Genomic DNA, 56,516 nt, shown 5'->3' on the forward strand with positions numbered 1-56,516 from the left:
GGAAAATAGGATCATATCCGTGAAAAATTCCATTTTTTTCAGCTTTAAACCGTTGAAACTGTTGGCTTGAGGAGATGTAAATTCCATAATGGCCAAAAGCTCGTTATCCTTCATGATAGGAATTACCATGAAGCTGTTGATATTGTTGTTCCTTAAAATGCTGAAAGAAGGAAGTTGTTTGATGCTGTCATCCAGGTTATCAACATTCGAGATGACGATTGGTTTGGAATTGTGATTTAAATTGGTAAAAGTGTTTTTCCGGGTTTCCTCGTCAAATGCATTAATCCAGAAATCCAGGACATGGTGGGTGAAAACATTTTCGTAGATCGGAAGTCTGCCGAGTTTCTGATCTTTCTTATCGAAAAGCATAAGTCCGAAATTAAGTTCCGGGACATCGAAGTAAGATTTGAAAATTTCCACAAGATTTTCATCCGGGCTCAAATCCTCCGGATCAATTTCTATCATGCTCGATTTAAGGTCGGACAGGGCCACCTCAGAAGTACAGTCTACCAGGGAAACAATAGTAAAGCCTTTTAAAACCCATGATTTTGAAGGGAAATATTTTTTCCACAGTTTAAAATCGTCCAGATTTTCAAGCAGCATATCCAGGACATCATCCGTTGGAATTTTTGCCTCTTCAGTAGGATAAATCTCTGTAAAATCTGAATTGACCGTAATTTTATAATGTTTCATGATTCCCAGCCTGTTGGGGATATCATAATAAAGAGGCATGGTACTTTTGATGTCTTTTTTGAAATAACTCTGAAGGATAAGACAGCAGCAGAATACATAAAATTCATCGTCCCCGATATTCCTCAGCTCTATTTCAAAGTCCTTTCCGGCATCTTTAAGTATACCCTTAAATCTTTCGGTATAGTTGAAAGTAGTTTTGGAAAGCGGAATACTGGCCGCTTTGATTTCATTGTGTGTAAGACCAGTGGGGAAGAGGTCTGCAAGAATTTGCCTGATGAGGTCTTCATGTTTTTCAAGAAGGGCTTCATCCAGGAATCCATCTCTTAGCTCAGGAAATTTTTTTGTTCTTTCAATTAAAGATTCGGCATAATTAACCCTGTACTCCAAACGGTCGTTATAACGGATATGTTCCAGTACATCCAAATATTTTTTGAATGATATGAGAACCTGAAATGGAGCGTCTTTTTTGTAAAGATTAGCCAAGAGCTTGAATTTAAAGTAAAGTTATGAAAAAAACACCACTTTCAAGTGCACACTAAATGGATGAAAACCATCTTTATAAGAGCTTTGCTTATTTTTCTTAAACAAAATTCAGATATAGATAAAGCATTATCTGTTACTTCTTTTCTTTTTTGAAAAATTCTGCAGTTTTGCGAAAAAGATTAGGATAAAACTCTAAAGTTCCAATTTTTAATTCCCTGGTTATTGGAAACAGAAATTTCATAAGCGGAACTGTAAATATGAGGGCGAAAGCCGCGATAAGCATTCGATCATTTGCCATGTCTGTTTTATCCTTGCTGACGAAAAAAACAATTGCAGACATAAGTAAACCGATAAATAAAGTGATCAGGATTTTTTTCATAATGGATTATGGTATTCAAATTTAGCTGTTTTCCGGGATATTTAAAATAAAAACTCAATTTTTATAATAAGGGGGGCAATAGTATTTAGCACCGACATAAAAAAGCACAACCGAAAAAGTTGTGCTTCTGTATATTTTATGTTGAGATTTTATAATCCGAACTGTCTAGCAAACAAATCAGGAAAAACTCCTAATATGATAATTGATGCAATTACAAATACCGCTACGATATTGTAAGTAAGGGTTACTTTTTCTGAAGATTTGAATGTTGTTTCTTTGAAGAAGAACATTGAAATAATCAGTCTTAAATAATAGGCAATAGATACTGCAGAACCTAATACAGCTACCAATACTAAGAAAACTCCGTGCGTTGAATTCATTGCCTGAGAGAATAAAGCAAATTTCCCCATGAAACCGGCTGTTAGCGGAACTCCTGCCATTGAAAGCATAGAGATCGCCGCAGCTGTGGCCAATAGAGGTTCAGACTTTGCCAATCCTTTGAAAGCTCCAAAAGAGGTTTCTCTTTTTAATTTTTCAACATAAATCAAACACATGAAAACTCCAACCGTTGATAAAGCATAAGCAAATAAATAGAACGCTAAATTATAAGTAGAAAGGCTCGTCATTCCGAAGAATACCAATCCGATGTATCCTGCGTGGGAAACAGAGGAGTAAGCGAGCATTCTTTTTGCATTGGTCTGGGCAAGACCCATAACATTGGCTAAAAGTAATGTGATGATCAGGAATACGCCAAACACATTGATCCATTCTTCAGTAACACCTCCAAATCCGATAGTCATTAATCTGAATAAAGCAAAGAATCCTGAGATCTTTACCACACTCGCCATAAATGCAGTGATGAGTGAAGGGGCTCCATAATATACATCAGGACTCCACATGTGGAAGGGTGCCAATGCCACTTTGAATGCCAGTGCGCAAAGAATAAGAAGAACTCCTAAAATGAACATAACGTCTTTAGGGTTTTTAACTCCGAAATCCTGGATCTTATATAAATCAAAACTTCCGGTACTTCCGTAAATAAATGCAATACCAAACAGTAAGAAACCTGTTGCAAATGCACCCATCAGGAAATACTTGATCGAAGCTTCATTAGATCTTAAATCAGTTTTGTTGGCACCGGCCATTACATACAACGGAATGGAAAGAATTTCTACTCCTAAGAAAAGAGTAACCATATTCTGGAATCCAAATAGGATAATTCCTCCGCATAATGCAAAAAGCATCAGTGCATATAATTCTGACTGGTGGCTTCTGTGGTTGCTGAATGCAAAACCTCCCAGGAAGAATAACAATAAGGTTGTTACAATAGATATTTTGGTGAATAACGCTGTATTTGCAGTATACTCATACATGTGTCTGTACTTTTCGAAGAAAGCACATTCAGGTAAGAAGCTTACATATAAAGCGACGATCAATCCTAAAATCCCAATGTATCTTGCGAATTTTCCCTGTTCAAAAACTCCTGAAAATAACGCAATAACTGCCGTTAGGAAAACAATAATTAAAACACTCATAATATAGATTTGAGATGTGAGATTTTAAGTTGAGAGTTTAAAGTTTAAGATTCAGAGTTTAAAGTTCAGTAGAATCATCTCCTGTCTCTAATCTTCTTGTTTCCTTTCTTTTTACTCTTCTCTAATCTCTTAATTTTTTAATTTTTAAATCTTTTAATTTTTTAGCTGGCCATCGCTGTGTAGATAAACGTCAGCGAACTATTCACCATATCGATTATCGGTTGAGGGAAGATACCAAATACAATTACAAAAACCGCTATGCTTGCCAATACGGAAAACTCTACTGCAGATAAATCTTTTACAGTACTTAAAACAGCTTCATTTCCTTCACCAAACATTGCTTTTCCGTAGAATCTCAATAAATATACAGCAGCAAGAATTACCGTAAGACCTGCGATCACTGCAGCCAAACCGTTAAAATCATATACCGATTTCAACAGGATAAATTCTCCGATGAATCCGTTAGTCAATGGAACTCCCATTGAACCTAATATAATAATCAGGAACAAAACGGCAAATTTAGGGGCTACTTTCGCCAAACCTCCCATTTGTCTGATATCTCTTGATTTAAATCGTTTGTATAAAATATCACAGCAGTAGAATAATCCAACTACGTTGATACCGTGGGCAAAAGTCTGTACCAATGCTCCTTCAGCTCCTTCGATATTGAATGTTCCTCTTAAAGTGATCACTGCAGAAGAGAAGATCCCTGCTACCATTAATCCTACGTGAGAGAAAGAAGAATATGCAATGATTCTCTTCATATCGGTCTGGATGATGGCAATCAGTGCACCATGAACAATTCCTACAATAGCCAGGATAATTACAATCTGCCCTGAAATGCCGGCAATAGGAAGCGGGGTGATTGGAAGAAGGTAACGGATAACCCCGTACACCGCCATCTTCAGCATGATCCCTGATAAAAGCATGGATCCCTGAGTAGGAGAGTAGGTATACGTGTCCGGCTGCCATGTATGGAAAGGGAATACCGGTAATTTCACTGCAAATGCAAAGAAGATAAACCAGAATACCACCGTTTGCTGTGCCTCATTAAGCTGAGCATTATATAGATCTGTTAAAGCGAATGATGCAGAGTGGTTGTACACATAGATCAATCCGGCTAACATAAATAATGACCCAACGAATGTATAGACGAAGAATTTCGTAGTGAATTCAAATCTTTTGTTTTCCTGGCCCCAAAGTCCGGCAATGAACCAGATCGGGATCAAAGTTACTTCCCAGAAAATATAGAATAATAGTCCGTCTAAAGAAGTGAACACTCCAACAAGACCGAACTGCATGAGCAGGATCAGACCGTAGAATGTATTTCTGTAGCTTACATTTTCGTTGAAAGAAGATAAAATAATGATGGGCGTCAAAATATTGGTCAACAATAAAAGAAGCAGACTCATTCCGTCAATTCCGAAATGAAGTGAGCTTTTAATAAACTGCGACCAAGGATAATTGATTTCGTGCTGCAATACACTGTCTACCGTTGGATTAAAATTAAAATCCGCTGTGATGTAGAAAGTAATAAGCATCTGGACTAATGCAATTCCCAACGCCAAATATTTGCTGGATTTATTTTTCCATGCAAAAACTAATCCCGAACCTACTAGAGGTAATAGTAATAATGTTAATAATAAACCAGACATTATTGTAATATAAAGTTAACAATCAGTATAATTCCCACTGCTAAAGACATGATAAGAATATAAGTCTCTACATTTCCGTTTTGGATACGCTTCATCGCTTTTCCGCTGTCTTCAGCGCCTTCGCCTACGAAGTCTACAAAACGGTCTAAGATCCCTTTATCAAACATCTTTCCTCCGCGTCCTAATCCTTCAACAGTTTTTACAATCAATGCATTGTAAAGTTCGTCTACATATAATTTCTTAGCAGAAAGCTTTTCCCATCCGGTATAGCTTTCTTCTGCCAGCGCCATCTTTTTCTTTTTTACGTAGGTATTTTTTACGATAAACCATACGGAGAAGAACATCAGCACTGTAGCTCCCAATAATATCATTTCGGTACCAAACGGAACTCCCGAAAGAGTCGCTTCCATCTGGTTATAACTTTGCTCAGTAAGAACAGGCTTCAGCCATTCCATTAATTTTGCATAATGACCGTGTCCTATGAAGTGAGGAAGGTTAATGAAACCTCCAAGCACTGAAAGGATAGCCAGAACGATCAACGGAAGAGTCATATTGGAAGGGCTTTCGTGTAAGTGATGCTTTTGATCTTCCGTACCTCTGAACTCTCCGTGGAATGTCAGGTAGTACAGTCTGAACATATAGGTTGCAGTCATTGCCGCTAAAGCAAATAAAATTACCCAGTAGACAGGGTTTTTAGCGAATGCTGCTACTAAAATTTCGTCTTTTGAGATCATCCCTGAAAGTAAAGGGAAACCTGAGATGGCTAATGTTCCGATAAGGAAAGTAGCATGGGTAATAGGAATGTATTTTTTCAGACCTCCCATGAAACGCATATCCTGCTCGTTGCTCATCGCGTGGATCACAGAACCTGCTCCAAGGAATAATAAAGCCTTGAAGAATGCGTGTGTCATTACGTGGAACATCGCTGTAGTATAAGCTCCCAATCCTAAAGCAATGAACATAAATCCAAGCTGTGAAACGGTAGAGTAGGCCAATACTTTTTTGATGTCGTTCTGACGAAGTGCATAGAATCCAGCCAAAGCAGCTGTTAAGAATCCGATGAATAAAATTCCTCCCTGAACCGTAGGTGCCAAAGTAAATAAGAAGTTTGATCTTACTACTAAGTAGATACCCGCAGTTACCATCGTTGCCGCGTGGATTAACGCTGAAACAGGAGTTGGTCCGGCCATCGCATCCGGTAACCATGTATATAAAGGAACCTGAGCAGATTTACCGGTAGCCCCGATAAATAAACTGGCTGTAATAAAGATAATTACTGTTCCGTCTAATTCAAATTTTGAAGCGTTCTGTGCTACTGTAAGGTAATCTACAGCATTGGTCTGAGAAGCGATCATGAAAATACCGATCAATAATGCAAGGTCACCAATTCTGTTCATGATGAAAGCTTTTCTTGCCGCTTTACCGTATTCTTCGTTGGTATACCAGAATCCGATCAACAGGTAAGAACAAAGACCTACACCTTCCCATCCGATGAACAGGATCAGGTAGTTGCTTCCCATTACCAAAAGTAACATAGAGAAGATGAAAAGATTCAGATAAGTAAAGAACTTATAGAAACCTTTGTCGTGGCTCATATATCCGATAGAATACAGGTGAATTAAAGATCCGATCCCTGTAATGATCATTACCATCATCAAAGAAAGCTGATCAATCTGGAATCCGAAATTGATCTGAACTCCGTTTACTGTAAACCATTCAAATGCTTTTACGATAACCGGCTGGCTTTCAGAATTCATATTCATGAAAATACTTACCGCGATACAGAAAGATCCGAAAACCATTGCTGTAGCCAGAGAGCCTACGAATATTTTTGGAAGATTTTTCCCGAATAAACCGTTAATAAGAAACCCTAAAAGTGGTAAAAGTACTATTGCATACACTAAATTTTCCATTCCTTATCCTCTTAATTTATTAAATATACTAACATCTACAGAACGGGTATTTCTATACAGCATAGCAATAATTGCCAGACCTACCGCTACTTCAGCGGCGGCTACCACCATAATGAAGAAAACTAAAAGCTGTCCGTCTCCGTTTCCTTTATATGCTGAAAAAGCAGCCAATAAAAGGTTTACAGAATTCAGCATAAGCTCTACACAGCCCAAAATAACAATAGCGTTTTTTCTCAGCAATACTCCCAACACTCCCAGACAGAACAATACTGAAGAAAGAATGATGAAATAATTCAGAGGGACGCTTTGTATAAATGTATTTACTTCTCCCATAATTTTATAAATCTTTTTTACCGATTAATACCGCACCTACAATACCTGCCAAAATAAGGATGGATGCAAGCTCAAACGGCAAAACATATTCGTTAAACAAAAGCCTTCCCAGATTTTTCGTAAGACCCACACCTTTGTCTACATTTTCAACAACAATGTGGTTGTCCTGAACACCTCTGAATACGCCTAAAACCCCAATTAATAAAAGACCGGCTGTAAAAACTCCGACAAATTTTAAAGTATTGCCCTTCTTACTTTCGTCTTCTTTATTAAGATTAAGCATCATCAGGATATAAAGGAATAATACCATGATGGCTCCGGCATACACTATAATCTGGATGATGGCAAGGAATTGTGCATTCAGAAGGATATACATCCCTGCAATGGAAAACATCGTAACAATTAATGACAAAACAGCATAAAGAGGATTTCTTGCAAACACAAAGTAAACCGCACTTGCCACTGCTAAAAACGCCACCAAGAAAAATAAAATCTGATCCATTATTTTACCGCATTTTTTTGTTTCTCGGACTGTCTTGTCGTAATGTCAATCCTTTCATTTATTTTTTCAACCAACTTATCTTTTCCGTAGATGAAAGAACCTCTGTTAGTTTCCACATCTACCAATCTGTCTGTAAGATAGATGGCAGATTTCGGACAGGCTTCTTCACACATTCCGCAGAAAATACATCTCAGCATATTGATTTCATATACTGATGCATATTTTTCTTCTCTGTAAAGGTGTTTTTCTTCCTTCGTTCTTTCAGCAGAAGTCATCGTAATAGCTTCTGCAGGACAGGCTACAGCACAAAGTCCGCAAGCTGTACATCTTTCTCTGCCTTCCTCGTCTCTTTTCAGAACGTGCTGACCTCTCCAGATGGTAGTTCTTGGCTTTTGTACCTCAGGATACGAATATACTGCGGGAGCTCCTTTTATCACGGTTCTTACAGCATGCTTGAATGTAATCCCCATCCCTGTAAAGATAGCAGGAAGGTAGATTTTTTCAGCAAGGGTCATTTCTTTATTGGAAACAACTTTTGATCTGTTTGTAAGTTTCATTTAATTATAGATGTTAGATGTTAGACGTTAGATGTTAGAAGATGGAAGCGGGAAGTTCTTACCCGGATCACCAAATTATCACATCATCACATCATCTCATTTTCAAATTATTCTAGTTTGCAAATGCTAAAATTACAGCTCCTGTAATCAGCAGGTTTACCAATGCCATTGGGATAAGCGTTTTCCATCCTAAGTGCATCAATTGGTCATATCTAAATCTTGGAAGCGTCCATCTGATCCACATGAAGATCAGAATTCCGATTACCGTTTTTGTTAAGAATGCTACGATACTCAAAATTCCTGCAGCGTTTTCGCCCCAGTTCTGAGTTACCCATTCAATTCCCGGATAGTTGTATCCACCGAAGAAAAGAACGACCATGAAAGCATTGGAGATAAACATGTTTACGTATTCACCGAACATGTATAAACCTAACTTCATTGATGAGTATTCTGTAGAATATCCTGTTACAAGCTCAGATTCACATTCAGGTAAATCGAAAGGGTGTCTGTTGGTTTCTGCCAAAGCTGCCACAAAGAATACAAGGAAAGCGATTGGCTGATAGAAAATATTCCAGTTCAGTCCGGAAACCCAGGGAATAACTCCCCAAAGTTTTCCTGTCGTTTGGCTTTCAGTAATTTCTTTTAAGTCTAAACTTCCCGTCATCATAATGATAGAAAGTAAAGCTAATCCCATCGCCAATTCGTAAGAAATCATCTGTGAAGAAGCACGGATAGCTCCTAATAATGAATATTTGTTATTCGAAGCCCAACCTCCGATCATGATTCCGTATACACCGATTGAGGCCATTCCGATGATGAAAAGTACCCCAACGTCGATGTTGGCAACCTGTAAATCAAAAGAAGTACCTGCAATATTTAAACTTTTACCCCAAGGAATAACTGCTCCTGTGATTAGTGAAATAAACATAACCAATGCCGGTCCCAGCACGAAAAGAAATTTTTCTGCATTGGCAGGGGTAAAATCTTCCTTAAAGAAAAACTTTCCACCGTCAGCAAGAGGCTGCAGCAATCCGAAAGGTCCGGCTCTGTTGGGACCAATTCTATCCTGCATGATAGACGCTACTTTTCTTTCTGCCCAGGTAGAGTAGGCGGCTATCGTAAGAGACAGCAGGAAAAGTGCCAGTACAAGTATAAGTTTAAATGTTAGTAAATCCATTTTTTATTTAGATATTAAGATGTCAGATGCTGGATATCAGATTTAAAATCTATTGTCTGAAGTCTGGTGTCTGAAATCTGATGTCTTATTAATTATTTTTCGTCTTTTTCACTGATTTCTTTTGCCATAGGATTGTCTAATACTCTTAGCTCATCCTTTGGTTTTTCATAGTGGTTCAATGAAATTACTGAGTGTCTGTCGATATGTCTAGGACCTTCGATGTTCCAGTCAGAAAGTTCTTTTCTTTCGAAACGACAAGTGTCGCAGATGAATTCTTCCACCTCTCCCCATTGGTCTTTTCTGGCAGTAACTCTTATGATTTCATCACCTTTCATCCAAACTACAGCTTTTCCTGAACATTTATCACATTTGCAGGTAGCATTCATTGGTTTTGTGAACCAGACTCTGCTTGCAAAACGGGAAGTCCTGTCTGTTAAGGCTCCAACCGGACAAACATCAATAATGTTTCCGATGAAGTCGTTATCCAAAGCTTTATTTAAATAAGTAGAAATTTCAGCGTGATCTCCTCTGAATAGAATTCCGTGTTCTCTTTCACCTGTTAACTGGTTGGCAGCCAATACACATCTTGCACAAAGAATACAACGGTTCATATTCAGCTTGATATTCGGACCAAGATCATCTGCTTCGTACGTATTTCTTTCAAATTCGGTTCTGGTTTCAAGGTTTCCATGCTCATATCCAAGATCTTGAAGGTGACATTCACCGGCCTGGTCGCAGATAGGGCAGTCCAGAGGGTGGTTCACCAATAGAAATTCGGTAACGGCTTTTCTGCCTTCCTGAGCTTTTTCGGAAGAAAGATTTTTCACTTCCATACCATCCATCACGTTAGTTCTGCAACTCGCGACTAGTTTTGGCATAGGGCGCGGATCTGCTTCGGAACCTTTTGAAACTTCAACCAAGCAAGTTCTACATCTCCCTCCACTGGTTTCCAATTTGCTGTAATAGCACATTGCAGGAGGTACAGATTTTCCACCGATTTGTCTGGCTGCTTCCAAAATAGAAGTTCCAGGCAAAACTTCAGTAGTCTGTCCGTCTATAGTTATTTTGAATTTTTTAACCTCTTCGCTCATATTCTATGCTTTCGCTTATGCTTTTAAGGCGTTAAGCTATATTTTAATTATACTTCTTCGTGTTAAATGTATATCCGACTCCTGCAAGGACCTGTCCGAAAACAAAATCCTGACGGGCTTTATCCGGCTTGTTATTTAATGTAGTTTTAATATCCCACATATTGATATATCCTGCTTTTGCCTCTGCCCTGATCATCCAGTTTTTCCAGAAAACCATGTTAAGGCTGGTTCTAAGATCGGTTCCCATACCTGCAACGTGAAAACGGTCGCTTCTTTCATTTCCAAAAAGCTTGATGTTACTTTTAGGAAACATCACCCCGATTCCTGCTCCATAAGACCATACCAGATCTATATTTTTCTTATGAATAAGGTTCCTGTATTTCTCAAGACCCAAATTTTCATAATTAAGCCCGTCTGTATGCTCGAAAGTAAGAAACTGTGTATCAGCTAAATTAACCTGTCCGTTCTGTACCATTCCTGCATATTTAGGATCTGAAATTGTACCTGAAAAATCAACCGTCTGGTCCTGTTTCATTACATATTTCATATGATCTATCCCTAAAACAAGGGCTAAATTATCTTTGATAAAATATCCCAGTCTGAAATTGTACTGCGTTACGGTAAACCAGCTTGGATCGATATAAACGATTCCGAACTTGGTAGGTTTATCTCTTGCCTGTACGTTATTCAGCTGGAAATCATAACCGTTTCCTGTAAAATGGATATCGGAATTGCTAAAAGCTCCTCTGTTCCATCCGTAAAAAACAAACACCTGGCCTTTCTTGCTCAAAGGATTGGGTTTCTGCTTTTTCTCTTTCTTTGGAGCTACCTCCAATTTATATTCTTTGTCTAATGTATCCTGTTTTACCTGCCCGAAAGCAAACCCCGACATCATTAAGCCGACAACCAATAACTTCTTCATTTTTTTAGCTATGCATTTTTTTCAACAGCCGGAATCGGATCAGCATAATTAGCCAATCCATAATTTTGTGTCTGAGACAGCTCAGGGTTTTTAATGTGCCATTCAAATTCATCTCTGAAATGGCGGATCGCTGCTGCAACCGGCCAAGCTGCTGCATCACCCAACGGACAGATCGTGTTTCCTTCGATCTTTCTTTGTATATCCCAAAGAAGGTCAATGTCTTCCATTTTTCCTTCTCCTTTTTCAATCTTCTTTAAAATTTTGTACATCCATCCTGTACCTTCACGGCAAGGGGTACATTGTCCGCAACTTTCGTGATTGTAGAATCTTGCCAAAGTCATGGTATGTTCTACGATACACTGATCTTCATCCAAAACGATGAAACCTCCTGAACCCATCATGGTTCCGGTAGCAAAACCACCATCTGCCAGTGATTCGTAGTTCATGTATCTAGGTTCTCCGTTTACGGTTCTCAACAATAAATTGGCAGGAACGATAGGAACAGAACTTCCTCCAGGAATACAGGCTTTCAGTCTTTTCCCGTCTTTGATACCACCACAGTATTCATCAGAATAGATGAATTCTTCAACAGTGATCGTCATATCAATTTCATAAACTCCAGGTTTGTTGATATTTCCGCAAGCAGAAATCAATTTTGTACCTGTAGATCTTCCAACTCCTATTTTTGCGTATTCAGCTCCTGTAATATCAATAATCGGAACGATAGCTGCAATAGATTCCACGTTGTTTACCACCGTTGGTCTTTCCCAAAGTCCTTTTACAGCCGGGAATGGTGGTTTTAACCTTGGATTTCCTCTTTTACCTTCAAGGGATTCAAGCAATGCAGTTTCTTCACCGCAGATATAAGCTCCTCCTCCTCTCTGAACGTAAATTTCACAGTCAAAACCGGTTCCTAAAATATTTTTACCTAAAAATCCTGCCGCTTTAGCTTCTTCAATAGCTTCCTCCAAAATATCAGGAATCCATGAGTATTCTCCACGGATGTAGATATAAGAAACATTGGAACCTAAACAGTAAGAGGATATAAGCATTCCTTCGATCAGCAAATGAGGAAGAAACTCCATCAGATATCTGTCTTTGAAAGTTCCCGGCTCAGATTCATCAGCATTGACAACAAGGTGTCTTGGCACGCCTTCTGGTTTTGCCAGAAAGCTCCATTTCATTCCTGTTGGGAATCCGGCTCCACCACGTCCACGAAGTCCTGAAGCTTTTACTTCTTCAAGAATTTCATCGGGGGTCATTTTCAAGGCTTTTTCTGCTGCGGTGTAACCTCCCTGTTTGCGGTAAGTTTCAAAGTAGCGAATACCTTCTATATGTGCATCTTTAAGTAAAAGTTTTTTACTCATCGTATATTTTAATTAATCTAAAGCAACTTGTCCCTGTCTGCAAAGATCAAGGATTTCGTCTACTTTTTCTATCGTTAAATTTTCATGAAAGAATTTTCCTAACTGCATCATTGGTGCATATCCGCAAGCTCCGAGGCATTCAGCAGGTTTTAGGGTAAACATACCGTCTTCAGTAGTTTCTCCGTCTTTAATGTTCAGCTTGGTTCTGATATGATCAAGGATCTTTTCGCTTCCGCAAACCATACATGGCCCTGTTCTGCACACTTCCAAAACATATTTACCAACCGGCTTCATATTGAACATGGTATAAAAAGTAGCTACTTCATATACTTCAATTGGCTTAATACTTAATAATTCAGCAACATAATCCATTACAGGAACGTCTAACCATCCTCCGAATTCTTTCTGTGCTAAGTGAAGTACAGGAAGAAGAGCAGACTTTTGTCTTCCCTCAGGATATCTTGCGATAATTTTGTGTACCTGTTCTAAACTTTCCGGTTTAAAAGCTATTGTTTCGCTCATTTTTTATCTAAGATTAAAGAGTAAAGAACAAAGAAAAAAGATTCTGAAGTCCGTTATTCTAAATTCGTATTTATATTGGGTTGAAGAAAGTCTTTTATCTTTCTTCTTTTATCTTTTTGTCTAATGTATTATGCGTCTAATTCTCCCGCAATAATATTCATACTACACATCGTAACGATCGCATCTGAAATTACAGAACCTGTGATCATTTCAGGATAAGCTTGGTAGTAGATGAAGCATGGTCTTCTGAAATGAAGTCTGTAAGGGCTTCTTCCTCCGTCGCTCACTAAATAGAAACCTAATTCTCCGTTTCCACCTTCTACAGCATGATAAACTTCTCCTTTTGGCACATCGGTTTCTCCCATAACAATTTTGAAATGGTAGATCAAGGCTTCCATTTTTTGATAAACATCCGCCTTTTCAGGAAGATAAAAATCCGGAACATCCGCATGGAATGGTCCTTCAGGAAGATTGTCGTATGCCTGATTGATAATTTTAAGTGATTCCCAGATTTCCTGCTGACGAACCATGAAACGGTCGTAAGTGTCACCTGCAGTTCCTACCGGAATGATGAAATCGAAATCTTCGTAAGAAGAATAGGGCTGCGCAACTCTTACATCATAATCTACGCCTGCTGCACGTAAGTTTGGACCTGTAAAACCGTAGCTTAATGCTCTTTCAGCAGAAATTGCTCCCGCTCCAATGGTTCTGTCCATGAAAATCCTGTTTCTTTCCAATAAAGTACAGAATTCTTTAAATCTTCCCGGGAATGTTTTCAGGAAGTCTTTTAATAACTCATGGAATTTTGGAGTGAAATCTCTTTCAAAACCTCCGATTCTTCCCATATTGGTCGTCATTCTTGCCCCACAAATCTGCTCGTACATATCGTAAATACGCTCTCTTTCGATGAACATATAAGTAAGACCTGTGATGGCTCCTGCATCCATTCCGGTTACCCCGTTACAGATCAGGTGATCACCGATTCTGGCCAATTCCATTAAAATCACACGCATATAATCTACACGTTTTGGAACTTGTACACCGATCAGCTTTTCTACTGTCATGTGCCAGCCAAGGTTATTGATTGGTGCTGAACAGTAATTCATACGGTCGGTAAGGGTAGTGATCTGAGCATAGTTTCTTCTTTCAGAAATTTTTTCAAATGCTCTGTGGATATAGCCTACTGTTTGCTCCGCGTGAAGGATTCTTTCCCCATCCATCGTTAAGATGTTCTGGAAGATCCCGTGGGTTGCAGGGTGGGTAGGTCCCAAATTGAGGGTATAAAGCTGCCCGTCAATCTGCTCCTTACTTTCGTATTGGTTAAGTATATTAGATAATGAGTTATCTTTCATAATATATAATTGATAATCGATAAGCGATAATTGATCATGAACCAACCATCATTAATCATTTATATTTTTTTATCTTCCGAACATGTTATCGTCCTTATCTGTTCTGGTTCCATCTTCAAGACGGTATTCCTTCAGCATAGGGTGGTATCCGAGATCTTCCATATTCAGGATAGGTCTCAGGTCAGGATGTCCTTTAAATTTAATTCCGTAGAAATCAAACGTTTCTCTTTCCATCCAGTTGGCTCCGGCAAATAAATCTACAAGAGAATCCACTTCGATATTTTCTCTGGCCATAAAGATCTTCAGGCGTAATCTGACATTAGCCATCATATTGTGCAGGTGATACACGACACCGATTTCCTTGTCCGGAAATTCAGGGTAATGGATACCGCAGATATCGGTAAGAAAGTTAAATTCCAACGATGAATCTTTCAGATAATGAATAATCTTTTTGATATCATCTTTTTTTACTTCAATAGTTAACATTCCATAAGGCTCTGAACTAGAGATTACAGACTCCGGAAATTCTCTTGTGATTGCTTCTAATACAAATTCGTTCGTCATTTCCGTTTTAGTTGCTAATGTTGTAAGAATCTAACAATTTTTGGTATTCAGGCATATCTCTTCTTCTGATGCTTTCGCTTTCTGCCAAAGCCTGAACCTGCATTACGCCTTCAATAATCTGCTCCGGTCTTGGAGGGCATCCCGGAACATAAACGTCAACCGGAATAATTTTATCAATTCCCTGTAAAACAGAGTAGGTGTCAAAAATACCACCGCTGGAAGCACAAGCTCCAACAGCAACCACCCATTTTGGCTCGGCCATCTGAGTGTACACTTCTTTTAGGACAGGTCCTAATTTTTTAGATATAGTCCCGCAAACCATTAGCATATCCGCCTGTCTTGGTGAGAAAGAGTTTCTTTCCATACCAAATCTTGAAGCGTCATACGTAGGGTTCAGGGTAGCCATAAACTCGATACCACAACAAGAGGTTGCAAATGGTAAAGGCCAAAGAGAGAATTTTCTGGCCATCCCGATTACACTGCTCAGTTTCGTTGCGAAAAACCCTTCTCCTTCAAATCCTTCGGGAGCAGGTGCATCTGTTCTTATTACTGGTTTGTTATCTGACATTTGATTGATTTAAGATTTAAATTTAGATTCTAAATTGGTGTTAATGTTAACTTAACTCTAATTTTCTGATCTAAAATTGTCATTTAAAATTTCTATTCTTTATTTATCCCAATCTAATGCGCCACGCTTCCATACATAGAAAAACGCCATGAAGAAAATTGCGACGAAGGTTAGGACAGCAAGGAATCCTTCCATTCCGAATTCTCTGAAGTTTACAGCATATGGATAAAAAAATACGATTTCAATATCGAATAGCACGAATAATACTGCTGTCAGGAAATATTTGATGGAAAACGGTGTTCTCGCATTTCCTTCTACAGGAACTCCACATTCCCAGCTTTGGTTTTTTACAGAATTTCCTTTTTTCTGTTTTGGTCCCAGAAAATGGGCTCCAAGCAAAGAAACGGCTACGAATGCGATAGCTACACCTGCTTGAATAAGGATTGGAATATAACTTTCAGGTAAATTCATTTTTGCATTATTATCTCAATTTGCAAATTTAGCGAATAAACAAGAAAGCATGAAATTAATAAGCTTAAAAGTGGGATTAAAATAGGGAAAAGCGGTAATTTAGAATCAATAAAAATAGTGCTTATTTCTTCATTTTTTTGAGGAGAGAGTAGGCCATGAACGATATGTATCCAAAAAGAATGCTGGCCAGTGTTATATTGACTACGGTATTCATTCGGTCATCTTCGATCCGAAAAAACAAGTTGTAAGCGATAAATGCTGCAATCAGAACAGCGAAAACAATGAGATGTGGTTTCATAGGATAAATTTACGAAAAGAATTCAGGTTTTTAAGGGAAGTTTTCTGAAGTGTAAAGTATGAGTTATCAGCTTTCGGTTTTAAAATAAGTCACTAATAACTCATCATTTATCACTGATGATTAATTGCTAGTGAATAGGTTCTTCTTCTTTTGTGATTGACGGGATTGTAATCCTGCCAAAGCACCTGAACACTTTTATTTTCTTCCAGTTCAGGATTTGTTTCTGCAAAATCAATTCCCATGCTGGTAAAACGCACAAAAATTTCTTTGAATATAATGGCTGTAACGCCTCTTCTCTGGTATTCGGGATGAATTCCGATCAGATAAAAGTTTGCACGGTCGTTTTTCTTTCCTGCCTGTAAAAAATGCCACCATCCGAAAGGAAACAGCTTTCCTTTAGATTTTTGTAGAGCTTTAGAATAAGAAGGCATTGTAATGGCAAATGACACGAGTTCGTTATTTTCATCCACTACACAGATCACATAGTTTTTGTCTATAAAAGGGAAGTATTTTTCCCTGTAAGTCTGTATCTGTTCGTCCGAAATAGGGGTATAGGTTGAAAGGTGCTTATAAGTTTCGTCAAGCAATTTAAACATAGGTTCTACAAACGGAAGAATCTCCTGTTTTGATTTGAAATTGAGAACTTTAAGTTTGTATTTCTGAGCAATCAGACCACTGAATTTTTCTACTTTTTCAGGTAAAACCTTTGGGAAATTCATTTCATACTCCACCCATTCTTTTTCTTTGGTCAATCCAAGATCTTCCATGTGTTTTGGGTAGTATTCATAATTATAGATTCCGATCATGGTGGCCAGCTTATCAAAACCCATGGTAAGCATGCCTGCTTTATCAAGATTGGTAAAGCCCATTGGGCCCTCAATTTTATCAATATTATTTTCCTTGGCGTAATCTATTGCTTTTTGGATCAGCGCCTGAGAAACTTCTTTATCATCAATAAAATCAATCCATCCGAAACGTACTTTTCTGATGCCTAATTCCTTTTCTTCCTTGTGATTGATGATCACGGCTATTCTTCCAACTACTTTATTGTCTTTCAGGGCAAGAAACTGCCTGGATTTTGAATAATTTAAAGCCGGATTTTCTTTTGCGTCCCAAATTTTAAATTCGTCTTTAATAAAGGAAGGAACATAATAGGGATTGTTTTTATAAAGATCCATTGGAAATCTTACGAATTTTTTTAATTCGTCTTGATTTTTCACTTCAATAACTGAAACTTTAGACATAGATAAAGGGATAATTAGAGAGCAAATATAGATAATAAAATGTAATACTTTGGCACAGTTTTTACATCATTATGTTTAAAATTAAACACAAAAAATCTATATAAAATGATGGGTTATTATATTATTATCGGTGTTTCAATGCTGATAAGCTGGTGGGTTTCGTCCAGATTAAAATCGAAATTTGAATACTATTCCAATGTACATCTTAGAAATGGGCTTTCGGGGAAAGAGATAGCAGAAAAAATGCTGAGAGATAACGGAATCACTGATGTACAGGTAATTTCTGTTCCCGGCCAGCTGACGGATCACTATAACCCGGCAGATAAAACAGTTAACCTTTCAGAAGGAGTCTATATGCAGAGAAATGCAGCTGCTGCGGCTGTGGCTGCGCATGAATGTGGACATGCAGTGCAGCATGCTGTAGGATATTCGATGCTGAACCTGCGTTCAAAGCTGGTTCCTGTTGTGAATATAAGTTCTAATCTGATGCAGTTTGTCCTTATCGCAGGTATTGGGATTATGGCAGCAACAAGATCTATTGATGATCCCAACGGAAATACGACGGTTCTGGCGATAGGAGTGGCAATGTTTGCATTGACTACACTTTTTGCTTTTGTAACCCTTCCAGTGGAATATGATGCCAGTAACCGAGCAATGAAGTGGATTAAAGACACGGGAACGGTTACCCAAGAAGAATTTGTAGGAGTACAGGACAGTTTAAAATGGGCAGCAAGAACGTATGTTGTGGCAGCCCTTGGATCACTGGCTCAGCTTCTTTATTGGGGTTCATTACTCCTTGGTGGAAGAAGGAATTAATCTTTAAATTCAAATGAAACATACTGCATTTCGGATAATTTATCTGAAATGCTTTCTTTTTGGGCTAATTTTAAAGATGCAGTGAGGATGCAGTTTTCATTAGCATCAAAATTCAGAACCCTAGCATCAAATTTGGAAAGCAGGGTAAAAATAGTATTCTGCTGATTGAAGTTGAACTGGATTTCAATTTCTGTTTCAAGCTCTTTTGTGATGATATTGGCCTCTTCCAATGTGATTTTTGCACATTCTTTATAGGCTTTTACAAGCCCTGAAACCCCGAGTTTTGTTCCGCCATAATAACGGACCGATATAACCAGAACGTTGGTGATTTCGTGTGCTAAAAGCTGATTGTAGATAGGAAGACCTGCACTTCCTGATGGCTCACCGTCATCATTTGCCCGATAGTTTTCACCTTCCAGGCCCATTCTGAAAGCGTAACAGTGATGGGTAGCCTTAGGGTGTTCTGTCCGGATTTTTTCCAATGCTTCTTTCAGCTCCCTTTCGTTATTGACCGGAAAGGCAAATCCAATGAATTTGCTTCCTTTTTCTTTTAATAAAGTATTTTCTATGGGTTTTTCTATGGTTTTATATTCGAACGTCATTATAGCCGGCTTTATCAATGCAAAAGTATAAATACAACATAAGTTACGCAATCATAAATAAAGAAGCCATCAATATTTGACAGCTTCCTAAATCTTTTAATGTGATATTGATCCTCATTATGATCCGCAATAATCTAAGGGAAGTAGACACATATAGCTTGTCGGGCCGCAAAAATCCTGAGGACACTTGTCTCTGCATCTGGTAGATTCCCCGGTAGGTAAAGTACAGTCTACAAATACAAATGCACCACCGCTAATATTTTTTAAACCAGTTCTTGAAATTTTCTTTAAGTTTTTCATAGTATTAATTTTTGTAAAACTAATGTAAAGAAATTATTTCAATTGATGGTGATAAAATGGTTTTGTTTTGCTTTAAAAATTGATACTGTATTATCTCTCAAATTTTCAATTCTGTCAGCTGTATAATTAAATTCTGGCGCTTTTGTTCCGTTTTCCAGTTTCAGATTTTCATTTTTAATGACAATGGCTTCATCCCAAAGGTTAGCATTAATAAATTGCTGTAATGTAAAACGGCCGCCTTCAATAATAACAGACTGTATATGTTCATTGTATAGTACTTCCAGTAGCTCTGGAATGAAATTATCCCTGTTGATTTTAATAAATTGGATATGCCCTTCGGTACCTTCTTTTTCAGAGTTTACAACCAGTGTTTTTGCTTCACTATTGTAAATATTGAAACTGCCAGGAACTTTTAAATCAAAATCAATAAGAATTCTGACAGGGTTTACTCCTTCAGCATTTCTTACGGTCAGGCTTGGATTGTCATTTAAAGCGGTTTGTGTTCCCACTAAAATAGTATGTTCGTCGGCTCTTAGTTGATGTACAAATTGATTGGCCAGAGAATTTGAAATGGCTGTTGGTTTAAAATCCTTATCTAAAAACCCGTCTCCTGATTCGGCCCATTTCAGGATAATGTAAGGTCTTTTCTTTTCATGATAGGTAAAAAATCTTTTATTCAGCTCAATACATTCTTTTTCCAGTATTCCTGAAACCGCTTCAATACCTGCATCCTGAATGATTTTTTTTCCTTTCCCGTTTACTTTGTCATGAGAATCCATGGCGCCAATGACAACTTTCCTGAAACCAAGTTCTTTAATTTTTAAAGCACATGGTGGCGTTTTACCATAATGGGCGCAGGGCTCCAGTGAAACATAGATCGTAGATTCGGGTATAAGATCTTTATTTTCTACAGAATTGATCGCGTTAATCTCAGCGTGGTTTTCTCCGGCTTTATGATGGTATCCTTCCCCGATGATTTTCCCGTTATGGACAATCACGCTGCCTACAAGAGGGTTGGGGTAGGTTTTGCCCAGTGCTTTCTGAGCAAGCTCAATGCATCTTTTTATGTATAATTCGTCGTTGTTCATAAAGTAAAAAGAAAAAGCGAAGACAAATTTCTTTGCTTCGCCTTTTTTATATTATTTAATAGATTAATCTCCGGCAATGATATTGTGAAGATTCTGTTTTAAGGTTTCCAGATGAGCCTTCTTCTCGTCGATTGTATTGAATGTATCTCTAAGAAGAGGGTTTTCTCTTGACGGCTTGTTAAAGAATGCCAGGTTATTTTCCAGTTTTACAATCTCACCCTCAAGGTCAGAAATCTGGCTCTTGATCTTTCTTGCTTTGTCTGTAAGCTGGTTTTCTGTTAAACCTTCTTCTTTCAGCTCAAGTTCGTTGATCTTATTCAGCTTCAGCTTTTCTCTTAACGTTCTGTTGAACTCGGTATTGATTGAGATTTTGTCTCTCGGTACTTTCCCGATGTTGTTCCAGGCGGTTTTTATTGCTTCTATTCTTTCAATACTGCCTTCGTCATTGGAAACAGTTTTCAGATCCTCGAGAATTTCTTTTTTCTGTTTATAGTTCTCTTTCCAATTATCGTTAGAAGCATTATTTTTCTCTCTGTAATTATTGAAGAACGTATTACAGGCATCACGGAATTCGTCCCAGATTTTATTGGTCATGCTCTTTGGAACGTGTCCGATTTTTTTCCAGTCTTCCTGAAGCTTTTTGAACAGAGGAACGGCAATATCCCATTCTTCATTGTTCATATTGTCCTGTGCAGTCTGGATCAGTTTTAATTTCTCTTCCAGATTGGTTTGCTGGGAACCTTTGAGAGATTTATAATAATTATTTTTTGTTGTATTGAAAGCTCTGAGTGTTGTTTTGAAATCATTCCAGTTCTGGTTGGATAATTTTCTTGGAACACTTCCAGTTTTTAAGAATTCAGTACGAAGGTCTTCAACTCTTTTGATAGAATTCTGCCAGTAGCTGTGGTTAGGAGTTTCGGAAGGTTCAGATAACTTTTTGATCTCTGCGATGATCTGGTTTTTCTTTTCAAGATTATCATTCTGTTCACCTTCAATAGCTGCAGAGAGCTCAGATTTTCTTTCGTGGATCTTGTTGGAGATTTCTTTGAACTCTTCCCATGTTTTTTCACGGAATTCTTCTGCTACAGGCTCAGCTTCTTCTTTCCAAAGCTTGTGAAGATATTGAAGCTCGTTCAGGGCTTTCTGAATTACAGGCTCACTTTCCAGTTCTTTAGCACGTGCAATGATATGCTGTCTTTTCTCTAAATTATGGCTGAATTCCTGCTCCAGAAATTCTTTATTCAGGTCCAGCATCTGATAAAACTGGTTCAGATGGTGGAAGTAATTATTATTAAGAATCTTGAATTCGGATTTTGCAACCTGGCCGGCTTTTGACCATTCTTCTTTGATTTCACGGATGGATTTGAAAAGATTGGTTCCCGGTTCAGAATTGGTATAAAGGTTTTTAAGTCTTTCTATGATATTCTGGCGGTGCTCAAGGTTTTTTTTCTGTTCTTCATCCTGAGATTTCTGGTAGCTGTCATGTTTTTCCCTGAAAATATTAACCAGAGCGGAGAATTTGGACTGTAAAGGATGCTCGTAGCTAAAGTTTTCAGGAGGATTCCCGCCTTCTACATACTCATGCTTTTTGTCTTCCACTTCATCATGAATGTAATGACCTGCTTTTTCTTTTAACTGATTGAATCTTTTGAAATTCTCGCCTGCATTAGCCGAGTTGATGATGGTTTCCATTTCTTTTAAAGCATCGGCCAGGGAAATATCATCAGCATGATCCTCTTCCAGGTGTTCTGCGTCATCTTCATGAGCGCTTTCACCATGAGGTACAGGTGTTTCGGATGTTTCTTCTTGAGATACTTCGTTAGAATTTTTGTTTTCTTCGTTTTCAGAAAGATTGTTTTCTGTAATCATAGCAAATCTTTTATGTGAGTGGCGTTAATATCCTTTTGTATATAGCAGTAAAGCCAATTAAGGTACTAATTTAGTTTATTTTTTTTGAAAATTCCAAATTTCCCAAGCTTTTTCTGCTTGCTGCTCAAGCATATAATAACCATTCACTGTTTTGGCTCCTTTTTCGGAGGCTTTAATGATGAACTGGGTGTAATTCGGGTTGTAGATCAAGTCAATAATCAGGTGTTCCGGGGTGATTCCTTCAAAAGGGAATTCCAGGCAGTCTTCTACATTTGGGAATGTCCCTACAGGAGTACACTGGATGATGATCTTATGGTCGCAGACCGTCTCCCTGTCCAGATTCATGAAATTGATTTCGGAATTTCTGGAAATAGTAACGGATGGAATTCCATGCTTATCCATAATATATTTCACAGCTTTTGCAGCACCTCCGTTTCCCAGAATCAATGCTTTGTCCTGATGGGATTTTTTGTGGAGCAGAAGTGTTTTTTCAAAACCAAAAGCATCAGTATTGTAACCTGTTTTTTTACCATCTCTGATCAGAACACAATTGACGGCACCAATCTTTTCTGCTTCGTCGCTAAGTTCGTCAAGATAGTCAACGACCCTTTCTTTGTAAGGAATAGTAACATTGAATCCTAAAAGTTCAGGATCATTCAGAAGGGTTTCTACTTCATCAATTTCATTGAGGTCAAAAATATCGTAGGTAAAGTCTTTCAGCATCAGCTTCTGGAACTTGTCTTCAAAGAATTTTTTGGAAAAGGAATAGGAAATATTCTTTCCTATCAGTCCTAATTTTTTATTGGAATCCATGTATCAAAAATAAAAAAAAGACCGAATAAATCGGTCTTTATTATCAAATATTTTTACGGTTTAGTCTACCATGAATTTTGTGGAGAAACGGTCTGTTTTCAAGATGTAGTTTCCTTTAGTAAGTCCTTTAATATTGATCTTATTGGAGTTTTTGAAAGGATTTGCAATAACTTCTATCAGTTTTCCAGAAAGATCATAGATCTCAGCTTTTGAAATTTTGCTTAAGTTTTCACCTTTTACAAATAATTCATTGTTTTTTACCGGGTTAGGGTAGATGGTGAATTCAGAATTGTCTTTTTTAATGTCAGAAGTTCCCAGTGAACCGAAACATGTCCATGTAAGGTCATCTATGGCAACTCTGTTTGAACCAGGGTTAGTGATCTTAATAATTGCATTTCCACTGATATTTGCGTTAACTGTTGTCGTAGTTACTGTTGTGCTGTATGGAACAGTTCCTATCACAGTCCCATTAACTTCAATATTTAAATTACCATTTGAACCCGTCGTGAATTTTCGTTGAGTGGTTATTGTTATAGACTGTACTCCTCCTGAAATTGTAGAACTTGTCAAATCTCCACCTTGAATAGTAATTGCTCTTCCGTTAATGGTCTGGTCTGTTCTTGCAAAGTTAGCTGTCCATGAAATATTATTGTTTGTCCATGTTCTTGTTAAATATTGGGAATCTGATGCCGGAATATTCTCAAAGTTTTCAGTTCCACAGCTTGTATTTCCGCCAGGCTGCCCTGCCAGTGTTGTTCCGTCTGCAGAATTGCTCTGTGGAGAAGAGTTTCCTGAAGCATCTTTAGCAATGACATAGAAAGTATAGGTAGTAGACGGAGATAGTCCCTGAACAGTAGCTGTAGTTCCTGCAACTGTAGTTTTTAGTATTCCGTTAGCATAAACATCATAAGCTGTAACACCAATATTATCTGTAGCAGCAGTCCAGCTTAAAGAAATCGTATTCGAAGTTGGGTTCTGGGTAATAAGATTGGTGGCAGCAGTTGGAGCCTGTGTGTCTATAACCGGTGTTCCCCAGATCTGCTCAGCATAAGAAGGATTGTCTATAAATGGATTTCTGTTTCCCTGATAAGTATAAGATGCATTATTTCTGGCAATTTCTTCAGATGAAACGGGATCCATTACATGCCATGCCAAAAGCTGGTTCAGTTCCCATGTCTGAAGTCCAGGATAGGTAGATCCACCCAGCATATTTCCGGTACTGAAACCTGGAAGTTCAGCTTCATATCTCGTTACAAAATAGAAGATCATCCTCGCTACGTCACCTTTAAAAGCATCGATGGGCTCAAATACAGTTCCCCCATATCCCGGTGATACTGAATTTCCAAGTTTAGATCCGTTATATGATGTATAAGAGGCAGTCTGTACTTTACCAAAAGGATAGTTTGATCTCATACCATTCACTTTTCCATCGGTGGCACGGATGAAATGGATATCTGCTACCATTGGACTGGCTGAACTGAATAGGCTTTGAGGTACAATGTGCTCTCTGTTGTAGCAGTCACCTTCACCGTTATAACCACTGCCGCCACATTGGTTTGTACCTAAAGTATATGCGTAAAAATCCGGTCCGTTAGGATTTTCGGAATAAATATCCAAAATCGTTCCGTCATTTTCGTAAAAAAAGTCGCGGTCAGTAGTTGCATAGGCTGTCCACAGGCCACCGTAGCCATGGTCCTGATGTCCTTGTTTAATTATATTTTTAAGAGCCGTTTTAAGTGGGGCACCTGTATAGCCTGCAGCATTATCATAATAACCGGCAGGAGCCTGAGCTGAAGCGAAAATAAATACAGCACTCAGCAGAAAAAAAGATAAAATTCGTTTCATTTAAAAAAAATTGGGCCGTAAAGGTACAAAAAATTGAAAATGAAGCTGATTTTATTTCAAATCGGATATATTAACTTTTAGTAATATAGTCTTTGCTGATTTTGGAAAAAAACCAGGAAATAATGATCCCAAACAAGGAGGCAGTGAAAGCCACGATAAGATAATTTTTTCCAACAATTTTTACAGGGAAAGGGAGCATTTCATTAGCTCTGAAGAATTCCGTATAAAGTTGAAAATAGCAGAGTAGGGTTCCTGCGATCAGGCCAGAGATTACTCCGGAAATCACGATAAGAAGCCCGGTATAGAAATAGGTCATTCTTAAATGGCTGATTGGAAAGCCCAGTGAAATAAGGGATCTGGACTGTTCTCTTTTATCAAGCTGAAGAATAATGATCGCTCCGGCCAGATTGAAGGTGGTAATGAAGATCACTAAAGCAAAGATAAGATATATGAACATCTTTTCCGTATTGATCATCTTCCAGAACGCTGCATTTTCTTCTTCCTTGGTTTTTATTTCAATATTTTTTCCCAATGAAGTAAGAAGGCTCTGTTTTACGGCATCAGCATTTTCCGGATTTTTTAATTTGATTACAATCTGATACGCTGATTTTTTTGGTAGGCTGAGTAATTCTTCGGTAAGCTCTATTGGGGCAATGATATAACTGTCCAGCTGTTCTTTTCCCGGGAAAACTCCTGTTACCAGAAAATCTCTTTTATTATAGATGTCTTCCTCTTTGTTAATGATACCGGTTCCCGGCTTGGGCATAAAGATTGTAGCATAATTGCTTGTGGAATCTATAGGAATTGAAAGCCTGTTGTGCAGGTTTGTTTCCATTAACACTTCATTGGAGTACTGGAAACTTGGATAAGTTCCATAGAATACATCTTTATCAATAGGATTGACTTTTATATAAGCGGAATCAACTCCTCTTAAATAGGCAATATCACCTTTACCTTTATAATTGACATATACTTTTTCCTCAATGACGCGGGAAAAACTGCTGATTGCCTTATTGTTTTTTAAAACTGTAGTGACCTTATCCAGATCTTTCACTGTTTTTCCTGAAATACTTTTCAGGGTCAGATCAGCATGAAGATTGGAAATCAGGTCTTTGTTCAGAGTCTCAAGGCCTGAAAACACTGAAATGATCACAAACATTGCAGTCACAGCAACCGTCATGGCCCCTACCGAAAGCCACGTTATAAACGTCACGGCAGTGCTTCCCTTTTTAGCCAAAAGGTATCTGGATGCTATGTAAAATGCAATATTTTTCAAGATTTATAAAACCGGATTGTCGCCTTCGCCTCTTAATTCTCTTTCTAGTTTTTCAACATCATCAAGAGCGGTGTCCAGATAAAAGTTAAGCTGCGGAATTATACGTACCTGTTTTGCCATTTTCTGGCCAATAAAATTTCTGTACTGAGGTTTGTTTTCTTCAATTTCCTTCATCACCGCGGAACGGAATTCCTGCGGGAAAATACTTAAATAAATTTTGGCAATACCCAGATCTGCCGATACTTTTACATCTGAAACGGATACCAATATGCTCTGCTTGCTTTCTGAAGCCTGTTTGCGGAAAAGTTCTGCGAAGTCTTCCTGAATGATCTGTGCTACTTTTCTTTGTCTGTTACTTTCCATAAGTTATGCAAATTTAGTACTTTTGTTTGAATTGATACCTTTGAAATTCAGCTCCGGTATCAAATTTACGATTTAATTATATTTATTAGTATTTATGAAGCTAGAACATATTGGTATTGCCGTAAAATCTTTAGGAATTTCTGATGACCTTTTTACCAAACTGTTAGGAAAAGAATCTTATAAAAAAGAAAGTGTAGAAAGGGAAGGGGTTGTCACTTCTTTTTACGGAGCGGGAGGAAGTAAAATAGAGTTGTTAGAAGCCAGTAATCCGGAAAGCCCGATCTCGAAGTTTATTGATAAAAAAGGTGAAGGTATCCATCATTTGGCATTTGGTGTAGAAAATATCCTTGAAGAGATTGAAAGATTAAAAAAAGAAGGATTTCAGTTTATCTCCGAAGAACCTAAAGAAGGTGCTGATAACAAATTAGTTGTCTTCCTGCACCCAAAATCCACGAACGGAGTGTTGGTAGAACTTTGTCAAGAAAAGCAATAAAAAGTTTTGTAGTGAAAGAAATTTTGCTATTTTTGCAATCACAAAATTTAACCAAGTTTTGAGGTCCTATAGCTCAGTTGGTTAGAGCACCTGACTCATAATCAGGTGGTCCCTGGTTCGAGCCCAGGTGGGACCACTATCCGGAAGCCCTTCCCACAACGGGTTTCCGGATTTTACAACTGCTTTAACAGAGGTAGAAAATGTTTGAAAGTCAACATGAACGTCAACATTAAATCTACCATTATGAGAAAAGAATTAATTAATCTTGTCAACAATTGTTCAAGAACAGAAGTCTTTATTTCTCCTAAAAATTACTTCACCTTTACAAAATCAAACTTCAAAAAGGATTGGTTTGTGGAATGTCGATTCCATGATCCAGGATATAAAGACAAATATCCTTTAGGTTTTCAATACAGAAAGAAATTTTCCGGAAATAATTTACAAGAATTAAAATTAACAGCAACGGTTTTCAAAGAAGAAATGGAAACGATGCTTGATAAAAAGAATTATAATCCTATCACAAAAAAATACATGACTGATAGAATTGGAATTCTGCATCCATATATGCCATTTACTGAAGCCTTGGAGCAATCTTATGATAAACTTAAAATTACCTATTCAAAAAATCATTCTTATGAGGTGAATAGGTACATAAAAAAAGTAAAAAAAATAAAGGATCAGCTTGGTTTTGGTCATTTATTGATTAACGAGATAAAAACCTGGCATATAAAAAATATTCTGGATGCTTTAAAACTTACTGATTCTAATTATAATAAATCCCGTGCTTATTTAATGGGACTTTTTAAGGAATTGGTTGAATTTGGTTGTTGTGAAAATAACCCTGTAAGAGATATTACAAGAAGGATTGAGGTTAAAAACATCCGTGCTGTTATTACAGAGGAAAAATTAAAACACGTTTTTTATTTTCTTCGTGATAAGCATTACACATTTTTTAGATACGGTAAAATTTTCTTCTATTCTGGTGGTAGAACTGCAGAACTTTTTAGGGTTCAGAAAAAGCATGTTGACATTAAAAATCAAGAATACCAAGTTTTAATTAAGAAGGGAAAACAATATGTTTGGGAAAAGAAAATAATTACATTAGATGCAATTCATTATTGGAAAGAAATTTTGAATTTATGTAAAAATGAAGAAGATTTTTTGTTTTCTAAAAATTTATGCCCTGGATCCGCTTCAATTAATCCAAGGCAAATTTCAAGAAGGTGGAATAAACATATAAAATCAAAGGAAATTAAAGATGATGAAGGAAACATTATAAAAATAACTGAAGATTTTTACAGTTTAAAGCATTTATTTTTGGATAAGATTGAAGAACAATCAAGCATTCCTATTATTCCAATCGCCGGTGCTGCACAGAGAATGGCAAATCATAAGAATGAAAGAACAACAGGAATTTATACAACAGGAAAAGAATCAAGAAAAAATGAAGATTTAAAGCGGCTTAAAATTGGTTAAATTTAAAATATGAAAAAATTGAAATTTTTTTACGAGCCTTCAGAACAACAATATTATGTATTGTTTCAATCTCCAAGTAAAGATTTACTGTTTAAAGTTGATCAGGTAAATCCAACAATGATTTCCAGAGTTTACGAAAATGCTATGTTTATTTCAAGCCATGAAAGAGCAAAGATCATTGAAGAAATGGAAATATTTGCAAAAGAACAGTTTGACAAATTAAATGATAGTTTTTAATAAAAAAAATCCCGGATTTATAGTCCGGGATCATTATATATCTAATCTAAGTAATTATTTTTTTTTCCGGCGTTATTCCTTACTACATCCATTTCATGTGCTGTCATTTCCCTATGAAGAATTCCGCTAACATTGCTGACTGCATTATCTTTAGCGTTTTGTCTTGCATTTGAAAATTTTTCGTAAGTCGTTGGAGTGTCATTTTTTATCAGTATTATTTCCCTCCTTTCTTTTTTCAAATAAAATAATTCAAAAGAATAAGTTTGTTTTTGATCTTCTAACGATACAATAAGTCCAGGAAGACCTTTAAAAGTATAAGGGCCTTCTGATACAGGAATTTCTACAGTATACCAAGCTGTAATATTTCTACTACCATATTTGCCAGTAGCTTTTTTACAATCATATCCATTTATTTTTTTTGCTTCATTTAATAAAATCCATTCGACCTTATTGGCAGGCTCAAATGAAAACAAATTTTTAAATACCTTATCATAAACTTTTAGCTTACCATCTTTTAATAATACTTCTTGATTCATATTAACACGAGGAACTTTTGAAAAGTCGATGTTAATATTTCCCGAAGTGATATTACTAAGACTGTTCTTTACAATTGATTCTTTTAGAGAATCACTCTTTGCCTTTTGATCGCTTTTAAAAAGAGATATGTTGTCCCCTATAAAAAGCGTCATTATCTCCTCTCTCTCACTTGATTTATCTGTTGAATCTTTTAAAAATTTAACATGATACTTAGCGATCAAGTTAGAATAAAGAACAGTATTTTTGTCCTGAGAAAAGACTAAAATACTGTTCATCAAAATTATTATTGAGAATATTTTTAACATTAAAATTATATTTTAACCACAAAAATATTCATCTAGTAAGGCCATATTATCCATTAAACATTGTTGTCCCCAACTTGTGCAATATGAGTCCTGAATAGGGAATCCGCAAGATGTTTGATAGGTAACAGTACCACACCATTCAACAGCCTTTAAATCCATTTTTTTAACATTTCCTTTAGCACTTGCTAATCCGGCAACCCCTAGAGCTGCTACTAAAATTAATTTTTTCATTATAAATATTTTTAAAATTGTATTGTAAATATATTCACTTTTATTTATTCACCATTACGGGAATCCGTAATTTATAAAACTTTTTTATTATGTTAAACTTCAATAAGATAAAATCAAATTTTAGTTGATATATTTTAAATTTTACGGAAACCCGTACAATACATTTATTAAATAAGTATATTTTTACAATAAAATGAAAAAAGTTGAGAAAAGACAGATTACGTGATACCAGAAAAGATAAAGGAATAACTCAGCAACAATTAGCTGATGTTATTGCAACGGACGTTTCTAATTACAGTCGAAAAGAAAGCGGAAATGTTAGCATAGTCATGAGGGAATGGGAAAAAATATCAGAATTTTTAGGTGTTCCTTTATATGAAATTTATGAAGATGATTATGTTCCCGCACCTGCAGAGGAAATAAATAAAAATGATAACCATACGGTTATGAAAGATAAAGTCATGACAGTCATTAAAGATGAGGATTTCTATAAGGCAATAATTAGAGACCTCCAGGAATATATTTCATTACTAAAGCAAGAGATATATAGTTTAAAAAATTCAAAAAAATAAAATTTCCCGAATAAAGTCCGGGAAATTTTATTATACAATAATGTAATTGTCTTTGTCTCGTTTCTTCTTGGAAAGAACTTTCCAATCACTGAACCCTTTCTTGTCAAAATGTGGCATATCTTTAAGCGTACGCCAATCACCGCCCCAATTCCAGCCGTTTTTCTTGAAAATAACCACCACTTCCATCCAGTCGGATTGTTTGTCATTATCCCAATCTTTGGCAGTGTCCCAACTGGCTGTTTTATCATCAATAATAAGGCAGATATCAACAGCAAATCCATAATTATGAATGCTCTGGCCACCTTTGGCATTTGTTACCCTCTTGCCCGGCTTTGTTCTGCCTTGTGCGTATAAATCATTCTGTTCTGCAAAAGTTCTTAACCCTTGTGTAATCCTTATTTTAGCACGACCGGTTAAAGCTTCATCACATTCAGTAATAATTTTTTTTACTTCATCCCGTATAGAAGGATGAAGTTTTTCTATTCGTTGTAATGTTATTAAATCCATTATTTTTGTTCTTTGGTAATGTCTTCTTTTGCAAGAAGATTTTTAATTTGAAATGTCAATATTCGCCTAACGGGACGAATAAAATACTTTACAAAGTCACTTTGCGGGTTAATCACCTCGATATTCTCGAAGATGCTCACAATTTCAATATAGATCATTAGAAAAATCATAAAGTCCCCAAAAAGCCAGCTTATCTGTTTTGATAAACCAGACTTTCCATCATTACCAATATTAAGAATCACCAATGCTACTACAATGCTAACACCATATTGAATGAATTTTGAAAATGTTTTCCGGAAACCCTTAGAGGTCCTACGTTTACCGGTTAAAGTAGCCTTAGTAACCCCACAAATAAAATCCAAAACAATAACAACAAGTAATGCTATTAACAGCTGCATTTTTGGATAATATTGAATAAAATGAATCATGATTTCTTTGAATAAATATTTATAATAAGGGACAAAATTCTGTGATAGATTCTTAGATCTAGTTTTGAACTTTAATCTTTTCTGTGTATGTTTTTCCTTCCTTCGTTATTTTTACAGAGTAAATTCCACTAACAAGATCTTTAGTTGAAATACTTTCTTTAGAAGGTGTTACAATGTCTTTCTGTAGGACAAGTTTTCCGGCAGTATTATAAACCTTAACCCTTATCATTTTTTTAAGTGCATCGTCATTAACAAAGAAATTATCCTTGACCGGATTGGGATATAAAATTCCGTTTGGAAATGAAACAGGCTCTTTAATGCATCTAACATTTGCACCGGAATTCTTATCAATAGAGAATCCAACATTCAAAGTTTGATTATTGCTTAATAAAGCTTTCATAAAAGTTAATCCTTTAGCATAGTTGGCCCACCCGGTAACTGTTGTACTCCAATAGGCCCCTGATGCATTGTTGCTAAATAAATTACCATTTACATAATAATTACTTCCTGCAGCAGGTAAGAACAAGGAATTATTAATTAGAATACCGCTGCCATGTCTTGTATACATGTTGGTGCCATCTTCTACAAAATCTCCTACCCATTGAACACTGTTATTGTCAATAACCCCTTGCCATTCTGCTGATGTAGGAACCCTATATCCATCAGGACACGGATCATTTAATGTTTTTCCGGAATCACTCCACGAACTGTCAATAGCTGATGTAGAACCCCAGCTTGCTGAATTAACGGGTGTATTTTTGCCCCATTGATACTTTGCCCCCTTAATTCCCTGTGCTGGTACTGTTGAATTTAAAGAAGTGTCTGCTCCAAGGTTGTAATCCAAGAAAGTTCTTAATTCTCCGGGGGCTACATAAGCCTGTGAAGTTTGTGAAAATACAGATACATTAATTAAGGCTAATGTAAATCCTAATAATAATCGTTTCATAGTAATAATAATTTATATTGAAATTTTTTGTTTAAGTTTTGTATCTATTCCGACACGGGGGATAGAATATGTTGTTCCATTAGCGACATCACTATTATGAGTACCTAAAAACTCCGCTGAAATCATGACTGAAGTTGAAGCACTTGACCAAAGAAGCGAAGTGTTTGCCGATTTTGAAAAGCTGATTCTAATCAGCATAGAATTTGCAGAAATGTTTCCTGGCATTATCACGGTGCCAGTGGAAACTTGGGAAACTACAGTTACCCCACTGGCTTCAATATCTGTTCCTGTTCCTGAATGACTAAATATTCTGAAATATGGACTCGTAATTGAACCCACCATTCCTGAAACAAGAATATTCATATAGTAATTTGAGGCATCCTGTTCGTAGGTATGTATTTCTACTTTTGGAATAAACGGCAATACAATACTTGTTTTATTTTCCCAACCAATTGTTCCGTCCGGTTTTGCAACTACATTTTTCGTATATGTTGCATCTGCATTATTTAATGAAGTAGCTTTTAGACCTCCGATAGTTATGCTTTTAGTTGTTATTGGATCCCTACCAGCTACAGTATCTAAAGTATCTTGTTCTTCAGTTCCGTTAATTTCCAGTGTGTTTTTCCAACTCTGTATATTTTCAGGTGTCAGATTTGATCCGTCAATTTCAGCTTTATCCCTGTCTAAAGCCTTGAAACCAGATGCAACACGTACTTTTGAATTTCCTTCTGCTTGTGTCTCGTTTTCTATCTGGTTTGCTATTTGTTGCGCTTCTGTACTCATAATTATTCAAAGGTTTTATCGAAAGAATTATCAAAAATTTTGAACTTGATCAAAATGTGTTTTGCTTTGCAGCATAAAAATTTAATTGCTATCATAATTCTTAATCATCATAAATGTTTGTTATAAAATTTGTTTTCCGGATATGAGAAACACCGTCTATATCTTTTAATTCTCCATTACAACCACACCCGCCACAATCTTTACAATACAGGGGAAAATGTTCTTTGTTTTGGCATATCCATAAATGCATTCTTTCAAGCAGCGGATCAATCCGGTCCTGGATAGAAGAATTTTGCTTAAAATTGATTTCTTTTACACCGCCGGTTGCTGAACTTGCACCGTTTCCGCCTATTGCATTAGGATTGTTCATTTGTTGGCCTTTTGACGTATGTCTTAACCAACTTGGAACAATAGCCGTCATATCAACACATTCTGCAGTAAGTTTCCAAAGGAATCTTTCCCACAATTTTACATACCAGGGATTTTCAATAAATTCGATTGCGTTGATTATCATTCCAATTTTCAGATCAGAATCTTTAATTAGGTTTAATCCATCAAGTTCATAAGAAGCATTTATTCTGGCCAGTAAATCAGCTTTATTTTCCTGTGTTACTCTTACATTTTTCTTTGAAATAAAGTCTTCATAAAATTGATCACATATCGCATTTGCAATCCAACGTTCTTCAGCAACAATAATGTTCTGCAAGATTTGCCTTTCGTCAATTTCTTGGTCGGTTGGAGCATGAAAGATCACTTCATCAGGTGTAATTAAAACATCCCTCTTTAAATTGTTAAGCCTGTACATCTTTTTTATTTTTTGAGGTTGTAATAAATTCAGATCCCTTTGCCTTGTCTTCCATTGCCGGTTTTCCAAGGATTTCCCTTCCTTCATCTTTAGTCAAGCAAGAATTAACATCAATTTCGCCAATAAATGAAGCTGGTGAAACGGGCTTAAATGCAAGTTCTAAATCACTGAACTTTGTACCCATCCAATTATCATATATTTCAAAGAATGGATTGATGAAATCTTGAAATATCAATTCTTGTGTCGGCTCTATCACAGTTTTGTTTTTCGTGTCAAAAACGGCTGACAGGTAGGCAAAACCACCGTTCCCCATTCCAGATGAATTTTGATGTTGACCATACAAAGCAGTGTCCCAATTGTTTGAATCCACAATTTTGCTTTCAACGTTTTCATCCAGTTTTAGGAATGATCCGTCCGTTTTGGTGTCAAATTGTTGAAGTGAAGAATTCGTGATTCCCTTTCCGCCGGTTACAACAGTCCAACGTCCGCGTTTGCCGTCTCCCGTATGAGAATAGATAATATCACGGCCAACTTTTTTCCCTTCTTCCTGGGAAACATTTCCTTCAAGAAAAAGGACACCACCCACGATGAGGTTATTGTCTATAATATCAAGGTTATACCTTACATTTTTATATTCTAGGATCTGCCAAGGCAATGAAGATATATTGTCAGGCATCCCATAGTAATCGTAACCCGGAACATCATTTTTAACATGAATAATACAGTGTTCAGTTCCAACATCGCTTTTATACCAATCCATGTCTGGATCACCATAATAAATAGGTAATTCAACAGCTTTATCTTCAACTAAATTCCAAGCGGTTTTTTTTCTGAATTCTTTTGAAATGAAAACAGTTTCACAGATATCATCATCATTTGGTGATGAAAGTCTACAATCAAGAAAGGGCCGGTTGACTATGTAAACAAATTTCTTTTTTCCAATTTGCCCCCGGATCACTTCAATAAAATTGTTACCAACAGTGAAGTGATTGTTGAAAATTGATTTTACAATCTTATCAAGGTTTTGCCCCTTTTTATTAACACGTTTTTTAAAGATGTCAAATTCTTTATTCTCGGAACCGTTCTTGATATACATTCCTTTTCCAATGCAGAAGTTTGTTTTGGAGTTAACACATGAATTGTTTGTTGGGGATAATAGTTTTGCTTCTAAAAGCAACTGAAAGAAGTTATCTTTAGGATCTAAAAAAGCCAAATATTTCCTGCTTCTTCTTGTAAGATGAAATGCAGTTGATTCCCCTGAAGGCTCAAAGGGAATTGGATTTTTTGCATCAATCGTTGCTACGTTTGAAACAATGGTTTTTTGATCTTTCTCAGAATTATTCATTCTCGTTGCTGTTGGATTCTTCTTTTAAGAATTTTAATTCCTTGTATTTCTGAACTTCTTGTTCTGTTGGTGTTTTACTAAACAGAATAAGCAAGGTTGGATCCTGGCTTCTGATTGCAATTTCAGCAAGAACACCCAGGTCTTCACGTTCCCCAAGGGGAGTAGTCGAACCATTAAATCCGACTACTTTATTTTTGAATTTTGCTTTTATAGAAAACATAATTATTCAAAGGTTTTATCAAATGTTTTATCGAAGATTTTTTCAAGAGAATCACCTCCTACTGAAAACCTTCTATGATAGAGATATCACCAGAAAATTCATTTGCCATTCGTCCATATTCAGACTTGAACATAACTTTAGCACCGTTGAAATCTTCCATTTTTCTACCAGAACCACCTTCAGTACCGTTCATTACGACTTCAAAATATGGAATGGTATTTCCGTTGACGTATCTTTCCCCGATAACAAAAATTTTCCCGGAATTAAGTCTAATCACAAGACCAAGACCACAGCAGCAACCCGCAGAATCCAAGCTTGATAGATAGTTTGTTAATTCTTGTGAAAGGTTTGGAAGCTGTGCATCAAGATCAAATTCATATTTCACGGAACACCCGTTCAGTGTATGTTTGAATTTGAATTCAGCTTCTTTTCTTTGGAATGATAAACGGAACATTTTTGCGCCACCGGCTGCAGTTGCACCATCCCTTAAAGCAAGAGCAGTATAACTTTTACTTGTTGCATCTTGGGTCCAATTGAAATCTGCAGGATCATAAACCCAAAGATCAGAAACACCCCCAGTTGTAGCAGAACACGGTGCAGTATATGATTTAAGTGTTACACAAAGCATAATAATTTAGAATTTTGATTGTTAGAAAACAAAACATGTAATATTGTTACATGTTTTGTTGTAAATTTTTTTAAGCAATATTTGTCATACCAAACACAGTGTGTTCAGGATAAGCAATCCCGGTTCCGGCTCTCATGAAGTTTGCATATTTCCATGTCAATTCATCATATGAATACCAAACTAATAAGGCTTTCACACCTTCTGGTGTAGCTTCACCATAAGAACTATCTGTTGCAAATACGAAATTTCCTCTGATTGTTAAAATACATGCATGTGCAGCAACACCATTGTTCAATGCAAATAGAATTGGATCCCAGGTTGTTTCAACAAGAACATCAATGTCCTTATATTTCAAACTCTTGAAGCCGTTCTGCATATATTGAATGTTATTGGCTAAACCTGCAAGAATTAGAAAATCTTCATACGCATCAAAAATTGACTGTGATACATAAAAAGCTTTCATATTATTTGGTAAGTGCTTCAGGAAAATATCCTGATTCTTATAAGCCCAATCCAGATAATTCTTACCATCGGAAGGTGTTAATTCCCCACTGTTGAAAGCGGAAGTCTGGTTTGCAGGAATAACACCATCATTGATATATTTTGCATATTGTTTGAAAATACCATCAAAAACGTTCCAACTCCAAACACCATTTCCGTCATTTGGCCTATCAATATCACCGAAATACGCATTGGAAGTAATATCAACCTTAATTGCTTTCAAGAAGAAATCCATAATGTAATCCCTGAATTTAGGATCTTTGTTTCTGAAATCTTCCAGGCATCCTTTATAAAATTCATTTTCACAATGCTTGGTTGCTCCATAAACTTCATCAGTTTCGATTTGTCTGATTGAAGCCTTACCAACAGGTGAGAAAACAATATTACAAGATGCATCCCTTCTTTTTAGGATGTTTTGTTTTCCAAGAATTTCAACAATTTTTTTCTTGCTTGAAACGTCACTCATCACCGTGAACTCGCTAAGAGTTCCATTAAATGAACCATCAGGAAGCAAGTCCGCAAAATGCGGTTTTACTAACATTTCATAGTAACTCTGTGGTCCTACTTTAAATCTTTCGTTCATAGTTAAATTTTTAGTCTCTTAATCCTTGATTGTTTTTGTTCCCAAGTGATCCGGATAATGCAACACTTCCAATATTGTAGCTGCCTAAATCAGCTTTACAACCTTGTGTGCTGATTACCGTTGCAAGAATGTCTATACTTGATAAATTCAGACTTGAAACATCCAACACAACATTTCCTGCATCTGCAGTAATTTGGCCGTGTTTTTCGTTTCCATCTTTGTCGTAAACATGAGCGTTTACAACATTAAGATCATCACCGGCCCCAAACGTTGAAGTATCGGTGATAGTAACCGTTTTGGCTGTTGCATCTAAAGCGTATGTAAGCATTGCAACAAAGCCGGTGCATTCACAACCTTCGCAAAGGTCATTTTGTAACACGTCTTTTTCTAACCCAGTCATATTATTAGTAATTTTTAATCAAATCCAACATCGTCAGCTTCATATTTGGAAGAAGCTTCACTACCTCTGTTTTTTGGCTTTGCTTGGCCAAAGTTTTTTGAAGCTTTTTCTTCAATGTCTTCCAGTCTTCCAGTCAAATTTTTAAATTCTTCTGATTCTTTGAAGTTTTCAGGCGTAACATTTTCTTTCACAGCATTTGTGATCTGCGAAATCATGTTTTCTGGTAATCCGTTCTTAAAGAAATTTGTAAGAGCGGTATTTACCTGTTCATCGGTTGGTGCCTTTGGCTCCAAATCAACATCCTTAAAAGCTTCATTTAAAGCAGATGTTAAGTTTTCAATTGTCAAGGCTTCCGGTGTTTTGTCTTTTTCGGTAACAACCAAATTTTTAGACTTAAAAGCATTAACAATACCTTCAATTAGCTTGTTCATATCTAAATTTTGAATTAATTTTTCAGGATCTTCAACAGGTGGTTTGGATGCAATGGAATTAAATGCCACCAAAGCATTCGTATTTTTGAAATTCCAATTGGCCGAATTGATTGGTTTAAATTCTTCTTTCTGATCAGTTGTCTTGCTTACAAAGCCGTTTTCTACTGCCTTGGTTCCAGTGAACCAGGTTTCAGCATTCATCCATTCTTCAATTTGTTCTTTGGATTTTCCTGTTAAATTCACATAAAAATCACGGATGTTATTGTTGAATTCTCGTAGATTTTTGGCCTGTCTTTCAACTTCATTCACATCACCCCAGGCGAATCCCGAAACATTATGAATCATATACCAGGAATTCGGTGAAATTTTAGAATTTTTTGCAGCAGATAATGGGTAGGTAGCAGCGGAACAAATCATCCCCATGCCAATCGTTTCAACAGCGTAACCATCATTTTCAAGTTGCTGAATGAAATCATGCATTGCCATAGCATCGCCGATTTGACCACCAAAAGAATTAATGGTGATCCGGATATTTTTAAGGCCGGAATCAAGAATTTCAGTCCTGAACGATTTGAATGAAACAGATGTATCATCATTAAACCATTCTTTCCAAATTTCCTGTGTTTCTGCATCTACAATGGTACCATCAATGAAGACATCAAGTCTTTCACCGCTGTTAGAAATTTTGTAGTTAAAAAAAATCGGATTGTTTTTCATACCCCTGTTTGTCAGTTACAAAGGTATTTTTAAATAAATTTAATATGTAACAATGTTGTATAAACCGTGCGAGATTTCCGCACGGTTTTTTAGTATATTTGAATGATGAAAAAAATTATTTTAGAAAAATTTTTTGACTTTGTAGAAAAAATATATTACCCGGATTACATTCCTTATTATTCCAGGTGGATGAATATGTTTTTAAGACTTTTGTTCCTTCCTTTATTTATTATTTACAAAATCATTCAAAACAACGGTCACAAATATCCCTAACAGTTGATTTTGGGACATCGAGTTTTTGAGAAATTTGCCCTAACGTCAACCCTTTGTTTCTTTCAATGCAAACTTTTAATTGTGTTGAATCAACACCTGCATATTTGCAAAATTTTTCAAAATCTGCAATTGCCATGTCAAGGGCTTCATTTTTATCTTCAAAGGATAATGTTTGTTGTTTGAATGTTTTTTTCTGCATGGATATTAATTTTTGTTTAGTACAGCATTATCATTTATAATAGAATATAAAAATGATTCAGGCTGTAGGTATGCGTATGTTTTTGAATTCTGGTAAGCATCTAAATAAAGTGTAGATTTATTATTACCCCATAAACTAATTATTGATTCATCCCTTGCCGTAACATAAGAATATGACCAATCGTTGTTTGTAATCCGGGCAGATCCTTCACGATAACATTCTACTTCAACCATAGCCAAATCATTTACCGTGATCACGGCATTGGCATTATCAATAATTACCCTGCAACGGGTTTTGCCGGAAAGATCAAGTGTTAAAGAAGATCCCTGAAGTAGTATTATATCAGTTACTGTGTCGGTTAAACTTACCTCTCTTTGATAAAATCCTTCGTTCTCCAATTCTTCAATGGGAAAATATTGGATAAGATCACGGAATCCGTTTTTAAAAATCCAACGGAAATTTCCTTCAGATTTAACAATCCTCAAAATATCACTATAGCTTTCCGCTTTAACATATAGGTGGAAAAGTTTGTTGATTTCTTTTTTTCTTTGCCGATCTAGCAATTCAAATTTCAATTCTTCAAATGTCATAATGTCGCAATTTCTGAACGTTTTTTATTTTCTTTTTGGGCATTATCAATATCACGTTGGGAAACATAAGTTTTCTTCATGGATTCTTGTTTTTGCATTTCCGCCAATTCTTCAATACTCTGTTCGATCCTGTCAAGTCTTTCAAAATTTGCATTATTATTTTGTGTAGAAGAATTTGAATCTTCGTAATAACTCCTGAAGACCGGCGGTTGCAAATTGCTTCCTAAAAATTTCCCTCCATTCATGAACTTCTTCATTGTTGCACCACCATCCCAGTCAACACCCCCGCCAATTGAATTTATTTTACTGGCAATCTGTGAAGGGGTTCCGGAAACTGTATAAGTAGACTTATCTTTCATTGAATCAGCATTGATAATTCCTTCCATACCTTCCATTTCAGCAACTTTATTTCCGGTGTTAGGATCGTACACAGGCATTCCGCCTTCTGAATGGGACGGACCAAATAATTTACCGCCTTTACCTAAAAACTGACCCCCGCGTTTATATTGTGTTTTATCAATATTAGACATCGTTGATGCAAATCTTACTGTTGCAATAGTGGATAAAATTGCCCCCATAATCGGCCCGGCGATTGGGCCTAATTGCATTGCCGTTGACCAAATATTCCCTAATTCCAAAAAGAAAGCAATTCTGGCTTCGTTTTTCTTGATTTTTTTTAATTTTTCTCCGGCTTCTTTATCTGCTTTTTTCTTTTTTTCGGCTGCCTGTCTGTCAATACTTTCTTTTTCTGCGGCGGATTGTGCAAATCTTTGTAATTGTTTAGTCTCTAAATCAATTCTTTCATAGGCTAATTGTTTACTTTCTTCAACCCTTTGACGTTCCATATCGAAATAACTATTCATCGCCTGTTGTGCAATATCGAATGATTGAGCAATAGCATAACCCAATTGTTCAGAAACATCTTTTCCGCCCAACATAATTTGATCATCCCCGTTCTTTAATTTATTTGTTAAGGAAGAAGCAAGGCCGGAAACTCCGGATCCTGGTGCCCCAACTGGAACGGCTGCACCGGTTACCCTTACATTACTCTCGGCTTGTGCTTTCTGGAACTCCAATTCTTCTTTTTGCTTTCTTAAAGCATTCCATTTATCCCATTCAATTTCAGTAAGTTCTTTGCCTTGCATTATGAAAAGGTCATAGGCTTCAATTTTGGATCTTATATTTCCAAGTTCAACATTGATATTTTGAAGTTCAAGTCTTGCAGAAATTTTTTGAAGTTCAATTTTTCTCTGAATATTGGTTAACTCTTTATTTTGTAATACAAGTTTAGAATCAGAATTCGCCTTTATTTCATTGGCATTTTTCATTTCTTCTGAAGTCCTGTCAATTACATTGAAGGTAACTGCAGTTACCTTGATTCTATATTCAAGTGTATTCCTATTTTCTGCATCCAATTTTTCTTTAAGTTGGCGCATTAGGTTATTGAATTCTTCAACAGATCCTTTGGAATACTCTGATTGTAAATCCAACATTTTCTGATTGTATGCAATTTGAGCATCCGTACTTTCCTTATAGAAAAGTTTTTCTGCTTCTAATTTTTCTAATTCAGAAGAAAATGGACTATTAATAACAAGATCTCTTTTTCTCTGTAAGGAATCTTCTTCATTTTTCAATTCATCATCAACACGCTTCTTATTAAGGGTGAAAAGCTTATCATTTGCTTCACGTTGTGATTTAAATTTATCAAGTTGTGCCTGGGATTCCTGCTTTCTTTCTTCAGCATTTCCTTTTTTTAGGTAAGCAATTTTAGCATCATGATATTTATTTGTACTGTCAAGGCTTTTTTTGATATAATCTTCCTCATTTATTTTACCTTGGAGAAATGACTTTTCTAAAACGGCTAATTCATCATTCTTAACGGATTCAAGATCTTTAAGACGGTCTTTTTGTGTGCCAGTCAACCGGGACCCCTTGTCAATATTTGTTTTTTTATCAGTCTTGGTAAGTGAATCAAGATAATCCTGCTTTTGTTTTATTTGTTTCTGAAGATCATAATACCTTTTTGAACCAATTTCTGCTGCATCAAATTCAGTTGTCAATGCCTGGATTTCTTCACGCAAAGCAGACAGTGTTCTTGAAACTCCTGACCCAGAATCGGAGCCCGTGAAATTGGTTGCATTTCCTTTAGCAATATTTTGAACCTGTTCTTTAGTAAGAATATTCATTTCTTTTTGAAGCTGGATTCTTTCTTTCAGATTGTTGTTATAAACATCCTCTGAATCACCAGGGCCGATCCCAATCATGCCACCAACCCCACGTGCAAATTCTCCCCACGAACGACTGTCAAAAACCTTATTTTTATACTTGTCTGCTTCAAGTTTTGCGTTAGCATCATCAGTGGCTTTCATTTCAAGTTCCACTAATTTTTTTTGTTTTTCTTGAACCAAAGATTCAACCGCCTTTGCTCTAGCAACTTCAAGGATCTTTTTACGGTAAGCTTCAAGAATCTGCGTTCCTTCAGCAGTTTTAATATTTTCAAGAGTAAGGGCCCCTAGGTATTTAGGGTTAATATTTATTAGTTCTTGAAGCGCAATTTTCTTTGTACTCAGTGCAATGTTATTATCCTTCAAAACACGAGTTAATATTTCAATTTTAGCAATGGTATCAACAGTAGCTTCAGTTGTTTTTTTAGTGATTTCAGCGTTCAACTTCATTTCTGTAGCAGTTTGCTTAATTGCCTGACCTTGTTTTTTAAGGCTGTCAGAAGCTTTTTCAGTTCTTGCACTCATTAATACCATCGCACCGCCGATTGCTGCCAAACCTGCAATAATCCATCCAACAGGCGTTGTGAGAATTGTTAAATTCAAAGAAATCCACGCGGTTCTAATTCCTGGAATAATTGTCCCAAAAAACAACATTGTTGCATTTAATGCCCTCCAACCCAAATTTGCAACAGCAAGTGCAACTGCTTGGGCTCTAATCAAAATATTTGAAGCGGTAATCAATGCATTCCCTATTACAGTTCTTGCTGCATAAACAACTGTTTGTTGGATTGAAATGGCTAATGCTTGTATATTTTGCCAATATGCAAGTGTTAGAAGTGTAATTATAGTATACCACGCCCACATTGGTATTCCAGAAATGGCACTTCCAAGCACTCCAATTATAGTAATAGTAGTTTTAAGGAATGATTGGAATTTCTGATTATTAGCAGCATCAACAAAGCTTTTTTTAAGCTTATCCATTCCGGCTGATAGGTTTTCATTTTTTTTATTGAATGCATCGGTGATATTGGATGTATCTTGATAAGCTTCACCGGCACTTTTAATACTTTTTCTAAATGTTTCTGAATTCTTACCTAAAACCCCCAATGCTGAAACAATCCCTGCACCACCTTTTTTTGCAAGTTCTGAATCACCCAATGATTGAATAAGTTCTTCAATACTTACTTTATCTTTTGTGATTCCTTCAGCGACACGAATAAGGGCCTCAGCAGGATTTGAATTGATTAATGCAGAAAAATCCTTTTGCGACATTTTTGCAAACTTGGAAAACTTTTCTGTATCACTCGCAATTTTTGGGATGATACGCACTAATGCAGTTGAAGAAGTTTCTGCACTTTGGCCGTATTGTTCAAATCCGGATGCCAGCCCTAAAACAGAAGGAAGGGTGATATCAGAAATACCCTTTAGACCTGCCATTCTTTTGGAAAAGTCATTCAAAAACGGAACGGATGCCACGGATTCATTGGCCAAAGTACGTACAGCATTACCCATTCTGAGCAAATTATCTTCTGTAACATTTCCGGATCCTTCAAAAACGTTGATCAGTTTTACAAGACTTTCGGTACCGGTTTCTACATCGCCAAAATCTTTTCCAAAGGCTGTTTTTATTTTATCAATACCCGCTACAACACCAACAAGATCTGATTCTTCAACACCTGCTTTTATGGCAATATTCCCAATATTAACCAATTCCGGAAGTTTGGTCCTTGTATCAATTTTTGCAAGGTTATCAACCAGTTTTTGCGCCCCGCCGGCTGCTTTTTCCAATTCAACTTCCATACTCGTAACACCATCAGCCAATTGATAAGTATTATCAATAAGTTCCTGTGTTTTTGCCATGGCAGTTTGAAACGAAAGAAACCCGACCATAAAGCCGGTAATTTCTCCTTTCAGATTACGGAAATAATTCTTTAAATTGTTGGTAACTTGACCGCCAACCGTACTTGTGTTTCTTAATTCGGTTTGAATCCTTGTAATTTCACGGGTAAATTGTGAAGCTGCATTTCGGTTCTCAATAATTTCACGCTGAATTGCATCAAGATCACCGGTACCACTTTGCCTTACCGTATTTAATCTATTTTTTAGGGTCAAAAGTTCAGTATCTAATTCCCGAACTTTGTTTTTAGCTTCATTTACCTGTGTTGCAATTACACTTCCAAGCCCTGCACCGGTTAAAGATTGAATGGTGTTTTTGTTTAATCCAGAAAGATTATTTCCGGGATAATTACCAACGTTTCTTTGATATTGGCCAAGACGTGCATCAATATCCTTCAGACGGCGGTCCAGAACATTAACTTCAGCTTGTGCCCTTTTAAATTCATTTGAATCAACACCGAATTTTACGGCGGTGTCTTTTGCCTTGTTACGTAATTCGGTTAATTCACGGGATAATTGTTTGTAATCTCCAACAGATTGCCTCGTTTCGTCTCTTACCCTCCTTTGTTCAGTGGCTTGTTGTTTATTGGCATTACCTAGGGCAATACTTTCATTTCTTAACTTTATGGTTTCCTGCTTCAAGCGTTCTGTTTCCAGTTTCGCCTGTTTCATTTCTTCATTATACTTTGCCATTTCAGCAGAAGAAAGACCACCCCTTGAAATAAGATCTTTTAGTTCTTTCCACTTTTTCTTTGAATCGTCAAACTCCCTGTTGACTTTCTTCATTTCATCAAGCAAAACCCCTTGGCCCTGAATCTTGACTTCATAAATTTTCGTAACGTTAGCCATAATTTCATTATTAATGTAACATTGTTACATATTTGTATTTAAAATTTATCTTGGAATGTCGGTGTATAAACACATTAACCGATTATACTGAGTGTCAAAAACTTTGTCAATTAAAGTACTGTCTGAATTACTGATTGGTTCAGTTAATACTTCAACAGCATCTGTTAAAATGCTTTTTTCACTTGGATAAGTATTTTTGCTTTCTTTCTCGGTTATTGGTACCCATTTACGAAGCAAACAGGATGTGGAAACCCCTTTTAAGGCTTTATATCCGTCAATTTTAATAAGTTCAAACAATTCACCATGAAGATTTATTCTTTCACGGTGGAACCAATTGGTAACATCTTTGTTATTAAGCTTAATAAATGTGTTCAATTGTCTTCCATCATTCATGATTGCTAACCTTTGCCAGAAGAACCTTTTTATTAATCCTCTTCCAATTACTTTGGTTCCGGTGCTACTACCTATTTTTTCATCAGAATAGGAAAGAATAGGATCATTTTCACCGCCGTCCTTATAATTGACCGCAAATAGGAAAGGGTAGTTGTTATATGTTATAATACTACCGTCATTGTCTTTCATTCTCCAACCTCCAACACCAGAAACAAGACCTTTATAATAGGCTGATTTGGGAGAAAAAACATTTTGAGATTCTGAACTTGAAGTGTTTGAAATGTTTTCCGGAACCAGGCAAATCATTTGTGGGGTTTCCCCTGTAACATCAGCAAATTCATCCACATTATAATGCATGGTAGGTGAATAGAAACGGTTTTCGTATTCCTTTTTTTCGGCCTTGAATCTTTCTGAGAATAGATATTTACCACTTGCAAGGGTAATTTTATAACGGTCCTGAACTATCTTCAAAGCCCCATCATTTGAATCATCTTTAAATTTAAACACGAATTCACGGGCGTTGTTGTTGTATATTTCAACAAAGCTTTCTTTTGCAATATCTTCTTTGTCACTCCAATCAATGTAGTCCCCATTGAAATAACCGCCTTTTTTTTGTGATAAATCGTTAGATTCTGAAAATTCATGCGTTGGCTCAATAAGAACTATCTTATTAACCGGATCCGTCTGAAAGGAAAGATTGAACAAATCTACTTCACCTCTCAAAAAATCAAGAAATTTATATTTCTGAAGTGGTAAGTATGAATCAAAGGTAACTTGACCGCCAACCGGTATTTTAAAGTGATCAATCTGATATTCATCAACTTTAAGTGAACACCTAGCAACGGTAGCTGTTTTACTTTCCTTGATCCTTAATTTAATTTTACAAACAATTTCATCATTTGGGTTTACAAGTGTGGAAAACCATACCGGCACAGTGTCGCTGCCTTCAGTGCTGCCTGCAGTGGGGGCCTGGTGATCAAAAATTTGATTCTGCTGCATAAGTTGTGTTCCTGAAATAGTTCTTTGGTACCAGAAAACATTGAGTTCAACAATAGACGAGAAATCAATTTTATAATCATAGAACAACTGCATAGAAAAAGTAACTTCTAAAGGACCATAATGAGGGGTGTTATATTTCCATGTTAGTTCAGTGCCTCCACCATGTGCATCAGATCCAGTGAAATCACCTTCAGCAATCGTATTGTTATTGTCGAAACATGGTGTTGGGAAATCCCTTACATTTAAATCAACCCAATCGTCCATTTCTTCAAATCTTCGTTCAATGTCACTTTTTGCAAGAAACTTATGAATGTCATATTTGGTTCCTCCGGAAGTTAAAAAGTTGCCGAAAGTCCAGGGAAGCACCTGTCTACGATAGAAGGAAGAATCTATAAAATCACCTTTGATTCTATAGCCAAACATTTTGAAAGCCCAATAAATAGTGAAGAATTTTGAAATTGAAGGGCGAAAATTTTTAATATGATAATTTTTATCGTTATTATCCACCAGATCCAATGGGGCTGCATATTTTACCGGTGCAAAAACATACGGAAGATTTTCATCCGTTCCATCAAACTGCCAGGAATTTATAATTGTGGATTTATCAAAGGTTAATTCAATCCTTTTCAAAACTTCGTACAATGTCAATTCTTTCATATCAATGATCCAGTCACCATTGTTTCCAAAGGCATCAATTTCAAAAGATGTTGTTTTTCCACCGTTACGAAATGATTTTTTTGGAATGGCTTTTCCAATGAATATTTCATCCCCATTAGCTTCAATAACAATTCTCCTGATCCCTTTGAAAAATTCGTTAGGCGTTAAGTCTTCAACAGATGTATTGTTGAAGGTGTTTAATATCTTTTGATTCTTTAAGGTTGCCGGAAGTTTTATTCCGGTTGATTCACTGCTTTTTTTTGCCTGAAAATTTTCTATATCTTCAAGCTGATAATCAATAGCAATTGGAAAATCAGAATTTGTGTCAATGTCTAATTCTTCATTGTTCATGGTTAATTTTAAATAATCACTTGCCATTATCTATGTGTTGAATTATCATTACTCATTGAAAACTTGATCTTAACTATATATTCATATCGTCCTTTGTTTTTTTTAGGATTGAATTTCATGTCTGAAATTTCGATTGGAATAAATTCTTTTTCATTACTTTCATGGAAACCATTTGGAAGAAGGGTTTCAATCCAAGCAACAGGCGAATCCATCAGTTCTTTAATCCAATATTGATCACTTTCTGAATAGCATCTTGTTTCAGCTTCAATTGTTTCGTTGGAGGTTATGTTTTGGCGATAACTACCGCCTTTGGTCCTATTTAAAGGGGATTTTTGTGACTTTTTCCAAGTATCGGATTTGGTTTCATGTTCTTCAATGCTAAGAATGAAGTTTATAGAATCAATTTCACCTAATGAATTGATAAAGTGAATTCTTACCTTATCATCTATGCAACAACATCCGTTAATATTTCGTCTGGAAGTTGCAAGAATATTATCCTGGCTGTCTTTAACATAAACAGTCCATTCATCAACTTCACTGAAGTCAATGTTTGGAAAATATTCTTTAATATTTGGAATGCCTTCCGGAATGTAAAAAACGCTATAATCTATACCTGCCATAATGTTTTTATTAAAGGGTGATTGCTTGGTTATAATCTGAATACCATGGGAAGCCAGAATAATACAGGTTGAAAATCTTAATTTCTCCCGATGATGTGTAAATCTTGAATTCTGCAAAGAAACTGTCCGCCCCGTTCCAGTCCCGTGTTCCTATGTATTTGGAGTTATCCCGGAAGCCGTAAACAAACTGTCTTGTCAAATTGATTGTAGGTGAAGGTGTGGCGAATACATGCGTTTCATTGGTTTGCCACCAAATGTTTTCCCCGATCGCTCTAAACCTGCAGAAAACTTCAACCTTTGTTATATTAGAACCATCTACTGTTTCCGACTGTAAACCGTAAAACTTAACCTGACCAATAAAATGACTGCCAGAATCCGGTTTATAGATCGTAATGAAAAAATCCGGATATCGGTCAACGCTAACCATACTATTACCTTTGTAGGTCATTATGTTTGATTCTGCTGTTAGGCCGGGAATATCAGTGACAACAGCTTTGTATTTCTTTATACCAACAGAATCAAGGCTATCAGTAAAAGTGTTTGTGGTCAAATCTGCTATTAATACAGTCCAAGTAGCACCATTGTCAATGCTTTTCAATATTTTGACATTTGCAATATCATTGTCCGGATCTGCAGCAAGTACTTCAATCACAGCACTGCAGTTGTTTTGTGAACATAATCTTTCTTCTGTACCTTGATTATCCATCCAACGAAGTGAAATTGTTGGCGGACTGTTTCTTTCGGTACCAACATTTTCAATAATAGGAAGTTGGCTAAATTCCAATGCGTTACATCTACCAATTATTTCAAAAACAAAATCATAGTAAGCAAATGGAGTAATAATAATTTGTTCATTCACCGGGGTAGGGTACACAGTGATTTGCGTTGTTGACCAAGGATCATTTGAACCATGTAAACGCCTATAAATTTTTATATCATAAGGTACTGAAGGAAGGTTCACCGGGTTCGTCCATGTAAAAGTAATTGCCTGGCTGTTGTTGGGAATATCCTTTGTGATAGTATATTGTATATTTGAAAGAATAGGGCAATCTTCAATTATTTCGTTACAAATGTCAATAATGCTTCCAGACTTTGTTTTTGCCTGGACGCATATAGTTTTGGGTCTGTAAGCGGAAATAATGGGAAAGTGTGAACTGTCGCCTTTACAGATTTTAAATTCTTTTGGCCGTTTGGTTAATGGAAAAGCGTTTCCCCAGGTTCCGGTTTTGTAAGATTCAAGAAGCTTATCAAGATCCTGATTTTCTTCATGCTGAATTACTGAATTCAAAACATAAATTTCATTTGAATTTGTTCCAGCACCTTCAACCGGTGGAGTAGATGAAGTTCCTTGAATGGGGGCCACCTGCTCACTTGCTGAAAAACCGTTTGAATCTGAATAAGCATTTCTGAATTTTACAAATACTTTTTTAATTGTGTTGTCAAATTCTTCAATTATCTTTCCGTTCATCTTTGGCAGATTGTAACCCATTAATTCTTGAACTGCGTCCTGGATATCAAATTCATATTCCGGATCCTGATTTTCATCTTTTATGAATTGGGTTCTTGCAAGGGATTTATAATAAACACCGTCAACATAAACATCACAAAAAACGACCGGACATTTATAATTTTGTGCAGTTGCATTTGGAATTTTGGCCCTACATCTGAAGATTACAGGCCTGTAAACGGAGTTTAAAGAAAATGTTTCTGGCTGATATGTAATAGCGGTTATTGGCATTATAGTGTTTCAGATTTTTGATTGTTATATAATTCATCAAAAAAAGAATCGGTTCCTTGATCCACAATAGAATCAACTTTTTGCTCATTCTCTCTCCAAGTGTTTTGAATGAATTTTTTTCGTTCCCCTGTTTTTGAAAATCTTGCTGAAGCCAGTGTTGGCATTCCTTCAGCCCGGTGTCTTTTGTTGGTTAAAACTGCAGCTTCCATTGCTTGAATATTATTAAGCCCTCTTAAAATGAAATATTTATATAAATCACGGACATGATCCTTTCCAAATTTTTTTGTTCCATTTTCAAGATCTTGTGCATAATCAAGGGCGAATCCAAAAAGTTCAGACCTGTTTTTGCCGTCAATAACCCTGGATGAATTCAAAATTGAGTTTTCAAGGGAACCGGTTAAGCGATGCCCTTGATCTGCCAATTGTTTCACCAACGCATTAGACAATAGATCTTCTACTTTTTGGAGTGTTTGTTTCATAGTGCATTTAATCTTCTATAATCATTCTCCAATTCAACCAAAAAAGGCTTCATTTGGACGAAATTTTTTAAAATGTTTCCTACGCAAATAGGACATGAAGTCATTTCCTTTTCCGGCTCAATGAATGTGTGCCATATTTTTAAAAGCTTCTGCATATTATCATTGTCCCAAACTGCAATTGCGTTTGATATAATATCCTTTTCGTTAAGAAGAACCTGGCTTCTTACTTCATCTGGGATTTGTTCTGCTATTCTCTTAATGCTCATGATGTGGGTGTAAATCAGTTGTATTTATTTCAAAACTTTTTAAATCTTCTTCAGAATAATCTTCCAGATCACAGGCAATAGCAAGATCAATGTCAAATGAAAGTCCTACGCCGGCAAGGTTATCTGCACCAACACCGGAATATCTTTCAATAACATCAACAGAAGTGCATTCCCTTATTTCCGTACCGGGAAATTTTGCAATTATCATATTCAGAAACTTCCTGAAATCCTTTGCGCAAACTCCCATATCTTTCCATGTTTGTTCAATAGTATGTTGGGAAAGATTATTGAATGGATTCCTGTTTTGTGTTCCGTTCGCATCGTTGTGTTGCGTTGTAAGAAATAACAATCTGCATTTATATTTACTCCAATTTGTGTCAAAATTTGGAAGTTCCACCGGCGGGAACATGATGCAAAGCGGATATTTCTTGCCGTCTTTGATACCTTCCAGAAAATCCTTCAAAATTTCCCCTGCATTATTTTTGTTCAACTCATCCCCATAGTTAGGACCAGTTACAAACCGGCGCATCACTTTTGATTTTTTAATGATGTCCCTGTATAGCTGATAAAGATTAAGTTCGTTCATAATAATCCCATACTTGTTTTAATAAGATTATTGATATGATTAAGTTCTTGTTTAAAATTTTCTTCAAACTTGACTTCACAGAATAAATATGTTTTTGACAATTCTCTTCTATGTGCCAATGTTAGTTGAATAAATGGCGGATAAAGCTTTATTTCTTCATCACTCATACTTGCCCAGAACTCAACGAATGTTTTGAATCTCAATTTTTCTCTGTCTGCTGCTTCTTTAGCACTTGGAAGCTGTATTTCATCAATATTATGACTCATTGTCTTCGTTGTTTGGTTTATGCATTTTACTTGTAAGGTGCCAGCCATGGCAATCTTTACAGAAATATGATCTTTTCGGAATGCTATTCCTGTGACTTGTCCTTTTAATTGAATTCTTTGCGGTGTTTGCCAATTTCTCGGACGGGTAAATTGTTTTTCCGTTGCATTTTACTTCTTCCATAAGTTCAAGTGACATTTTTCTTCTTCAACAAGGCTTTTTTCAATCACCGGACATCCGCAAAATTGACAGGCTTTTGTTTTTTCCTGAATCGCTTCATTCTCCCTAAACTTCAAGAAGGATTTTTCAACGGCAAAAGGGCAATCCCGGCACACTTCAAGTCTTTGTTCAGAAAGTTTTTTGATTTTTTCTGACGCCGAAATGTAGGACCGGAACCAACCTTTTAATATGTGGAAAATCTTGATCATTTTTTCTTTCCTAGGAATTTTGTGAATTCAGATAGAGACTTTTCAAAACCTTTCTGACAGCAAAAATTTTGCTTGTGACTTCCTATCTGTACATTTAAGACAGGCTTATTGTCACATTCTTTTTCTTTACAAACTTGAATAATATTCATAACCAATATCTATCAATTAAAATCCCTAAACCAATACAAGTAATAGCCATAATTACTATTACAATGCAACCTGTCCCTATCTGGAACCTTGTTTCCTTATCTAATCTGTCAGCCGGAAATTTTGGTTCTTGCTTCATAGCGTACAAAGTTTTTTAAGAAGTTCATTTCTTTCCTTCACCCATTCAGCCGGAATAATTTGATTTTCTTGTGAATAACTTTGAATGGCTTCATTGATAGATTTAACCCTTTGTTCCTGCCAGATCTTTTCAGGCATCAATTCGATTTTTGGTTTATTCAACCTTCCTTCGATTGCTGCAAACCAATTAGAATTTAAATTATTGAGAGTTTCAGCAATTTCTAATTCGGAGATCGCTTTAAATAGTGCTGCAGCATTTTCACCTGCAGTAAAACCAGCATTATATGATTTTTGTATATCTGTTTTTACAATGGGCACCGCCCTGTAAGGTCCATCTGTCATAGGACATGGAAAACTTCCGGCTTTGGCTTTTACAATTCCGTACATATCAAAAATCACTTCATCGTTTGTTGCTTGCCAACCGCCAACCTTGAACCCTAATTCCTTATGTGAACATTTCTGTGCAAATTGATTTGCAAGTGCTTCAGCAATAGGAAAGCTAATTCCAACGGCAATTAATTTTACTGTCTTCATGACTATCTTCCTTTAAATGGTGGGATTACTTGTTTTCCGTTATGGTTTTGCTGAATATTCAAAGCAGCCTGTGTTTGTATTTTATTCATCAATTTTTGACGGATAGGCATAACCAGTTCATTCCACTTTTCAGATAATTCTTTGACCATCCTATTAAATACAATGTATTCAAACATAGTGATGTCTAATTCTTTCGGTGAAAGTTTTGTCAAAGCGTTCAATAAGAATGAGACATTAAAAAGATTGAACTGAATTTCATTTTCTGAATAAACAGTTTTTGCAATCTGTTCCAGGATAACAATATCACAATCTAAACTATACAGGGAACTAGAATCCAAAACTTTTTTCCAGATAGGCGTTAATAGTTCAATGTTTACTTTGCTGATTTCAAAGTTTACAGATTCTAATTCATTTCTGAATAATTTTTCAAAATCTTGCTGTTGTTGATTCATTTTTTAAAATTTATTTGGTTAATAATATTTAACATTGTTACATATTTTTAATAAAACCCGACCGACCAAAATCAGCCGGGAAAAAACACATAATGAAAAGAAAAATTCTTATCGAACCGATTACGGGGATCGAACCCGTGTATGTAGTTTTGCAGACTACCTTCTAACCACTCGAACAAATCGGCATTCACGGGTTCTATTTACTTCTACGTTATGCATCACGCCAGTTGATCGGACTGTTTTCCATAAATAGAACCCTCTCTTTAAAATGTTTGTGGAGGTTGTAGGAATCGAACCCACGCCTTAGGCACTGTTTTGTGTGATCACCCCTGCTCTTCCTAGCTAAGCTAAACCCCCGGTTTGCAGGTCTGGTTCCCTGCTCAATAAACCACCCCTTTACGAAAAAGGTTTCTACCCTGCCAATGAGGTCTTCGTTTATTACTTTACTTTCATGCTTGTAAATTTGCCTTGTGGCTTTTTACCGCTTTTAAATTTGTGGTGAAAATTTGTTTTTCCAGAAACTCCCTGTGTCGGTGTTTTTTTTTGATTTTCGATTGATTTACCAGATTCATAATATCTGGAAGACAATCCTTCATAAGAAGAAAATTCTGAAGTGCATGTGTTCATACTATGTTGTTTTTAAAGATTCGTAATATTCTTGGATAAACTCTTCATGGTCTTTTTGTTCTGAAGCCCAAAGAAGAATGTCATAAGCCTTTGTTTCCTTTATATTTTCCAAATTGGACTTTCCGTTGTTCTTGTAAAAGATTGTTCCTTTTTCAGCGACAAATGTTAAGAATGAAAGCCATCCCCATTTTTCAAAATGTGCTTCTAAATTTGGCCCGTCTCCGTCTTTTCCTCCTGCAAATACACTGAAGTTTTCAGAAACTGATCCATTGAATTCTGCAAAAAAAAAGCTACTGCAAGAGCGATATCCATAGGAAGATTATACATCATTTCAAGTCTTTCACTTCCAGGGGAAAGCCAACTTTCGTTGAAGACTTCACCTTCTTTTTTAAGATATATTGCAGCAAGAATTGGAATTGCATCCCATTTACCGGCTGAAAGTTCCTGCATTTGCTTAATTACCTGTTTGGAGGTAATTAATTCATTGAATGTGATCTTGCTTTCATGACTAAGGACCGGCGTTTCAATTTTCCAAAAATCATCCATAAACAGATATTCTTCTTGCAATTGAATATTTTCCTGTTCTTCGTACAATTGATGAAAGCATGAGAAATATAAATTCATCACATCATCAACCGACATTTCAGAATCAATTTCACTCATCGGGATCCCGGTGAAGAATGAAAGATTCATTGCAGCAACGGAAACATTCAGCAATGAAACGTCCATTTCATCAACATCCAATTCATTTCCTTCTTCATCCTTTCTGAAAACATTTTCCTGAAGCTGAACAATCTCACTTCTGTATTGTGCATCAAATTCAATTCTTTGGCGAACTGTGACTTGATTCAGCGTTACAGGAAGTGAATAAGTTTTTCCTTTCCAATTGAAATCCATTATTTCTTTGTGTTTTGCTTTGTTTTTTCTGCTTTAGCTGCTGCAACAATAACATCCGGGGTATTGTTTGCCGGGGCACCTTCTGGCAGGTTCGTTGATAAAGATCCTTCATTTTGCTTCTGATCTGCTTCCAGGTCCTTATTGGCGGTGGCACCTTCTTGGATTACGTTAACCACTGCATCACCTTCAGGTTGTTTTTGATCTACAACCACCGCCGGTGCAGTATCATTTGCCGATGTATTGCCTTGAAGTTCTTTTTTCTTCTGTTCCCTTGCTGCTTCCAGGTCCTTATTGGCGGTGATCTTTGCTTTGATCACATCAATGTAAGCACCATTTATTTCGGCTTCTCGGAAGTCGTCAAGTCCGGCAAGACTGGCAACACCACGGATTTCGATTTCTTTTAAGGAATCCAGAAGTTGAATGTTTTCACGATCAAGAAAGCCATCATGTAAGAGTTGAACGGTTTCTTTGAATGCTTCAACATCATCTGTGCTGATCACGGGCAAATCTAACTTGGTGCCAGATCTTTCACCAATAGGTTTTCCAATCACCGATTTCAACGGTTGTGGATTGAATCCATAAGATGCAGTTTGCGGGTTTACATTCCCTGTGATGTAAGAAAGTGAGTTGATGTATTGAGTAAAAACGCTTTCGGTTCTTAAACAAAAGGTTGGATCTTGCTGATGTCTTTTAAGGATCTTGTCCTTTAATTCCTGAACATCATTGATTGTTTCTTGTATTTGTTCGGGGTTTAGCATGACTAATTGTTTAATAGGTTGATTTAAAGTGTAAATATATAAAAAAATATATAACAATGTTACATATTTTTATCTTAAAAAATCCAACAGTTCAAGACCGTTGTCATAATCTCTTAATGAATGAGATGTTACTTTTGATGTTTGATTAACCTTGAATTCAAACCATTCACGCATCATAAAGCAATCCATCACATCGGGGGATTGGCCGTTCAGGAAATTTTTCATTTCTTCTTTTTTGATAACACACAATTTTCCATCTTTGTCAATGCTACCTCGTTTTATCGCCTTTCTTTCAAACAGCATCCGTTCTTTCAAAGTCATTTTATCATCATAACGCTTATTTGCTGCATAAGGCGTGATGTAATATTCGCCCCTTGTAACAGCATCCCCAGATTTAAAGAAACATTGAGATTTTAAATTCTTGTAACTTTCTGGTTTTCCTGTTTCATCATTTGGTAATGGTGTAGCACCATTATTGAATTCACGGGCACCTTCAATGAAACCATCAACGAATTGACCGACCCCATCATTGTCAAATACAATGCTAGAGTGAGGAACAGCATGAGCGAAGGCATTATCTTTTATCAAATTAATAACTTGGGGACCGCTTGATTTATCCATAACATGGAAGTCTTCAAGTCTTTTCCCGGACCAAACATAGACAATGAATTTATCAGATCCTTTCATTGCAATATCCGTTGTGATATAATTTTCACCTTTTGGAACATAACTGTTGGTGAACATATCATTGAACTTTTTTGAATCATAGATATCATCACCCTTCAATGAAATCTTCCAATTCCCACCAAGAAGCCTTAATTTTTCATTTTCATCAAGTGCGTTCAAGTTTCCCAGGTAGGCGGGATTCACCTTCAATAGTTCAACATTTTCATAGATCGAACCACCAACGAAGGTGAATGATTTAATAAGGTCTTTAACCGTGATTAAACCCTTTGATCGAGCAATTATTTCATCAATGGAATCTTTACATTTATAATAAACATCTTGTGCAGAATCACCCCAGATGAGGTTTCCGTTTTCCCTGGTGAAATAACGCAGCATTCCTTGGCGGTCCGGAACGGGATAACCGTAATTTGGTGATTTTTCGTCTTGCTCAATCCACCAATCCACAAGTTCAGCCAACCAACTATCCGGATCCGGGTTGCATGTTGCACGAACATAGGGATCAACACCACACATAGAACGGTTCCTTGAAAGCATGTAGAAAAACATTGATGATGAAAAATGTGTTAACTCATCAAAAAGAATTAAGGGTATTTCTGCACCTTGCCAATCGTACTTGTTTTTCTCGTACTCCATGTGGGACATCTTAAATTTTGCACCTGATTGGAAGAACCATTCTAATGTTGATTCACGTGGTTCACTTCCTAGAATGGATTTGTACAT

62 protein-coding genes and 3 tRNA genes (2 of these 65 cut by a window edge) are annotated in these 56,516 nt (G+C 36.5%); 6 read left to right on the forward strand and 59 right to left on the reverse strand.

Annotated elements, in window-relative coordinates:
* The 19 genes from DRF61_RS19110 to DRF61_RS19195 form a co-directional block, all read right to left on the reverse strand.
* Positions 1 to 1,176 carry the 5' portion of a GAF domain-containing protein gene (locus tag DRF61_RS19110; RefSeq protein ID WP_111960042.1) on the reverse strand. The gene continues 1,131 nt to the left of window position 1, outside the view, so only the first 1,176 of its 2,307 coding nucleotides appear in the window; it begins with the start codon at positions 1,174 to 1,176; the stop codon falls past the left edge of the window.
* A 133-nt stretch (positions 1,177 to 1,309) separates the two neighbouring features.
* The gene (locus DRF61_RS19115) at positions 1,310 to 1,555 is read right to left on the reverse strand and encodes a hypothetical protein (protein ID WP_111960045.1); all 246 of its coding nucleotides are present in this window, start codon (positions 1,553 to 1,555) and stop codon (positions 1,310 to 1,312) included.
* Between the two features lie 149 nt (positions 1,556 to 1,704).
* Entirely contained in the window at positions 1,705 to 3,090 is a 1,386-nt protein-coding gene (locus DRF61_RS19120) for an NADH-quinone oxidoreductase subunit N (protein WP_111960047.1), read from the reverse strand.
* A gap of 161 nt (positions 3,091 to 3,251) precedes the next feature.
* Positions 3,252 to 4,745: a complex I subunit 4 family protein gene (locus tag DRF61_RS19125; protein ID WP_111960049.1), complete on the reverse strand. Its 1,494-nt coding sequence runs from the start codon at positions 4,743 to 4,745 to the stop codon at positions 3,252 to 3,254.
* Positions 4,745 to 6,658, reverse strand: coding sequence for an NADH-quinone oxidoreductase subunit L (gene nuoL, locus DRF61_RS19130; protein WP_111960050.1), 1,914 nt, complete (start codon positions 6,656 to 6,658; stop codon positions 4,745 to 4,747). Before nuoL ends, DRF61_RS19125 begins: the two co-directional genes overlap by 1 nt.
* 3 nt (positions 6,659 to 6,661) lie before the next feature.
* Entirely contained in the window at positions 6,662 to 6,991 is a 330-nt protein-coding gene (nuoK, locus tag DRF61_RS19135; protein WP_034703571.1) for an NADH-quinone oxidoreductase subunit NuoK, read from the reverse strand.
* A 4-nt stretch (positions 6,992 to 6,995) separates the two neighbouring features.
* Positions 6,996 to 7,493: an NADH-quinone oxidoreductase subunit J family protein gene (locus DRF61_RS19140; protein ID WP_111960051.1), complete on the reverse strand. Its 498-nt coding sequence runs from the start codon at positions 7,491 to 7,493 to the stop codon at positions 6,996 to 6,998.
* Complete coding sequence (locus DRF61_RS19145) at positions 7,493 to 8,050, reverse strand: NuoI/complex I 23 kDa subunit family protein (RefSeq protein ID WP_111960053.1); 558 nt, start codon at positions 8,048 to 8,050, stop codon at positions 7,493 to 7,495. The genes DRF61_RS19140 and DRF61_RS19145 overlap by 1 nt, the downstream gene beginning before the upstream one ends.
* A 112-nt stretch (positions 8,051 to 8,162) precedes the next feature.
* Positions 8,163 to 9,227, reverse strand: a complete 1,065-nt coding sequence (gene nuoH / locus DRF61_RS19150) for an NADH-quinone oxidoreductase subunit NuoH (protein ID WP_111960055.1) — start codon at positions 9,225 to 9,227, stop codon at positions 8,163 to 8,165.
* Positions 9,228 to 9,319: 92 nt separating this feature from the next.
* A complete protein-coding gene (locus DRF61_RS19155; protein ID WP_111960057.1) occupies positions 9,320 to 10,318 on the reverse strand; it encodes an NADH-quinone oxidoreductase subunit G in 999 nt (332 codons plus the stop codon).
* Positions 10,319 to 10,361: 43 nt separating this feature from the next.
* A complete protein-coding gene (locus DRF61_RS19160) occupies positions 10,362 to 11,240 on the reverse strand; it encodes a hypothetical protein (protein WP_111960059.1) in 879 nt (292 codons plus the stop codon).
* A gap of 8 nt (positions 11,241 to 11,248) precedes the next feature.
* Positions 11,249 to 12,607: an NADH-quinone oxidoreductase subunit NuoF gene (gene nuoF, locus DRF61_RS19165; RefSeq protein WP_111960061.1), complete on the reverse strand. Its 1,359-nt coding sequence runs from the start codon at positions 12,605 to 12,607 to the stop codon at positions 11,249 to 11,251.
* Between the two features lie 12 nt (positions 12,608 to 12,619).
* Positions 12,620 to 13,129: an NADH-quinone oxidoreductase subunit NuoE family protein gene (locus DRF61_RS19170; RefSeq protein ID WP_040996940.1), complete on the reverse strand. Its 510-nt coding sequence runs from the start codon at positions 13,127 to 13,129 to the stop codon at positions 12,620 to 12,622.
* 128 nt (positions 13,130 to 13,257) lie between these two features.
* Positions 13,258 to 14,481 carry an NADH-quinone oxidoreductase subunit D gene (locus tag DRF61_RS19175; protein ID WP_111960063.1) on the reverse strand — a complete coding sequence of 408 codons (1,224 nt, stop codon included), beginning with the start codon at positions 14,479 to 14,481 and terminating at the stop codon, positions 13,258 to 13,260.
* 69 nt (positions 14,482 to 14,550) lie between these two features.
* A complete protein-coding gene (locus DRF61_RS19180; RefSeq protein ID WP_111960065.1) occupies positions 14,551 to 15,045 on the reverse strand; it encodes an NADH-quinone oxidoreductase subunit C in 495 nt (164 codons plus the stop codon).
* Positions 15,046 to 15,052: 7 nt separating this feature from the next.
* Positions 15,053 to 15,613, reverse strand: a complete 561-nt coding sequence (locus DRF61_RS19185) for an NADH-quinone oxidoreductase subunit B (protein ID WP_047397471.1) — start codon at positions 15,611 to 15,613, stop codon at positions 15,053 to 15,055.
* 99 nt (positions 15,614 to 15,712) lie between these two features.
* Complete coding sequence (locus tag DRF61_RS19190; RefSeq protein WP_048502955.1) at positions 15,713 to 16,084, reverse strand: NADH-quinone oxidoreductase subunit A; 372 nt, start codon at positions 16,082 to 16,084, stop codon at positions 15,713 to 15,715.
* A gap of 121 nt (positions 16,085 to 16,205) precedes the next feature.
* Positions 16,206 to 16,382 carry a hypothetical protein gene (locus DRF61_RS22820; protein ID WP_167409447.1) on the reverse strand — a complete coding sequence of 59 codons (177 nt, stop codon included), beginning with the start codon at positions 16,380 to 16,382 and terminating at the stop codon, positions 16,206 to 16,208.
* A gap of 110 nt (positions 16,383 to 16,492) precedes the next feature.
* A complete protein-coding gene (locus DRF61_RS19195; RefSeq protein ID WP_111960067.1) occupies positions 16,493 to 17,626 on the reverse strand; it encodes a GNAT family N-acetyltransferase in 1,134 nt (377 codons plus the stop codon).
* A 108-nt stretch (positions 17,627 to 17,734) separates the two neighbouring features.
* On the opposite strand from DRF61_RS19195, the gene DRF61_RS19200 reads away from it, so the two are divergent.
* On the forward strand, positions 17,735 to 18,442 hold the full coding sequence (locus tag DRF61_RS19200) for a zinc metallopeptidase (protein ID WP_111960219.1): 708 nt from the start codon (positions 17,735 to 17,737) through the stop codon (positions 18,440 to 18,442).
* Here the strand turns inward: DRF61_RS19200 and DRF61_RS19205 are convergent.
* The 8 genes from DRF61_RS19205 to rbfA form a co-directional block, all read right to left on the reverse strand.
* Positions 18,439 to 19,044, reverse strand: coding sequence for an IMPACT family protein (locus DRF61_RS19205; RefSeq protein ID WP_111960069.1), 606 nt, complete (start codon positions 19,042 to 19,044; stop codon positions 18,439 to 18,441). The two genes, DRF61_RS19200 and DRF61_RS19205, sit on opposite strands and share 4 nt — an antisense overlap.
* 117 nt (positions 19,045 to 19,161) lie before the next feature.
* Entirely contained in the window at positions 19,162 to 19,344 is a 183-nt protein-coding gene (locus tag DRF61_RS22715) for a bacteriocin-like protein (protein WP_146897233.1), read from the reverse strand.
* A 38-nt stretch (positions 19,345 to 19,382) separates the two neighbouring features.
* On the reverse strand, positions 19,383 to 20,432 hold the full coding sequence (gene ribD, locus DRF61_RS19210; protein ID WP_111960071.1) for a bifunctional diaminohydroxyphosphoribosylaminopyrimidine deaminase/5-amino-6-(5-phosphoribosylamino)uracil reductase RibD: 1,050 nt from the start codon (positions 20,430 to 20,432) through the stop codon (positions 19,383 to 19,385).
* Positions 20,433 to 20,495: 63 nt separating this feature from the next.
* On the reverse strand, positions 20,496 to 22,301 hold the full coding sequence (locus tag DRF61_RS19215; protein WP_111960073.1) for a DUF349 domain-containing protein: 1,806 nt from the start codon (positions 22,299 to 22,301) through the stop codon (positions 20,496 to 20,498).
* A 75-nt stretch (positions 22,302 to 22,376) separates the two neighbouring features.
* A complete protein-coding gene (locus DRF61_RS19220) occupies positions 22,377 to 23,114 on the reverse strand; it encodes a shikimate dehydrogenase family protein (protein ID WP_111960075.1) in 738 nt (245 codons plus the stop codon).
* Positions 23,115 to 23,174: 60 nt separating this feature from the next.
* Positions 23,175 to 24,959, reverse strand: a complete 1,785-nt coding sequence (locus tag DRF61_RS19225) for an endonuclease (RefSeq protein WP_111960077.1) — start codon at positions 24,957 to 24,959, stop codon at positions 23,175 to 23,177.
* Positions 24,960 to 25,029: 70 nt separating this feature from the next.
* Positions 25,030 to 26,235 (reverse strand): ABC transporter permease, encoded by a 1,206-nt coding sequence (locus tag DRF61_RS19230; protein WP_111960079.1) that lies wholly within the window; start codon positions 26,233 to 26,235, stop codon positions 25,030 to 25,032.
* Between the two features lie 3 nt (positions 26,236 to 26,238).
* On the reverse strand, positions 26,239 to 26,598 hold the full coding sequence (gene rbfA, locus DRF61_RS19235; protein ID WP_111960081.1) for a 30S ribosome-binding factor RbfA: 360 nt from the start codon (positions 26,596 to 26,598) through the stop codon (positions 26,239 to 26,241).
* Between the two features lie 94 nt (positions 26,599 to 26,692).
* Between rbfA and mce the strand changes: the two genes are divergently transcribed.
* The 4 genes from mce to DRF61_RS19255 all read left to right on the forward strand — a co-directional run bounded on the left by mce (position 26,693) and on the right by DRF61_RS19255 (position 28,804).
* On the forward strand, positions 26,693 to 27,091 hold the full coding sequence (gene mce, locus DRF61_RS19240; protein ID WP_111960083.1) for a methylmalonyl-CoA epimerase: 399 nt from the start codon (positions 26,693 to 26,695) through the stop codon (positions 27,089 to 27,091).
* 62 nt (positions 27,092 to 27,153) lie between these two features.
* Positions 27,154 to 27,227: transfer RNA gene (locus DRF61_RS19245), tRNA-Ile, on the forward strand.
* A gap of 107 nt (positions 27,228 to 27,334) precedes the next feature.
* The gene (locus DRF61_RS19250; RefSeq protein WP_111960085.1) at positions 27,335 to 28,567 is read left to right on the forward strand and encodes a site-specific integrase; all 1,233 of its coding nucleotides are present in this window, start codon (positions 27,335 to 27,337) and stop codon (positions 28,565 to 28,567) included.
* 9 nt (positions 28,568 to 28,576) lie between these two features.
* Positions 28,577 to 28,804 (forward strand): hypothetical protein, encoded by a 228-nt coding sequence (locus DRF61_RS19255; RefSeq protein WP_111960087.1) that lies wholly within the window; start codon positions 28,577 to 28,579, stop codon positions 28,802 to 28,804.
* A 41-nt stretch (positions 28,805 to 28,845) separates the two neighbouring features.
* On the opposite strand, the gene DRF61_RS19260 is transcribed toward DRF61_RS19255, so the two are convergent.
* Complete coding sequence (locus tag DRF61_RS19260; RefSeq protein ID WP_111960089.1) at positions 28,846 to 29,646, reverse strand: GLPGLI family protein; 801 nt, start codon at positions 29,644 to 29,646, stop codon at positions 28,846 to 28,848.
* Between the two features lie 12 nt (positions 29,647 to 29,658).
* Entirely contained in the window at positions 29,659 to 29,877 is a 219-nt protein-coding gene (locus tag DRF61_RS19265; RefSeq protein ID WP_111960091.1) for a hypothetical protein, read from the reverse strand.
* Positions 29,878 to 30,080: 203 nt separating this feature from the next.
* Between DRF61_RS19265 and DRF61_RS19270 the strand changes: the two genes are divergently transcribed.
* Complete coding sequence (locus DRF61_RS19270; RefSeq protein ID WP_111960093.1) at positions 30,081 to 30,449, forward strand: helix-turn-helix transcriptional regulator; 369 nt, start codon at positions 30,081 to 30,083, stop codon at positions 30,447 to 30,449.
* A gap of 30 nt (positions 30,450 to 30,479) precedes the next feature.
* On the opposite strand, the gene DRF61_RS19275 is transcribed toward DRF61_RS19270, so the two are convergent.
* The 30 genes from DRF61_RS19275 to DRF61_RS19415 all read right to left on the reverse strand — a co-directional run.
* The gene (locus DRF61_RS19275; protein ID WP_111960095.1) at positions 30,480 to 30,956 is read right to left on the reverse strand and encodes a M15 family metallopeptidase; all 477 of its coding nucleotides are present in this window, start codon (positions 30,954 to 30,956) and stop codon (positions 30,480 to 30,482) included.
* Complete coding sequence (locus DRF61_RS19280; RefSeq protein ID WP_157963410.1) at positions 30,956 to 31,354, reverse strand: phage holin family protein; 399 nt, start codon at positions 31,352 to 31,354, stop codon at positions 30,956 to 30,958. The genes DRF61_RS19275 and DRF61_RS19280 overlap by 1 nt, the downstream gene beginning before the upstream one ends.
* Before the next feature lie 88 nt (positions 31,355 to 31,442).
* Positions 31,443 to 32,330, reverse strand: a complete 888-nt coding sequence (locus DRF61_RS19285; RefSeq protein WP_111960099.1) for a T9SS type A sorting domain-containing protein — start codon at positions 32,328 to 32,330, stop codon at positions 31,443 to 31,445.
* A 12-nt stretch (positions 32,331 to 32,342) separates the two neighbouring features.
* Positions 32,343 to 33,113: a hypothetical protein gene (locus DRF61_RS19290; RefSeq protein WP_111960101.1), complete on the reverse strand. Its 771-nt coding sequence runs from the start codon at positions 33,111 to 33,113 to the stop codon at positions 32,343 to 32,345.
* Between the two features lie 100 nt (positions 33,114 to 33,213).
* Positions 33,214 to 33,918 carry a hypothetical protein gene (locus DRF61_RS19295; RefSeq protein ID WP_111960103.1) on the reverse strand — a complete coding sequence of 235 codons (705 nt, stop codon included), beginning with the start codon at positions 33,916 to 33,918 and terminating at the stop codon, positions 33,214 to 33,216.
* Complete coding sequence (locus tag DRF61_RS19300; RefSeq protein ID WP_111960105.1) at positions 33,905 to 35,263, reverse strand: phage portal family protein; 1,359 nt, start codon at positions 35,261 to 35,263, stop codon at positions 33,905 to 33,907. Before DRF61_RS19300 ends, DRF61_RS19295 begins: the two co-directional genes overlap by 14 nt.
* Positions 35,256 to 35,483, reverse strand: a complete 228-nt coding sequence (locus DRF61_RS19305; protein ID WP_111960107.1) for a hypothetical protein — start codon at positions 35,481 to 35,483, stop codon at positions 35,256 to 35,258. Before DRF61_RS19305 ends, DRF61_RS19300 begins: the two co-directional genes overlap by 8 nt.
* A gap of 58 nt (positions 35,484 to 35,541) precedes the next feature.
* On the reverse strand, positions 35,542 to 36,111 hold the full coding sequence (locus DRF61_RS19310; RefSeq protein ID WP_111960109.1) for a hypothetical protein: 570 nt from the start codon (positions 36,109 to 36,111) through the stop codon (positions 35,542 to 35,544).
* 70 nt (positions 36,112 to 36,181) lie between these two features.
* Positions 36,182 to 37,195: a hypothetical protein gene (locus tag DRF61_RS19315; RefSeq protein ID WP_111960111.1), complete on the reverse strand. Its 1,014-nt coding sequence runs from the start codon at positions 37,193 to 37,195 to the stop codon at positions 36,182 to 36,184.
* A 10-nt stretch (positions 37,196 to 37,205) separates the two neighbouring features.
* A complete protein-coding gene (locus DRF61_RS19320) occupies positions 37,206 to 37,595 on the reverse strand; it encodes a hypothetical protein (RefSeq protein WP_111960113.1) in 390 nt (129 codons plus the stop codon).
* 14 nt (positions 37,596 to 37,609) lie between these two features.
* The gene (locus DRF61_RS19325) at positions 37,610 to 38,743 is read right to left on the reverse strand and encodes a Clp protease ClpP (RefSeq protein WP_111960115.1); all 1,134 of its coding nucleotides are present in this window, start codon (positions 38,741 to 38,743) and stop codon (positions 37,610 to 37,612) included.
* A 241-nt stretch (positions 38,744 to 38,984) separates the two neighbouring features.
* Entirely contained in the window at positions 38,985 to 39,215 is a 231-nt protein-coding gene (locus DRF61_RS22720; protein ID WP_146897244.1) for a MarR family transcriptional regulator, read from the reverse strand.
* A gap of 5 nt (positions 39,216 to 39,220) precedes the next feature.
* Positions 39,221 to 39,805: a hypothetical protein gene (locus DRF61_RS19330; RefSeq protein WP_111960117.1), complete on the reverse strand. Its 585-nt coding sequence runs from the start codon at positions 39,803 to 39,805 to the stop codon at positions 39,221 to 39,223.
* Entirely contained in the window at positions 39,802 to 44,775 is a 4,974-nt protein-coding gene (locus DRF61_RS19335; RefSeq protein WP_111960119.1) for a phage tail tape measure protein, read from the reverse strand. Before DRF61_RS19335 ends, DRF61_RS19330 begins: the two co-directional genes overlap by 4 nt.
* Positions 44,776 to 44,820: 45 nt before the next feature.
* Positions 44,821 to 47,202: a hypothetical protein gene (locus DRF61_RS19340; protein ID WP_111960121.1), complete on the reverse strand. Its 2,382-nt coding sequence runs from the start codon at positions 47,200 to 47,202 to the stop codon at positions 44,821 to 44,823.
* Positions 47,202 to 47,795: a hypothetical protein gene (locus DRF61_RS19345; RefSeq protein ID WP_111960123.1), complete on the reverse strand. Its 594-nt coding sequence runs from the start codon at positions 47,793 to 47,795 to the stop codon at positions 47,202 to 47,204. Before DRF61_RS19345 ends, DRF61_RS19340 begins: the two co-directional genes overlap by 1 nt.
* Before the next feature lie 10 nt (positions 47,796 to 47,805).
* Positions 47,806 to 49,533 carry a hypothetical protein gene (locus DRF61_RS19350; protein WP_111960125.1) on the reverse strand — a complete coding sequence of 576 codons (1,728 nt, stop codon included), beginning with the start codon at positions 49,531 to 49,533 and terminating at the stop codon, positions 47,806 to 47,808.
* Positions 49,533 to 50,012 carry a hypothetical protein gene (locus DRF61_RS19355; protein WP_111960127.1) on the reverse strand — a complete coding sequence of 160 codons (480 nt, stop codon included), beginning with the start codon at positions 50,010 to 50,012 and terminating at the stop codon, positions 49,533 to 49,535. Before DRF61_RS19355 ends, DRF61_RS19350 begins: the two co-directional genes overlap by 1 nt.
* Positions 50,009 to 50,278 carry a hypothetical protein gene (locus DRF61_RS19360; protein WP_111960129.1) on the reverse strand — a complete coding sequence of 90 codons (270 nt, stop codon included), beginning with the start codon at positions 50,276 to 50,278 and terminating at the stop codon, positions 50,009 to 50,011. The genes DRF61_RS19355 and DRF61_RS19360 overlap by 4 nt, the downstream gene beginning before the upstream one ends.
* Positions 50,268 to 50,864, reverse strand: coding sequence for a hypothetical protein (locus DRF61_RS19365; RefSeq protein WP_111960131.1), 597 nt, complete (start codon positions 50,862 to 50,864; stop codon positions 50,268 to 50,270). Before DRF61_RS19365 ends, DRF61_RS19360 begins: the two co-directional genes overlap by 11 nt.
* Positions 50,861 to 51,130 (reverse strand): hypothetical protein, encoded by a 270-nt coding sequence (locus DRF61_RS19370; RefSeq protein ID WP_146897250.1) that lies wholly within the window; start codon positions 51,128 to 51,130, stop codon positions 50,861 to 50,863. The genes DRF61_RS19365 and DRF61_RS19370 overlap by 4 nt, the downstream gene beginning before the upstream one ends.
* A 168-nt stretch (positions 51,131 to 51,298) precedes the next feature.
* Positions 51,299 to 51,556 carry a hypothetical protein gene (locus tag DRF61_RS19375; RefSeq protein WP_111960135.1) on the reverse strand — a complete coding sequence of 86 codons (258 nt, stop codon included), beginning with the start codon at positions 51,554 to 51,556 and terminating at the stop codon, positions 51,299 to 51,301.
* Positions 51,557 to 51,838: 282 nt separating this feature from the next.
* Positions 51,839 to 52,375: a hypothetical protein gene (locus DRF61_RS19380; RefSeq protein WP_111960137.1), complete on the reverse strand. Its 537-nt coding sequence runs from the start codon at positions 52,373 to 52,375 to the stop codon at positions 51,839 to 51,841.
* 2 nt (positions 52,376 to 52,377) lie between these two features.
* The gene (locus tag DRF61_RS19385) at positions 52,378 to 52,827 is read right to left on the reverse strand and encodes a hypothetical protein (protein ID WP_111960139.1); all 450 of its coding nucleotides are present in this window, start codon (positions 52,825 to 52,827) and stop codon (positions 52,378 to 52,380) included.
* A 114-nt stretch (positions 52,828 to 52,941) separates the two neighbouring features.
* Positions 52,942 to 53,012 (reverse strand) — tRNA-Cys (locus DRF61_RS19390).
* A gap of 90 nt (positions 53,013 to 53,102) precedes the next feature.
* A tRNA-OTHER gene (locus tag DRF61_RS19395) sits at positions 53,103 to 53,184 on the reverse strand.
* Positions 53,185 to 53,265: 81 nt separating this feature from the next.
* Positions 53,266 to 53,454: a hypothetical protein gene (locus tag DRF61_RS19400; protein ID WP_111960141.1), complete on the reverse strand. Its 189-nt coding sequence runs from the start codon at positions 53,452 to 53,454 to the stop codon at positions 53,266 to 53,268.
* A 204-nt stretch (positions 53,455 to 53,658) separates the two neighbouring features.
* Positions 53,659 to 54,351 carry a hypothetical protein gene (locus tag DRF61_RS19405; RefSeq protein WP_111960143.1) on the reverse strand — a complete coding sequence of 231 codons (693 nt, stop codon included), beginning with the start codon at positions 54,349 to 54,351 and terminating at the stop codon, positions 53,659 to 53,661.
* Positions 54,351 to 55,109, reverse strand: coding sequence for a hypothetical protein (locus tag DRF61_RS19410; protein ID WP_111960145.1), 759 nt, complete (start codon positions 55,107 to 55,109; stop codon positions 54,351 to 54,353). The genes DRF61_RS19405 and DRF61_RS19410 overlap by 1 nt, the downstream gene beginning before the upstream one ends.
* A 69-nt stretch (positions 55,110 to 55,178) precedes the next feature.
* Positions 55,179 to 56,516, reverse strand: the 3' portion of a protein-coding gene (locus DRF61_RS19415) for a terminase large subunit domain-containing protein (RefSeq protein WP_167409448.1). The gene runs 186 nt beyond the window's last position; only the last 1,338 of its 1,524 coding nucleotides appear in the window; its start codon lies beyond the right edge, outside the window; it ends in the stop codon at positions 55,179 to 55,181.

Source organism: Chryseobacterium lathyri, assembly GCF_003290185.1.
Lineage (GTDB): Bacteria > Bacteroidota > Bacteroidia > Flavobacteriales > Weeksellaceae > Chryseobacterium > Chryseobacterium lathyri.

What these genes read in the sequence shown, in the direction of transcription:
- DRF61_RS19400 (WP_111960141.1), bottom strand. Translation starts at nt 53,454, where the DNA reads ATGAACACATGCACTTCAGAATTTTCTTCTTATGAAGGATTGTCTTCC.
- DRF61_RS19220 (WP_111960075.1), bottom strand. Translation starts at nt 23,114, where the DNA reads ATGGATTCCAATAAAAAATTAGGACTGATAGGAAAGAATATTTCCTAT.
- DRF61_RS19120 (WP_111960047.1), bottom strand. Translation starts at nt 3,090, where the DNA reads ATGAGTGTTTTAATTATTGTTTTCCTAACGGCAGTTATTGCGTTATTT.
- DRF61_RS19380 (WP_111960137.1), bottom strand. Translation starts at nt 52,375, where the DNA reads ATGAAGACAGTAAAATTAATTGCCGTTGGAATTAGCTTTCCTATTGCT.
- ribD (WP_111960071.1), bottom strand. Translation starts at nt 20,432, where the DNA reads ATGAACAACGACGAATTATACATAAAAAGATGCATTGAGCTTGCTCAG.
- DRF61_RS19155 (WP_111960057.1), bottom strand. Translation starts at nt 10,318, where the DNA reads ATGAGCGAAGAGGTTAAAAAATTCAAAATAACTATAGACGGACAGACT.
- DRF61_RS19170 (WP_040996940.1), bottom strand. Translation starts at nt 13,129, where the DNA reads ATGAGCGAAACAATAGCTTTTAAACCGGAAAGTTTAGAACAGGTACAC.
- DRF61_RS19290 (WP_111960101.1), bottom strand. Translation starts at nt 33,113, where the DNA reads ATGAGTACAGAAGCGCAACAAATAGCAAACCAGATAGAAAACGAGACA.
- DRF61_RS19175 (WP_111960063.1), bottom strand. Translation starts at nt 14,481, where the DNA reads ATGAAAGATAACTCATTATCTAATATACTTAACCAATACGAAAGTAAG.
- DRF61_RS19330 (WP_111960117.1), bottom strand. Translation starts at nt 39,805, where the DNA reads ATGACATTTGAAGAATTGAAATTTGAATTGCTAGATCGGCAAAGAAAA.
- DRF61_RS19195 (WP_111960067.1), bottom strand. Translation starts at nt 17,626, where the DNA reads ATGTCTAAAGTTTCAGTTATTGAAGTGAAAAATCAAGACGAATTAAAA.
- DRF61_RS19355 (WP_111960127.1), bottom strand. Translation starts at nt 50,012, where the DNA reads ATGAAACAAACACTCCAAAAAGTAGAAGATCTATTGTCTAATGCGTTG.
- DRF61_RS19335 (WP_111960119.1), bottom strand. Translation starts at nt 44,775, where the DNA reads ATGGCTAACGTTACGAAAATTTATGAAGTCAAGATTCAGGGCCAAGGG.
- DRF61_RS19405 (WP_111960143.1), bottom strand. Translation starts at nt 54,351, where the DNA reads ATGGATTTCAATTGGAAAGGAAAAACTTATTCACTTCCTGTAACGCTG.
- DRF61_RS19285 (WP_111960099.1), bottom strand. Translation starts at nt 32,330, where the DNA reads ATGAAACGATTATTATTAGGATTTACATTAGCCTTAATTAATGTATCT.
- DRF61_RS19265 (WP_111960091.1), bottom strand. Translation starts at nt 29,877, where the DNA reads ATGAAAAAATTAATTTTAGTAGCAGCTCTAGGGGTTGCCGGATTAGCA.
- DRF61_RS19310 (WP_111960109.1), bottom strand. Translation starts at nt 36,111, where the DNA reads ATGCTTTGTGTAACACTTAAATCATATACTGCACCGTGTTCTGCTACA.
- DRF61_RS22720 (WP_146897244.1), bottom strand. Translation starts at nt 39,215, where the DNA reads ATGCAGAAAAAAACATTCAAACAACAAACATTATCCTTTGAAGATAAA.
- DRF61_RS19340 (WP_111960121.1), bottom strand. Translation starts at nt 47,202, where the DNA reads ATGGCAAGTGATTATTTAAAATTAACCATGAACAATGAAGAATTAGAC.
- DRF61_RS19275 (WP_111960095.1), bottom strand. Translation starts at nt 30,956, where the DNA reads ATGGATTTAATAACATTACAACGAATAGAAAAACTTCATCCTTCTATA.
- DRF61_RS19140 (WP_111960051.1), bottom strand. Translation starts at nt 7,493, where the DNA reads ATGGATCAGATTTTATTTTTCTTGGTGGCGTTTTTAGCAGTGGCAAGT.
- DRF61_RS19320 (WP_111960113.1), bottom strand. Translation starts at nt 37,595, where the DNA reads ATGACTGGGTTAGAAAAAGACGTGTTACAAAATGACCTTTGCGAAGGT.
- DRF61_RS19160 (WP_111960059.1), bottom strand. Translation starts at nt 11,240, where the DNA reads ATGAAGAAGTTATTGGTTGTCGGCTTAATGATGTCGGGGTTTGCTTTC.
- mce (WP_111960083.1), top strand. Translation starts at nt 26,693, where the DNA reads ATGAAGCTAGAACATATTGGTATTGCCGTAAAATCTTTAGGAATTTCT.
- DRF61_RS19315 (WP_111960111.1), bottom strand. Translation starts at nt 37,195, where the DNA reads ATGAACGAAAGATTTAAAGTAGGACCACAGAGTTACTATGAAATGTTA.
- DRF61_RS19300 (WP_111960105.1), bottom strand. Translation starts at nt 35,263, where the DNA reads ATGAATAATTCTGAGAAAGATCAAAAAACCATTGTTTCAAACGTAGCA.
- DRF61_RS19295 (WP_111960103.1), bottom strand. Translation starts at nt 33,918, where the DNA reads ATGTACAGGCTTAACAATTTAAAGAGGGATGTTTTAATTACACCTGAT.
- DRF61_RS19180 (WP_111960065.1), bottom strand. Translation starts at nt 15,045, where the DNA reads ATGACGAACGAATTTGTATTAGAAGCAATCACAAGAGAATTTCCGGAG.
- nuoF (WP_111960061.1), bottom strand. Translation starts at nt 12,607, where the DNA reads ATGAGTAAAAAACTTTTACTTAAAGATGCACATATAGAAGGTATTCGC.
- DRF61_RS19185 (WP_047397471.1), bottom strand. Translation starts at nt 15,613, where the DNA reads ATGTCAGATAACAAACCAGTAATAAGAACAGATGCACCTGCTCCCGAA.
- DRF61_RS19305 (WP_111960107.1), bottom strand. Translation starts at nt 35,483, where the DNA reads ATGTTTTCTATAAAAGCAAAATTCAAAAATAAAGTAGTCGGATTTAAT.
- DRF61_RS19260 (WP_111960089.1), bottom strand. Translation starts at nt 29,646, where the DNA reads ATGTTAAAAATATTCTCAATAATAATTTTGATGAACAGTATTTTAGTC.
- DRF61_RS19145 (WP_111960053.1), bottom strand. Translation starts at nt 8,050, where the DNA reads ATGAAACTTACAAACAGATCAAAAGTTGTTTCCAATAAAGAAATGACC.
- DRF61_RS19345 (WP_111960123.1), bottom strand. Translation starts at nt 47,795, where the DNA reads ATGGCAGGTATAGATTATAGCGTTTTTTACATTCCGGAAGGCATTCCA.
- nuoL (WP_111960050.1), bottom strand. Translation starts at nt 6,658, where the DNA reads ATGGAAAATTTAGTGTATGCAATAGTACTTTTACCACTTTTAGGGTTT.
- DRF61_RS19125 (WP_111960049.1), bottom strand. Translation starts at nt 4,745, where the DNA reads ATGTCTGGTTTATTATTAACATTATTACTATTACCTCTAGTAGGTTCG.
- DRF61_RS19365 (WP_111960131.1), bottom strand. Translation starts at nt 50,864, where the DNA reads ATGAACGAACTTAATCTTTATCAGCTATACAGGGACATCATTAAAAAA.
- DRF61_RS19410 (WP_111960145.1), bottom strand. Translation starts at nt 55,109, where the DNA reads ATGCTAAACCCCGAACAAATACAAGAAACAATCAATGATGTTCAGGAA.
- nuoH (WP_111960055.1), bottom strand. Translation starts at nt 9,227, where the DNA reads ATGGATTTACTAACATTTAAACTTATACTTGTACTGGCACTTTTCCTG.
- DRF61_RS19215 (WP_111960073.1), bottom strand. Translation starts at nt 22,301, where the DNA reads ATGATTACAGAAAACAATCTTTCTGAAAACGAAGAAAACAAAAATTCT.
- DRF61_RS19375 (WP_111960135.1), bottom strand. Translation starts at nt 51,556, where the DNA reads ATGATCAAGATTTTCCACATATTAAAAGGTTGGTTCCGGTCCTACATT.
- nuoK (WP_034703571.1), bottom strand. Translation starts at nt 6,991, where the DNA reads ATGGGAGAAGTAAATACATTTATACAAAGCGTCCCTCTGAATTATTTC.
- DRF61_RS19200 (WP_111960219.1), top strand. Translation starts at nt 17,735, where the DNA reads ATGGGTTATTATATTATTATCGGTGTTTCAATGCTGATAAGCTGGTGG.
- DRF61_RS19370 (WP_146897250.1), bottom strand. Translation starts at nt 51,130, where the DNA reads ATGAGTCATAATATTGATGAAATACAGCTTCCAAGTGCTAAAGAAGCA.
- DRF61_RS19250 (WP_111960085.1), top strand. Translation starts at nt 27,335, where the DNA reads ATGAGAAAAGAATTAATTAATCTTGTCAACAATTGTTCAAGAACAGAA.
- DRF61_RS19190 (WP_048502955.1), bottom strand. Translation starts at nt 16,084, where the DNA reads ATGAATTTACCTGAAAGTTATATTCCAATCCTTATTCAAGCAGGTGTA.
- DRF61_RS22820 (WP_167409447.1), bottom strand. Translation starts at nt 16,382, where the DNA reads ATGAAACCACATCTCATTGTTTTCGCTGTTCTGATTGCAGCATTTATC.
- DRF61_RS19205 (WP_111960069.1), bottom strand. Translation starts at nt 19,044, where the DNA reads ATGACGTTCGAATATAAAACCATAGAAAAACCCATAGAAAATACTTTA.
- DRF61_RS19255 (WP_111960087.1), top strand. Translation starts at nt 28,577, where the DNA reads ATGAAAAAATTGAAATTTTTTTACGAGCCTTCAGAACAACAATATTAT.
- DRF61_RS19385 (WP_111960139.1), bottom strand. Translation starts at nt 52,827, where the DNA reads ATGAATCAACAACAGCAAGATTTTGAAAAATTATTCAGAAATGAATTA.
- DRF61_RS19360 (WP_111960129.1), bottom strand. Translation starts at nt 50,278, where the DNA reads ATGAGCATTAAGAGAATAGCAGAACAAATCCCAGATGAAGTAAGAAGC.
- DRF61_RS19350 (WP_111960125.1), bottom strand. Translation starts at nt 49,533, where the DNA reads ATGCCAATAACCGCTATTACATATCAGCCAGAAACATTTTCTTTAAAC.
- DRF61_RS22715 (WP_146897233.1), bottom strand. Translation starts at nt 19,344, where the DNA reads ATGAAAAACTTAAAGAAAATTTCAAGAACTGGTTTAAAAAATATTAGC.
- DRF61_RS19280 (WP_157963410.1), bottom strand. Translation starts at nt 31,354, where the DNA reads ATGCAGCTGTTAATAGCATTACTTGTTGTTATTGTTTTGGATTTTATT.
- DRF61_RS19115 (WP_111960045.1), bottom strand. Translation starts at nt 1,555, where the DNA reads ATGAAAAAAATCCTGATCACTTTATTTATCGGTTTACTTATGTCTGCA.
- rbfA (WP_111960081.1), bottom strand. Translation starts at nt 26,598, where the DNA reads ATGGAAAGTAACAGACAAAGAAAAGTAGCACAGATCATTCAGGAAGAC.
- DRF61_RS19325 (WP_111960115.1), bottom strand. Translation starts at nt 38,743, where the DNA reads ATGAAAAACAATCCGATTTTTTTTAACTACAAAATTTCTAACAGCGGT.
- DRF61_RS19225 (WP_111960077.1), bottom strand. Translation starts at nt 24,959, where the DNA reads ATGAAACGAATTTTATCTTTTTTTCTGCTGAGTGCTGTATTTATTTTC.